Consider the following 57671-nt stretch of genomic DNA (forward strand, 5'->3'; position numbering starts at 1 on the left):
CGATGGTAGTGTGGGGTCTCCCCATGCGAGAGTAGGGAACTGCCAGGCTTTAAATTAGTTCCTTTTCCCTGACACGGAAAATAACAGGAACAAACTGACATCAGACGAATGCTGATGTGAGAGAAAGAATCGGTGGAGCGGTAGTTCAGTTGGTTAGAATACCTGCCTGTCACGCAGGGGGTCGCGGGTTCGAGCCCCGTCCGTTCCGCCACTTATTTATGTTATGCCTGCTTGAACGTGGGGATAATAGTAAGCGTTCTTTAGGGGCGTAGCTCAGTTGGTAGAGCACCGGTCTCCAAAACCGGGTGTCGCGAGTTCGAGTCTCTCCGCCCCTGCCATACAAATAGCCTTCCGCTTGCGGAGGGCTTTTTTGCGTTTTAGCGCAGAAAAAACTTAAAATTAAGACTTACCCTTCAGCGGTTTTCCAAAATACCTACCTAAATGTTCTAAGTTGTTGGGGCAATTTCATACTATCACCCCCCAACATTGACGCTCTACAATGCCAAAAATTACTTTGGCTGCTCTAGATGATAATTTATCAACGACTGCGTTAAATACTTAATCTCCTCTTTCCTATCACTGTTGTGGAGCCATACGGCGTAAATTGGCCGCGTTAGGGCTTCCTGAGAGCTATCAACTTGGAAGTGATTCGGATGCCAATGTGCTGGGAAAAATGCTCTTCCTCCTGCTTGGGTCATGACCTGTTCGGCAAGCGCGATTGAGCTGGTCGTTAACATTGGGGGATTATTGTTGCTAGTAAGCTGTTCATCAAAACGGGCAAAATCCGCCCCCCACTCTAAGCGAATATAGGGAAGGTCATCGGTTGCTCCTTCTCCTGCGGATGTAAGAAGTTGCAGTGTGAACTCGCCGACTTTTTCTGTTGATAGCTCCTCCATCTTTGGGATCTCTGTTGTTATCAGTAGGTCCAGATGGCGTTCATGCAGCTGTCTAACATGGGTATGCCTTTGCCCAATACGGGCTTCTAGCAAGAGTTCGGGTTTATGTTTATAGACACTTGATAGCCATGAAATAAGCAGCGATTCCCACATCATTGCTGGAGCGCCAATCGATAATTCTTTGTGCTGTCGGCTCTTAAGAACTTCTTTTTTAGCCAATAGCCAGGTTTCCATCAGCTTTTCTGCGTAGGGAACGAGTCGTTCTCCTGCCTCGGTTAACTGAATATTATTGCGGTGGCGAGTGAAAAGATCGGCACCAACTTGTGTTTCAAGCTGACGAATACGGAAGCTAACCGCTGATTGTGTTAGATAAAGCGTTTCAGCGGCTTTGCCAAAGTGTCTTGTTCGGCTCACTTCTAAGAAGGTTTTTAATAATTCGCTATCCACTGTGTCTCCAATAAAAATATTAATCATGATGATTTAAATGTTTTGTTTTACACGTTGTCAAGCCTAACTAATACTCCGCGCCATAAGTGGTACAGCAATAAGAAAATTTAGGAGTGTGTCAGATGGCGGAAAGCTTCAGCACCAATCATCGTTTTTTTGACAATAAACATTATCCTCGTGGTTTTTCACGTCACGGCGATTTCACAATTAAAGAAGCTCAGGTTCTTGAGCGTTTTGGTTATGCGTTTAACGAGCTCGATTTAGGGACTCGTGAGCCACAAACTGAAGAAGAACAACTCTTTGTTGCTGTATGCCGTGGCGAACGTCAGCCTGCGACAGAAGCAGAGAAGATTTGGTCGAAGTATATTGCACGCATTCGTCGTCCTAAGCGTTTCCACACCTTATCCGGCGGTAAACCGCAGATGGATACGGTGGAAGAATACACTGACAGTGATGACTAAAAAAACGGGGCCCTTGGCCCCGTTTTTTATTGCAGTGCCTGATGGAGATGTTGGATCAAACGATCCATTGAGCGGTAGCTGAGTGCCTCTGCAATGTGAATTCGGCTGATGTTGTCACTTTGTGCAAGATCGGCAATAGAACGAGCAACTTTTAGTATTCGATGCCAAGCTCTTACCGATAATCCCATCTTCTCTAGCGCTTGTTCCAGAAATGACGCATCTTCTTGAGATAGTGAGCATACCCTGTCCATCTCTTTGCCTGCCAAGTGTGCGTTGAGCTTTCCCGATCGTTGATACTGTTTTTCTCGTGCTAAACAGACTCTTTGGCGAATAACCTCGCTGCTTTCTCCAACGCGTTTTTGAATGCTAAGAACGCCTGCGGGTAACAGGGGCACCTCAATAGATAGGTCAAAACGATCTAAAAATGGGCCTGATAAGCGGGATAGATATTTGAGTATCTGCTGTGGTGGTGTACGAGCATGAATGCCTTTGTAATGTCCTGTCGGACTTGGATTCATAGCAGCAACTAATTGTACTCTTGCAGGGAAAGTGACTTTTGCCAGCGCCCTTGAAATGCATGCTTCGCCAGACTCAAGCGGTTCGCGCAGAGCATCCAACACTCGCCGTTCAAACTCGGGCAGTTCATCCAAAAATAATACCCCATTATGTGCGAGAGAAATCTCTCCCGGTCTTGGCAAAGATCCACCTCCAATGAGTGCTGCCATTGAAGCGCTGTGATGTGGGGTTCTAAATGGTCGCTGGTAGCAAGATTGCCCCGTGGTTGATTGATGTACCAAACTAGCGACCGCCGCACTCTCTAAAGCTTCTTCGGTGGTTAACGGTGGCAACATGCTATTGAGGCGGCTGGCTAACATCGTTTTACCTGTTCCGGGTGGCCCTAACAGCAGTAAGTTATGCCCGCCTGTGGCGGCGATTTCTAAAGCTCTTCGTGCCTGTTCTTGGCCAATAATATCCCGCATATCCTTTGTGTTGGGAGATAGGGGGGATCGCTGAGAGACCTTCGGTGGGAGAAGCGGTGATTCACCGCTGAGAAAATCACAAACCTGAAGAAGATGATTGGCAATGAGATGGGGCTGTTGTTCTCCAAGCAGGCCAAGCTCTTCCTCATTTTCCTCTGGCGCGATTAATTTGCGCTGATGATGCTGTGCGGCCATAGCTGCTGGTATAGCGCCCTGAATGCGCCGTAGTGCGCCTGAAAGGCCCAATTCACCGAGTAACTCTAATCCTTCCACCGAAGTCGCGCTAAGCTGCTCAGAAGCAATCAAAATGGCGATTGCGATGGGAAGATCGTAGCGACCGCCCTCTTTGGGAAGATCTGCGGGAGCCAAATTCACCGTGATACGTTTTGCAGGGAAAGTAAAACCGCAATTTATGATGGCACTTCTTACGCGATCTTTAGCCTCTTTCACTGTCGCCTCAGGCAAACCTACTAATGTAAAACCGGGGAGTCCGGTGCTGATGTGTGCTTCAACGCTCACGGCGGGTGCCTGCACGCCGATTGCTGCACGGGTATTAATCATCGCCACTGACATAGTTACCTCCATGTTGAAGAGCATCATGTGGCGAATAGCGAGTGGCGTCAGAACGAGATACTGGCTTTGTGTTATTGATTCCAGCATTTCAGTGTCTTGCATAATGCAGTCGACTTGAAACTGCGAGCTAGATTTAGTACTGGCAACAAAAATTAACATTTCACATACAATATTTAACAAAGATAGCATGCTAATTATTTTGGCCCTGTCGCCAAGAGGGTTATATTTAACATTAGTAATACAAAATGACATTCTGCATAACAAATAACAGGCTGTGCAGTCGTCACTAATAAAAATGCTAATAAAAACGCCTCATACTCTACGGTAGGGAATTCATTATGTTTGGTTGGTCAAGCCAGCAGCGTAACGTTGCTATTGCGAGCTTTCTTAGTTGGACGCTCGATGCTTTCGATTTTTTCATCCTCGTATTTTTACTCAGTGATATCGCCAAGGCGTTTAACGTTGGTATGGAAGAAGTCACGTTGGCGATCTTGCTAACGCTGGCCGTGCGTCCGATTGGCGCATTGCTATTTGGGCGAGCTGCCGAGAAGTATGGTCGTCGGCCAATCTTGATGGTCAATATTATCTTCTTTTCGATTTTCGAGTTGCTCTCCGCTGCAGCGCCATCTCTGACCATGTTCTTAGTGCTCAGAGTGCTGTATGGCGTGGCAATGGGAGGTATCTGGGGCGTTGCATCATCTTTAGCGATGGAAACCATTCCAGACCGCTCACGTGGATTAATGTCCGGGATATTTCAGGCAGGTTATCCCTTCGGCTATCTGTTAGCTGCGGTGGTGTACGGTTCATTATTTGAAATTGTCGGCTGGCGTGGCATGTTTGTGATTGGTGCTATTCCGATTATTTTATTGCCATTTATTTACTTTAAAGTACCCGAATCACCGGTTTGGCTGGCCGCTCGTGAGCGCAAAGAAAGCACAGCGCTTCTCCCCGTTTTGAAGAGCCACTGGAAGCTTTGTATTTACCTCGTTTTGTTGATGGCTGCGTTCAATTTCTTCAGCCACGGCACTCAAGATATGTATCCGGCATTTTTGAAAATTCAGCATGGTTTCGATCCCAAAACCGTCAGTATCATCGCTATTAGCTACAATATCGCATCAATTATCGGTGGTGTGTTCTTTGGCGTGCTGTCTGAAAAAATTGGCCGTAAAAAGGCGATTATTATCGCGGCGGCGCTGGCCTTACCTGTTATCCCTCTGTGGGCGTTTTCTGGGGGCTCGCTCATGTTAGGCATTGGCGCATTCTTAATGCAGTTCATGGTGCAAGGGGCTTGGGGCGTTATTCCTACTTACCTTAATGAGCTGGTTCCCGCTAATACGCGCGCGGTGTTACCGGGGTTTGTATATCAACTAGGTAACCTGATTGCTTCAGTAAACGCCACGCTTCAGGCGACGATTGCTGAAAGCCATGGGCAGAACTATGGTTTGGCGATGGCGATTATTGCGGGCAGTGTTGCAGTGGCAATCATTGTGCTGATTTCTTTTGGTCGAGATACTCAAGGCGCTTCTTTAGGGAGAAAAATTTCGACCGAAGAAACCACAATAAAATGATGTTAAATCATATCATTGGACGTGATTTGAGCCGTTTTTGTTTATTGGTTACGCAAAAAAATTATTGTCAGGCGGCAAAGAACTGTGATAACTCTTTAAGCATTAGCTCAGAAGGCAACAGAAAAAACTATTTATGAAAACTCTCGTTCAAGTACTCAGCCTCGTCGTGATTAGTGTGGTGGTGATTATTATCCCACCGTGCGGGGCAGCACTTGGACGAAGAAAGGCTTAAAAATCAGGCCTGAATCAAACGAGAACCCCCGCACCGAAAGGTCCGGGGGTTTTTTTTCGCAATGAAAAAGTGATAGGGAACAGCAAATGGCTAACAGAATAAAATCCTGTTGTCCCAGTAAAAGGGCGGGGAATTAATCTATGAATGGAGCACAGTGGGTAGTACAAGCGTTGCGTGCACAGGGTGTTGATAAAGTTTTCGGCTACCCAGGCGGCGCAATCATGCCGGTATACGATGCATTGTATGACGGTGGTGTGGAACACCTACTGTGCCGCCACGAGCAAGGCGCTGTGATCGCCGCTATTGGCTATGCCCGCGCCACGGGAAAACCAGGGGTGTGCATTGCAACTTCAGGCCCAGGCGCAACTAACTTGATTACGGGGTTAGCGGACGCCATGCTGGATTCTGTTCCCGTTGTCGCCATCACTGGGCAAGTCGGTTCTGCTCTGATTGGTACCGATGCTTTTCAAGAGATTGATGTTTTAGGGCTGTCATTGGCATGTACCAAGCACAGTTTCTTAGTTGAGTCGCTGGATGCTTTGCCCTGCATTATGGCTGAAGCTTTCGCCGTTGCTATGGGCGGGCGTCCAGGCCCTGTCTTAATCGATATCCCTAAAGATATTCAACTGGCCGAAGGTGAGCTGGCTGCGCATTTGTCTGCCGTCGCCGAAGTCATGCCTGCCTGTGAAACCGGCTTAATGCAGGCGCGTGAATTGTTAGCTCAGGCTAAAAAACCGATGTTGTATGCCGGCGGTGGCGTTGGGATGGCTCAGGCTGTTCCTGCATTGCGCGAATTCGTTAATGCAACCGGTATCCCTACGGTAGTGACGTTAAAGGGCTTGGGAGCGCCAGATGCTAATCATCCATGCTATTTAGGGATGTTAGGCATGCACGGCACCAAGGCTGCTAATTTGGCCGTGCAGCAATGTGATTTGCTGATTGCTGTGGGAGCGCGTTTTGACGATCGCGTTACCGGCAAGCTAAACGCTTTTGCTCCTCATGCCAAAGTTATTCATATGGATATCGACCCTGCCGAGATGAGTAAGCTGCGTCAGGCCCATGTTGAGCTGTGCGGTGATTTAAATATCATGCTGCCAGCGCTGAGCCAGCCGTTGAGCATCGGAGAATGGCAGTATGACGTTATAAGTCTGAAAGCCGAGCACCCGTGGCGTTACGATCACCCCGGTCAGGCTATTTATGCCCCGCTGTTCCTGAAACAGTTATCTGACCGTAAACCCGCCAGCGCGGTTGTAACTACCGACGTAGGCCAGCACCAAATGTGGACTGCACAGCATATGCAGTTTACTCGTCCAGAAAATTTCATCACCTCAAGCGGTTTAGGCACCATGGGATTTGGTGTCCCTGCGGCTGTCGGTGCGCAAATGGCGCGTCCAGACGATATGGTCATCTGTGTCTCAGGCGATGGCTCTTTCATGATGAACGTGCAGGAATTAGGCACCATCAAACGTAAAAAACTGCCGGTAAAAATAGTTCTGCTGGATAACCAGCGGTTAGGCATGGTGCGTCAGTGGCAGCAGCTGTTTTTTGACGGACGCTATAGCGAAACTAATTTATCCGATAACCCTGATTTCTTAATGCTGGCCAGCGCTTTTGGCATTGCAGGCCAGCGCATTACCCGTAAAGATCAAGTCGACGCCGCACTGGATGCGCTGTTAAACAGCGAAGGTCCGTACCTGCTCCATGTCTCCATCGACGAATTAGAGAATGTCTGGCCTTTAGTTCCGCCGGGCGCAGGCAATGAATCTATGATGGAGAAAATATCATGATGCAGTTAACATCCTTGCAACATCAATTGGCGATCCAGGCACGTTTCCGCCCAGAGGTTTTAGAGCGGGTACTCCGCGTTATCCGTCACCGTGGCTTCCAAGTTTGTGCTATGAATATGGCTCAGATGTTGGATTCAGACAGTGTGAACATTGAACTAACGGTGTCTAGCCAGCGTCCAATCAACCTGCTTTCGTCGCAGTTGAGTAAATTGATGGATGTTGCTTGCGTTGAAGTGCAGCCGCACGCGGCGCATCAGCAAGCGGCCGGTTAACGGCCTACGCTAGCTCTAGAAACGAATAATATTAATTAAATATCGCGCATCAGACGCAACAAGGAAAAAAGAATGACCACTAAGAAAGCGGATTACATTTGGTTCAATGGCGAGATGGTTCCATGGGCAGAAGCTAAAGTGCACGTTATGTCTCATGCGCTGCATTACGGTACTTCCGTATTTGAAGGCGTGCGCTGCTATGACACCAATAATGGCCCTGCTGTTTTCCGCCATCGCGAGCATATGCAGCGTCTGCGCGACTCCGCCAAAATTTACCGTATGCCTGTTTCCTACAGCGTCGATGAACTGATGGAAGCCTGCCGCGAAACCCTGCGTAAAAACAATCTGACCAGCGCGTATATTCGTCCATTGGTCTTTGTGGGTGATGTGGGTATGGGCGTTAACCCGCCGGAAGGTTACAACACTGATGTGATTATCGCTGCATTCCCATGGGGCGCCTATCTGGGTGCTGATGCGCTGGATCAGGGCATCGATGCACAGGTTTCTTCATGGAATCGCGCTGCGCCGAATACGATTCCAACGGCGGCAAAAGCCGGTGGTAACTATCTTTCTTCTCTGCTGGTGGGTTCTGAAGCTCGTCGTCATGGCTATCAAGAAGGTATTGCTCTGGATGTTCATGGCTATGTGTCTGAAGGTGCAGGTGAAAACTTATTTATGGTGAAAGACGGTGTGATTTTCACTCCGCCATTTACGTCGGCAGCACTGCCGGGCATTACGCGTGATGCGATTATCAAGCTGGCGAAAAACGCCGGTTTTGAAATTCGCGAGCAGGTGATGTCACGTGAATCACTGTATCTGGCAGACGAAGTCTTTATGTCTGGTACCGCCGCGGAAATTACGCCGGTACGTAGCGTTGACGGCATTCAGGTAGGTATTGGCCGCTGTGGCCCAATCACCAAACAGATTCAAGAAGCGTTCTTCGGCCTGTTCACTGGCAAAACTGAAGATCAGTGGGGCTGGTTGGATTTAGTTAACGCGAAGTAATTGAAGTGACAGACAGGGTATTAACAAAAATATAACCTCGAAATACGCCGAGTTGCCGCAATCAACACACATGCAGCTCGAAGTAGGACGAGGACAAGTCGGGCGGTTCGTTCCCGCCCGCATAAATAGATAAAAGCCTGAACACAGGCTCACGCTGGAGTGAATTAAGCATGCCAAAGTATCGTTCCGCAACAACCACACATGGCCGTAATATGGCGGGCGCTCGCGCATTATGGCGAGCAACAGGAATGACAGACGCGGATTTCGGTAAGCCGATTATTGCCGTGGTTAACTCGTTTACCCAGTTCGTGCCGGGCCATGTTCATCTGCGCGATCTGGGCAAACTGGTTGCAGAGCAGATCGAGGCTTCTGGCGGCGTAGCCAAAGAATTCAATACCATAGCGGTGGATGACGGTATTGCCATGGGGCACGGCGGGATGCTGTATTCCCTGCCTTCCCGTGAGCTCATTGCGGACTCCGTAGAATATATGGTTAATGCTCACTGTGCTGATGCCATGGTGTGTATTTCCAACTGCGACAAAATCACCCCAGGCATGTTAATGGCGTCTTTGCGCTTGAATATTCCGGTGATCTTTGTTTCTGGTGGCCCGATGGAAGCGGGTAAAACCAAATTATCCGACCAGATCATTAAACTGGATCTGGTGGATGCCATGATTCAGGGCGCAAACCCGAATGTGTCGGATGCAGACAGCGAGCAAATTGAGCGCTCTGCATGCCCAACCTGCGGCTCCTGCTCTGGGATGTTTACCGCGAACTCCATGAACTGTTTAACCGAAGCGCTGGGCCTATCTCAACCGGGCAATGGTTCTCTGCTGGCGACCCATGCAGACCGCAAAGATCTATTCCTGAATGCAGGCAAACGCATTGTGGACCTGACCAAGCGCTACTACGAGCAAGATGACGACCGCGTGCTGCCACGCAATATCGCTAACAAAGCGGCATTTGAGAATGCGATGACGTTAGACATTGCTATGGGCGGCTCTACCAATACCGTTCTGCACCTGTTGGCTTCGGCTCAGGAAGGTGAAGTTGATTTCACCATGACGGACATTGACCGCCTGTCGCGCAAAGTCCCTCATCTGTGCAAAGTGGCGCCAAGTACGCAGAAATACCATATGGAAGATGTGCATCGCGCGGGCGGCGTGATCGGTATTTTGGGTGAGTTGGATCGTGCGGGGCTGTTAAATCGCGAAGTGAACAACGTTCTGGGTATGACGCTGCCTGAAACACTGGCTGCTTATGACGTGATGGTCACAGAAGATGAAAGCGTCAAAAAGATGTATACCGCAGGCCCTGCGGGTGTCCGTACCACCAAAGCGTTCTCACAAGAATGCCGCTGGGATTCTCTGGATACTGACCGCCAAGAAGGCTGTATTCGAACCCGCGAATTTGCCTATAGCCAAGACGGTGGATTAGCCGTGTTGTATGGCAATATCGCGGAAAATGGCTGCATCGTGAAAACCGCCGGTGTGGAAAAAGAGAGCCTGATTTTCCGTGGTCCAGCGAAAGTATATGAAAGCCAAGATGCGGCGGTAGACGCTATTCTGGGCGGTAAAGTGGTGGCGGGTGACGTAGTGGTCATTCGCTACGAAGGCCCGAAAGGTGGCCCTGGGATGCAAGAAATGTTGTATCCAACCACCTATCTAAAATCGATGGGATTGGGTAAAAGCTGCGCCCTAATTACCGATGGGCGTTTCTCTGGAGGCACATCTGGTTTGTCGATCGGGCACGTTTCGCCGGAAGCGGCGAGCGGTGGCATCATCGCGTTGGTGCAAGACGGTGACATGATTGATATCAATATCCCACAGCGCGGCATTCAATTAGACGTTGCCGAAAGTGAACTGGCGAGTCGTCGTGAGCAAGAGCTGGCGCGTGGTGATGCCGCATGGACACCGAAAGCGCGTGAGCGTCAGGTATCCTTTGCGCTGCGAGCCTATGCGATGTTGGCGACCAGTGCTGACCGTGGCGCTGTGCGTGATAAATCTAAGTTGGGAGGCTAATTATGACTTCTCCGGCAAATATGCAAAAAGAAGTGCTTCCCAGCCAGCCCTGCGGGGCTGAATACCTACGCGCAGTACTTCGAGCGCCAGTCTACGAGGTCGCGCAGGTCACTCCGTTGCAGACCATGACGAAACTGTCTGAACGCGTCGGTAATACCATTTTAGTAAAACGCGAAGATCGCCAGCCCGTACATAGTTTCAAACTGCGCGGTGCTTACGCGATGATCGCAGGCCTTGATGAAGAGCAGAAATCTCACGGTGTCGTGACGGCATCAGCGGGAAATCATGCACAAGGTGTGGCGCTTTCTGCTTCACGCTTAGGCATCAAATCTACCATCGTTATGCCGGTTTCAACCGCTGACATTAAAGTGGACGCAGTACGAGGTTTTGGTGGTGAGGCCGTGCTGTACGGTGCGAACTTTGATGAAGCCAAAGCCTATGCCATTGAGTTAGCCAAAACCAGGAATCTTACTTTTGTTCCTCCGTTCGACCATCCTGCGGTTATCGCTGGTCAAGGCACTTTGGCCATGGAGTTATTGCAGCAAGATGCTCATTTAGATCGCGTATTTGTCCCCGTCGGCGGCGGTGGCTTAGCCGCTGGCGTGGCCGTGCTGATCAAGCAACTGATGCCACAGATCAAAGTGATCGGCGTTGAAGCGGAAGATTCTGCCTGTCTGCGTGCCGCACTGGATGCGGGTCATCCGGTGGATTTAGCTCGCGTTGGATTATTTGCCGAAGGCGTGGCGGTTAAGCGCATCGGCGATGAGACTTTCCGCCTGTGCCGTGAATATCTAGATGATGTGATCACCGTGGATAGTGATGCGATCTGCGCTGCGGTAAAAGATCTTTTCGAAGATGTGCGTGCGGTCGCAGAACCCTCAGGCGCTTTGGCGCTGGCAGGGCTGAAAAAGTATGTTCAACAGCATCAGATTCAGGGCGAACGCTTGGCCCATGTGCTGTCAGGGGCGAATCTTAATTTCCACGGTTTACGTTATGTCTCTGAGCGCTGTGAATTAGGTGAACAGCGGGAAGCGCTGTTGGCCGTTACCATTCCTGAGCAGCAGGGGAGTTTCCTCAAGTTTTGCCAGCTGTTAGGCGGGCGTGCGGTAACGGAGTTTAACTACCGCTACGCTGATGCGGATAATGCCTGCATTTTTGTTGGCGTACGCTTAACGCGCGGCTTGGTGGAGCGTCAGGAAATTTTGGCGCTGCTGCAAGACGGTGGGTATCAGGTTGTAGACCTTTCCGACGATGAAATGGCGAAGCTGCACGTGCGCTATATGGTCGGAGGCCGCCCGTCTAAGCCGCTGCAAGAGCGCCTTTATAGCTTTGAATTTCCTGAATCGCCGGGCGCATTGCTGAAGTTTTTAAGCACCTTGGGCACTCATTGGAATATTTCTCTTTTCCACTACCGTAGCCATGGTACGGATTTTGGCCGTGTTCTTGCTGCGTTTGAACGTGCAGATAGCGATCCAAATTTCGAATCGCGCCTGCATGAACTGGGCTATGAATGCCACGATGAAACCGATAATCCGGCATTTCGTTTCTTCTTAAAAGGCTAATTGGCGATTGCGTTCTGGTGGCTATAACAGCTGCCAGAACGCATGAATAAGCGGTTCCTCTAGGCGTTTTTTCTGTACGCAAACGCCGAGTTCAAAAGGTGCCACCATTGCCACATGATCAAGTTCGGTAATACGTGCGCGAATAGATTCTGGGCTGTTATCTAAAACTACGTCGGGTAACAGGGCGATACCACAGCCGAGAGCGACCATGGATACAATCGCTTCATGACCAGAAACGGTAGCGTAAATCTGCGGATTACTGATTTTTTGTCTACGAAACCAGAGGTCTATTCGCTGACGCGACGGACCATGTTCCGGCAGGATAAACGGAATTTGCGACCAATCCGGCTGCTCAACTAGCGCTAGCGTGCGGACATGACACGGAAGCGCTGGTGCAATCAAGCGCAGCGGTATTTCACCAATTTTGGTGAACTCAATGCTGGTGGGCAGCGTTTCTGGTCGACCAGCGATGCCGAGATCGGCTTCGTCTGACTGTATTTTACTGACGGCATCGGCGGCGTCGCCGGTTGTGAGTTTGATTTCAACCAGCGGATGCAACGCTCGGAAGCGATCGAGCACAGAAGGCAAATGGCTATAGGCAGCGGTTACCGAGCAGAACAGACGCAGTTCGCCGGTTAATGCAGGGCCCGTTTGACCGAGAGCGTTACGCAACTGCTGATATTGCAACAGCGTTTGCTGAGCAAAGATCTTGAGCTGTTCACCTGCGCTGGTGAGGCGTACATCGCGGTTATCGCGTAGAAAGAGCGGTTGCCCGAGTTCATCTTCCAGCCGTTGTATCTGGCGAGAAAGCGTTGAGGGGCTCACATGCACCGCCTGTGCGGTGCGGCCAAAATGGCGCGAGTCAGCCAGATGAAGAAATAATTTTAAGTCTCGAAGATCCATGGGTGATTTCCGCTCATTACGTTGCAAAAAATGCAATGACATCTTCGTAATATATCAATTTAAGCAATGCAAATCCTATCATATGATGGATTCATTCTCCTCGATGAGAACCTCCCCAATAGACAGGTGGGGAAGTAAAAAATAATGAACTTGCAGACGTCGCCTTTGAGCGAAAACACAACGTCAAACAACCAAACAATGGAGCAAACCATGGCTAATTATTTCAACACATTGAACCTGCGTCAGCAGCTGGCGCAACTGGGTAAGTGTCGCTTTATGGGACGCGAAGAATTTGCCGATGAAGCGGGATACCTGAAAGGTAAAAAAGTGGTGATCGTTGGCTGTGGTGCGCAGGGTTTGAACCAAGGTTTGAACATGCGTGACTCGGGTCTGGATGTGGCCTACGCATTGCGTGCTGAGGCGATTGCTGAGAAGCGCGCATCATGGCGTAAGGCAACTGAAAATGGCTTTAAAGTAGGCACCTACGAAGAGTTGATCCCACAGGCCGATCTGGTGGTTAACCTGACGCCAGACAAACAGCATTCTGCGGTAGTGAAAGCGGTTCAGCCGTTGATGAAAGACGGTGCGGCGTTGGGCTATTCGCATGGTTTCAACATTGTTGAAGTTGGCGAGCAAATTCGTAAGGACATCACCGTTGTGATGGTGGCACCGAAGTGTCCGGGAACTGAAGTACGTGAAGAATATAAGCGTGGCTTTGGTGTACCGACTCTGATTGCTGTTCACCCAGAAAACGATCCTAAAGGCGAAGGCATGGCGATTGCTAAAGCGTGGGCGGCGGCAACCGGCGGCCATCGTGCCGGTGTTCTGGAGTCCTCTTTCGTTGCAGAAGTAAAATCTGACCTGATGGGCGAGCAAACTATTCTGTGTGGCATGTTACAAGCGGGTTCATTGCTGTGCTTCGATAAGCTGGTGTCTGAGGGGACCGAGCCTGCTTATGCCGAGAAACTGGTTCAGTTCGGTTGGGAAACCATTACCGAAGCGCTGAAACAGGGCGGTATCACGCTGATGATGGATCGTTTATCCAACCCTGCGAAGCTGCGCGCATACGCACTGTCAGAGCAACTGAAAGAAATTATGGCTCCGCTGTTCCAAAAACATATGGATGACATCATTTCTGGCGCGTTCTCGGGTGGCATGATGGCTGACTGGGCTGAAGACGATATCAAACTGCTGACCTGGCGCGAAGAAACCGGCAAAACTGCGTTTGAAACTGCGCCGCAGTTTGAAGGCAAAATTGCCGAGCAGGATTACTTCGACCAAGGCGTTCTGATGATTGCGATGGTAAAAGCAGGCGTTGAGCTGGCTTTTGAAACCATGGTGGCTTCCGGCATCATTGAAGAGTCTGCTTATTACGAATCGCTGCACGAGCTGCCTCTGATCGCGAATACCATTGCGCGTAAACGTCTGTATGAAATGAACGTAGTTATCTCTGATACTGCGGAATACGGTAACTATCTGTTTGCTAACGCGGCAGTGCCTTTGCTGAAAGAGAAATTCATGGCTTCTCTGCAAACCGGCGACTTAGGCAAAGCAGCAGGCACAACAACGGCGGTGGATAATGCTCAACTGCGCGATGTGAACGAAGCGATTCGTAATCATCCAATTGAAGCCGTTGGTCATAAACTGCGTGGCTACATGAAAGATATGAAGCGCATTGCCGTTGCAGGTTAATTTCGCGATATAGCTAAAAAATAGCAAAAAAGGCGCCTAGGCGCCTTTTTTATTGCTTACAACTAAACTAGTTACGATAAAGCACTTTGATGATGTGGTAGCCAAACTGGGTATGCAGCGGGCCATAAGGCTCCAGCAGCGGGCAGGAGAACACCACTTTATCAAACGCAGGAACCATCTGACCCTGACGGAATTCACCCAAATGACCGCCTTTTTTGCCTGACGGGCAGATTGAATGCTTCTTGGCCAGCTTCTCGAAATCGCCGCCGTTTTTTAACTGCTCAAGAAGATCCAGAGCTTGTTTTTCTTCCTTTACAAGGATATGCAATGCTGCCGCGTTTTTAGCCATCGGGGATACTCCAGATGAAGGCATTAGAGAAATTTTCCCTAGTGTACTCAGCCTAGGGCTATTTCCGCAATGGCGCTCATTTCCAGCAGTGCTCCATAATGCAGCGCAGAACATGGCACGACGGTACGAGCAGGGCGGTGATCGCCTATCCACTGTGCATAAAGTCGATTAAATTCTGGCCACAATGCGACATCACTAAGATAGACCTGCACATTCACCAGATGTTGTTTATTAATTCCGATCGTCTCTAACAGGATGTCGATATTGCCAAAAACGACCTGTGCCTGTTCGGCTAATTCACCCTGCGGTCGTGGACTCGTGAGCGAGATGGGTAACTGCCCAGAGATATACAGGCTGTTACCTGAAATTATCGCGGGTGAATAATGTCCACCGGGTGTGGGTAACCGATCTGAATGGATGATTTTCATAGTATGTTTTTCCCGCGCTTAAGGAAGTCAGCATAGGACTCAGCATCCACGTTGCCTCCGCTGACGATAATCCCCACGCGTGCGCCGCGAATATCGATGGCACCACTCATTGCGGCGGCAGCGGCTAAACACCCTGTCGGCTCAACGACAATTTTCATTCTTTCCATAAAGAAACGCATTTGATCGCATAGCTGTTGATCGCTAACGGTAAGAATGTCTTCAACGAAATTACGAATGATCGGGAAGGTGAGCTCACCGACGCATTGGGTTTGTGCGCCATCAGCGATGGTATCGGGAACCGCAATACTTACGCGTTCCCCCGTACGCAGCGATTGCTGCACGTCATTGCCGGCTTCGGGTTCAACGCCAAATATGCGACAGTTTGGTGCCATGTGGTTCGCGGCGATTGCACATCCAGAAAGCAGCCCACCGCCGCCGGTACAGACGAACAAGAAATCGAGTTCGCCAACCTCTTCGAATAATTCTAGTGCGGAGGTGCCTTGGCCAGCAATAACGTGAGGGTGGTTGTAGGGAGGAATAATACTTAAACCACGCTTGGCTGCCAGATCGGCGGCGATCGCCTCACGATCTTCGGTTTGGCGATTGTAAATAATGACTTCGGCACCGTATCCGCGTGTGGCGGCGAGTTTAGCTGCGGGTGCATCGTGTGGCATCACGATAGTTACGGGAACGTTGAGCTCGCGAGCTGCTAACGCCATCGCCTGGGCATGGTTCCCTGAAGAGAATGCGACAACGCCGTTTTTCTTCTGCTCCGGCGTCAAATGGCTTATCGCGTTATAAGCGCCGCGAAATTTAAATGCGCCAATACGTTGATAGTTTTCACACTTGAAAAACAGGCTTGCGCCGGTTAAAGCGTTGGCTTGAGTAGAGGTCAGAACCGGCGTGCGGTGCGCAGCTGCTTTAATGATATTTGCAGCTTCACGCACATCATCTGCGCTGACTGCCATAGGTAACAGGGGCATGATTTTCTCCTCGGGGTGCAATTTGCTTTGTCATTTTGTATAATTTTATACGATCAGTAAAATAAAAAGGAAAGTGCTATATGAAAAATAATGAAGAGATCCCGATAGAAACCTTAAGCGAAAACCAGTTATTGCTGCGAGAAGGGGCCAAAATCGCTAAGGCATTAGGTGAAATGTTTGCCCCGACCTGCGAAGTCGTTTTGCACGATCTCTGTAACCCCCTACATTCCATTGTGGCGATAGAACAGCCCCTTTCTGGGCGCAAAATCGGCGATCCATCAACGGAAATGGGGCTGGCACGTATACGCGATCCGCAATATCCAGACGTGGTGCAAAACTACGGCAACCGATTCCCCGATGGTCGACCGGCAAAAAGTACGTCGATTGGTCTGCGTAACAGTCAGGGCGAATACGTGGCGGCGTTATGCCTGAATATGGATGTTTCTCTGCTTGATTCCGTTCAGCGTGTGTTGTCGCAATTGACGTCGGTAGACAGCGAACAGGCACCGACGCAGGAAAGTTTGCGCAGTAGTTTCGGCTCGAAAGACGTGAAGCGTGCCATCGAAGATTATGCGGCAGCGATGTCGAGTCAACCACGGGCGCTTTCAGCTTCGCAGCGTAAGGTATTGATTCGTCATCTGGCGACGTCTGGTCTTTTACAACTGCGAGGTGCCGCGAAAATCGTGGCCGATGAGTTGGGGATTTCTCGTGCTTCGGTGTATAACGCATTGAAGGTGGAACCTACGCGCGGAGTGTAATTTCGTCGCAGGGTTTCTGCTACAATTCGCCCTGTACTCGTTGTTATCTTGTCGCCATCATATTCAGGTTAAGTCATCCATGCGTTTAAATCCCGGTCAGCAGCAGGCTGTCGAATTTGTTACAGGTCCTTGTTTAGTTCTGGCTGGTGCCGGTTCGGGTAAGACCCGTGTTATTACCAACAAAATTGCGCATCTGATCCGAGAATGTGGCTATCAAGCACGCCATATCGCCGCCGTGACGTTTACCAATAAAGCCGCTCGCGAAATGAAAGAGCGTGTGGCGCAAACGCTCGGGCGTAAAGAAGCGCGCGGTCTGATGATTTCTACTTTCCATACATTGGGATTGGAGATTATCAAACGTGAATACAAAGCCTTGGGAATGAAAGCTAATTTCTCATTGTTCGACGATCAGGATCAGCTGGCTTTGCTGACGGATTTGACTGAACAATGGATCGAGAAAGATAAAGATCTGCTCAAGCAGCTGATTTCGACGATCTCAAATTGGAAAAACGATCTGATCGATCCCAAACAGGCCGCGGCTCATGCATTTTCTGAGCGCGATAAGCTGTTTGTGCACTGCTATCAGCTGTATGACGCGCAGCTAAAAGCCTGCAACGTGCTGGATTTTGATGACCTAATCCTGTTGCCAACGCTGCTGCTGCGCAGCAACGAAGAGGTGCGTGAACGCTGGCAGCAGCGCATTCGTTATCTGCTGGTGGATGAGTACCAAGATACCAATACCAGCCAGTATGAACTGGTTAAACTGCTGGTGGGAAATCGTGCGCGTTTTACCGTGGTGGGTGATGACGATCAGTCGATTTACTCGTGGCGCGGTGCTCGGCCGCAAAACTTGGTACTGCTTAAAGAAGATTTTCCGGCTTTGCAGGTGATAAAGCTGGAGCAGAACTATCGTTCATCTCAGCGTATCTTGAAGTCTGCCAATATTTTGATCGCCAATAACCCACATGTTTTTGAAAAGCGGCTTTTTTCTGAGCTAGGCTACGGTGAAGAGCTGAAAATTATTACGGCAAATAATGAAGATCACGAGGCTGAACGCGTGGTGGGTGAGCTAATCGCTCATCACTTTATTAATAAAACCTCCTACAGCGACTATGCGATTTTGTATCGCGGTAACCATCAGTCACGCGTGTTTGAAAAGATGCTGATGCAAAACCGTATTCCATATCGTATCTCTGGCGGCACGTCGTTCTTCTCGCGTCCAGAAATTAAAGATTTGCTGGCGTATCTCCGTGTATTGACCAATCCAGACGACGACAGCGCATTTTTGCGCATCGTGAATACCCCACGGCGTGAGATCGGCCCTGCAACGCTGCAAAAGCTCGGTGAATGGGCTAACCATCGTGGTATCAGTTTGTTCCGCGCCAGCTTTGATTTTGGTCTGAGCCAAACGCTGACTGGGCGCGGCTTAGAATCGCTACAGCGGTTTACCCACTGGATGCAGGAAATCTCCACACTGTCTGAACGTGAGCCGATCGCCGCGGTGCGCGATCTTATTCACGGCGTTGACTATGAAAGCTGGCTGTTTGAAACATCACCCAGCCCGAAAGCCGCTGAAATGCGGATGAAAAACGTCAATCAGCTGTTTAGCTGGATGACAGAAATGCTGGATGGCAGCGATATTGATGAGCCTATGACGCTGACTCAGGTCGTCACTCGTTTTACCCTGCGCGACATGATGGAGCGTGGTGAAAGCGAAGATGAGGCCGATCAGGTGCAGCTTATGACGCTGCATGCCTCTAAAGGGCTTGAGTTTCCATACGTTTATTTGGTGGGGATGGAAGAAGGATTATTGCCACACCAGAGCAGCATCGATGAGGACAATGTCGATGAAGAGCGCCGCTTAGCCTATGTGGGCATTACACGTGCGCAAAAAGAACTGGTGTTCACGCTGTGCCGCGAACGTCGCCAATATGGCGAATTAGTACGTCCAGAACCGAGCCGCTTCTTGCTTGAACTGCCGCAAGACGATCTGAATTGGGAAACCGAGCGCAAAGTGGTTAGCCCACAAGAAAGAATGCAAAAAGGACAGGCCAGCATAGCGAATATCCGGGCGATGATGGAGAAGGCGAAAGGCGGCGGCTAATCCTCTGTAACTAAATTCTGAAGCAAAAAAGGCGTCTATGTGACGCCTTTTCAATACCACTACGATTTGTCTTACTCAATCTCTTCCACGAGCAGAGTCCAATGCACATAGCTTTGCCACAGGCTTTCCTGATGCAGGTTTTCGGCTCTCAGAGGATGAGCATGTAGCCAACCCGCAGGGAGGACGAGGTGCAATGTATCGCCTTCGGCCTTGAGGTTCAAAAGTGGCATCGTATCGTCGCGGCGACGGCTGGCAAAAATGATTGCCAGACGCAGAATGCGACATAGCCGGTGAGCAATATCCTGTGGAACGGCATTTTGCTGGTTGAGTGCCTGCATATCTAGCGTGCCGGTTTGGTTTTGCAACAGGGCAGCCAAAAGTTTCTTTTGTGCAGGCGTGAAACCCGGTAAATCAAGATTACGGATCAGATAAGCGGCATGCTGCGTTGACTGTTTAAAATCAACGCTTAAGCCAACCTCATGCAACAGACATGCCCAGTGCAGTAATTCTGCGCTGCGGCTATCAATTGGCCAGGCTTTAGATAACTGTAAGACAAAATTTTCCGCTAACAGGCTAACGCGTTCTGCCTGTTCAATATCAAGCTGATATCGCCGTTGAATATTACGGATAGTACGAGCACGAATATCTTGTTCTACCGGCAGGTCCAGCATGCCATACACCAATCCCTCACGCAGCGCGCCGCCGGATAACGTCATACTTTCAATATCCAGCGTTTCAAAAATCGCGATCAGAATAGATAGCCCACTCGGGAAAACCAGCGCACGTTCTAGCGTAAGACCATCAATTTCTAGCTCTTCAAGCTTTCCACATTGGATAGCGCGTTGGCGCATTTGCAGCAGTTTTTTCAGGGTTATACGCTCATCCATTCCCTGAGCAACCATGATTTCTTGCAGCGCTTGAACGGTGCCCGACGCTCCCACACAAATTTGCCAGCCGTGCTGCTTTAGGCTATCGGCTATCGGTAAAATCATTTCACGTGCAGCAGATCCTGCACGATCAAAATTTTCCTGCGATAGATTACGATCGCTAAAATAGCGCTCAAGCCATGTCACACAGCCCATAGGTAAACTGTGAAGAACATCCGCCGTTGCGCCTTTGCCTGCGGCTAACTCGGTACTACCACCGCCGATATCGACAACTAAGCGTTGTGCAGAACCCCCGGTGGTATGCGCCACGCCTTGATAAATCAGGCGAGCTTCTTCTTCTCCGCTGATCACCTGTACTGGGCGACCAAGGATTTCTTCTGCTTGGGTGATGAACTGCTGCGCATTTTTTGCTATACGCAACGTCGCCGTGGCTACCACCCTGATTTGTTCACGCGGAATATCCTGCAAACGTTCAGAGAACAACCGTAGGCATTGCCAACCACGCTGCATCGCTTCGTCAGAGAGCATATTCTCGCTGTCTAAACCCGCAGCTAAACGTACTTTGCGCTTAATTCGGGCGAGTACCTGAATACTCCCCGCCACCTCACGCACAACCAGCATATGAAAGCTGTTAGAACCAAGATCAATAGCGGCATACAATGAGGCGGAGCTACGCATAAATAATTAACTCGTACGTTTACGGCTTTGACGCATCGAACCGTTGTTACGGCGCGGGCCTGAGCTACGGCGTTGGCCGTTGTTACTCCGAGGGCGAGTTAATCGCTTCGGCGCAGGTAAATCAGTTAGCAATGCATCGCTGTTGTACTTACTTACTGGAATTGAATGCTCAATATAAGTTTCAATTGCCGGTAAATTTAATACGTATTCTTCACACGCTAGCGTGATGGAATAACCGCTTTCGCCAGCACGGCCCGTACGACCAATGCGGTGAACGTAGTCTTCGCAGTCATCAGGTAAATCGTAGTTAAAGACGTGTGTAACCAGTGGAATATGTAACCCACGTGCCGCAACGTCGGTCGCAACCAGAATATCCAGATTGCCTTTGGTGAAATCATCAAGAATACGCAGGCGTTTTTTCTGCGCTACATCACCGGTCAGCAAACCAACGCGGTGTCCGTCTGCGGCTAAGTGGCCCCAGATGTCTTCACAGCGGTGTTTGGTATTAGCGAAAATAATGCAGCGATCTGGCCACTCTTCTTCTATTAGCGTTTGTAGCAAACGCATTTTTTCTTCATTAGAAGGATAGAACAGCTCTTCTTTAATACGGTGACCCGTTTTTTGTTCTGGCTCGACTTCAATATATTCGGCGTTGTTCATGTGCTCGAAAGCCAGCTCACGCACGCGGTATGACAGCGTGGCAGAGAACATCATATTGAGGCGCTGATTGGTCGCAGGCATGCGACGGAATAGCCAGCGTATATCTTTGATAAAGCCCAGATCGAACATGCGGTCAGCTTCATCAAGAACCACGACCTGAATACAGGCTAGGTCGATATGGCCTTGTTTCGCATAATCGATAAGACGACCGGTGGTGCCGATCAGGATATCAACGCCGCTTTCGAGCACTTTAAGCTGTTTGTCATAGCCGTCACCGCCGTAAGCTAAGCCTAATTTCAGGCCAGTTTCATGCGCTAAAGCTTCAGCATCGGAGTGGATCTGAACGGCTAACTCACGTGTCGGAGCCATAATCAGCGCTCTTGGCTGATTGGTTTTACGGTTCTCTGCGGCAGGGTGAGTAAGTAAATAATGGAAAGTTGACGCTAAAAAAGCCAGCGTCTTACCGGTGCCTGTTTGCGCCTGACCTGCAACATCACGCCCGTTCACTGTCAGGGGTAATGCGAGTGCCTGAATAGGCGTGCAGTTATGAAAGCCTTTAGATTCAAGGGCTTTGACCACCGTAGGGTGCAGGGCGAAGTCGGCGAACTTCTGTTCAGTTAAGTGTGTTTTGCTCATAGTGTCGTAGAATAACAGTTAACGCTATGTTCACGAAAGACGTTCACGAAAGTATTGCTTTACGAACGCGTATCCGTTGAAATAAAGTCAACCCTTTATTGGAAGATGATCGGTCTAGTAGGTTAAGATTATACCAATAAAGGCAGACTTAATCCTGTGGAGTAGAACATGAGCGATAAAATTGTTCACCTGAGTGACAATAGCTTTGATACCGATGTATTGAAAGCTGAAGGCCCGATTCTGGTTGATTTCTGGGCAGAATGGTGCGGTCCATGCAAGATGATTGCTCCGATTTTGGATGAAATCGCGACTGAATACGAAGGCAAGTTGACCATTGCTAAACTGAATATCGATGAAAACCCGGCTACGGCGCCGAAGTTTGGCATCCGCGGTATTCCAACCCTGTTACTGTTTAAAAACGGTGCAGTGGCTGCGACTAAGGTCGGCGCTTTGTCTAAGACTCAATTGAAAGAGTTCTTGGACGCGAATCTGTAATCATCATAATGCGTTCTTTATGATGTTGTTTAGCGGTTAGTCGTTTTCTTGCGACTGACCGCTAGACGTCCGCGAATAAGCGTGTTAAGTTTAATCGCACTGCAATACAGTACATACCTGTAGTTTGAATCATAAAGTTAGAATCTAAGTTTTATTCTGTTTTGAGACCTCTGTGTTTTAACCCCATAGTGCGGCCTTTTCAAAGTATTGCGGCCATCACCGCTGGGGAGCAGCAAGCTAAAACATAGGTTTTAAACCGTACGGCACCTTCATATCATCAATGAGTACACGCGAATTGGATCTGCAATCTTTTCTCATGTGTGCGATTTATCCGCGCTGTAATCCACATCGGGTGTTATGAAAGTCCACAAACAGGCATGGATGACCCCTGTCATACCATTCACAATACGTTCGAGATATACCCCGAGTTTAAAGAACCCACCATTATGAATCTTACCGAATTAAAGAACACGCCGGTTTCAGAGCTAATTACTCTTGGCGAAAACATGGGCCTAGAGAATCTGGCCCGTATGCGTAAACAGGACATCATTTTTGCAATCCTGAAACAACATGCAAAAAGCGGCGAAGACATCTTCGGTGACGGGGTGCTAGAAATATTGCAGGACGGATTTGGTTTCCTCCGCTCTGGTGATAGTTCCTACCTTGCTGGCCCTGATGATATCTACGTTTCTCCAAGTCAAATCCGTCGCTTCAACCTTCGCACTGGCGATACTATTTCTGGTAAAATCCGCCCACCGAAAGAAGGTGAACGCTATTTTGCCCTGTTGAAAGTTAACGAAGTTAACTACGACAAACCTGAAAATGCCCGCAGTAAAATCCTGTTCGAAAACCTTACACCTCTACATGCAAACTCTCGTCTTCGTATGGAACGCGGCAACGGTTCTACTGAAGATTTGACTGCACGCGTGTTGGATCTGGCATCGCCTATTGGGCGTGGTCAGCGCGGCCTTATCGTGGCTCCGCCGAAAGCGGGTAAAACCATGCTGCTGCAAAACATCGCACAAAGCATTGCCTACAACCATCCAGATTGTACGTTGATGGTTCTGCTGATTGATGAGCGTCCAGAAGAAGTAACCGAAATGCAGCGTTTGGTTAAAGGTGAAGTTATTGCTTCGACCTTTGATGAGCCCGCTTCCCGCCACGTTCAGGTTGCTGAAATGGTTATCGAGAAGGCGAAGCGTCTGGTTGAGCATAAGAAAGACGTTATCATCCTGCTTGACTCCATTACTCGTCTGGCTCGTGCTTATAACACCGTGGTTCCTGCGTCAGGTAAAGTACTGACCGGTGGTGTGGATGCGAATGCCTTGCACCGTCCAAAACGCTTCTTCGGTGCTGCGCGTAACGTGGAAGAGGGCGGTAGCCTGACCATTATCGCCACCGCGCTGGTAGATACCGGTTCTAAAATGGATGAAGTTATCTATGAAGAATTTAAAGGTACCGGCAACATGGAACTGCACCTTTCTCGCAAAATTGCAGAAAAACGTGTCTTCCCAGCGATCGACTACAACCGCTCTGGTACACGTAAAGAAGAGCTTCTGACTACATCAGAAGAGCTGCAGAAAATGTGGATCCTACGTAAGATTATCCACCCAATGGGCGAAATCGATGCGATGGAGTTCCTCATTAATAAACTTGCGATGACGAAAACGAACGACGATTTCTTCGATATGATGAAGCGTTCTTAATTTTCAGACAACTCGGGGAAACGCCATGTTAGAGATAACATGGCGTTTTTCTCATTTAGCGGATACGCTTGTTCACTAAAATAGGTGTTAGTACACTAAGCGCCGCGCCGCGATGATGGCGTCGATGGCGTCTGTTCTGCTTAATGCTTGATGCATCATGCCAACTTTGCAGTTCATGTGTTATCACATGGGAATTGTATGTGTGACGGTGTACTATCCATCGATACCAAATTTTATGGCATTGTTTAGCAAACTAATTCTTTTGTTAGCAATAAACACAGAGAGCAGTTAACCGTGAATTTACTCGATATGAGTATGAGCCTTTTCCTTATTTTCCTATTCTCATTTGCGTTCTTGTTTTTTGCTCGAAAAGTCGCAAAAAAAGTAGGATTAGTTGATAAGCCTAACTATCGCAAACGCCATCAGGGGTTAATTCCTTTGGTTGGTGGTATTTCCGTTTATGCGGGCATCTGTTTTACTTTCCTCTTTTTCCAGCCATATATACCCCACGCTAAGCTCTATCTCATTTGCGCGGGTATTTTGGTGTTTGTAGGTGCTTTGGATGACCGCTTCGATATTAGCGTGAAATTCCGAGCCACGGTTCAAGCGCTGATTGCTGTGGCGATGATGGTGTATGGCGGGTTGTATCTCATGACGCTTGGCCATGTGCTAGGGCCTTGGGAGTTAACTCTCGGTCCGTTTGGCTATGTCGTGACGCTGTTTGCTGTGTGGGCCGCAATCAACGCATTCAACATGGTTGATGGGATTGACGGTTTACTGGGGGGCTTATCCTGCGTGACCTTTGGCGCGATGGGGATTTTGCTTTTCCAAGATCATCAAGGCGATCTGGCTCTGTGGTGCTTTGCCATTATTGCGGCGATTTTACCTTATATCGTGTTAAACCTCGGTCTCTTAGGGCGTCGGTATAAAGTATTTATGGGTGATGCTGGTAGCACCTTGATTGGCTTTACAGTGATTTGGATCTTGCTGCAAAGTACACAAGGTAAATCTCATCCGATGAACCCAGTGACTGCTTTGTGGATGATTGCGATCCCACTGATGGATATGATTGCGATCATGTACCGCCGATTACGCAAAGGCATGAGCCCCTTCTCTCCAGACCGCCAGCATATTCATCATTTAATTATGCGTGCCGGTTTTACTTCTCGTCAGGCTTTTGCTCTGATTACCGTTGCCGCTGCACTTTTAGCAGGAATTGGTATTTTGGGAGAAAAGCTGCCGTTTATGCCTGAATGGGGAATGTTGGCATTATTCTTGCTTGCATTTTTCATGTACGGGTACTGTATTAAACGCGCGTGGCGTGTTGCTCGTTATATAAAGCGTATGAAGCGACGACTCCGTAACGCAGCACAGCGCAAAAAAGCTTAACCTGATGTAGTGATGGGTATTGAGACAATGTCGAATCAGAACGAAATGCTCGTTGAAAACGAGTTAGATATTCGCGGGTTATGCCGCACCCTTTGGCAGGGCAAAACGTGGATTATTGGTATGGCCGCGGCCTTTGCTATCGTAGCAATACTGGTTTCGTTCCTGATGAAGCAAGAGTGGAGCGCAACTGCGATTACCGATAGGCCAACGGTTAACATGCTGGGTGGCTATTACTCACAGCAGCAGTTTTTGCGTAACCTTGATCAGCGAAGTGGTGCTAACGCAACACAAGAGCCGACTATTGCAGATGAAGCCTATAATGAATTCATTATGCAACTTGCCGCATACGATACTCGCCGTGATTTCTGGCTACAGACCAAGTATTACCAAGAGCGTAAAGAGGGCGATGCCAAAGCTGATGCCGCGTTATTGGATGAGCTGGTCAATAATATCATTTTCCAGCCGCGTGATGATGCGAAGAAAACCAATGACAGCGTTAAGTTGATTGCTGAAACGGCGGCTGATGCTAATCAGTTACTGCGTCAATATGTGGCTTTTGCCAGCCAGCAAGCGGCGGGCCACTTGAATGGAGAGATTCAAGGCGCGTGGGCCGCTCGAACCATTTCGCTCAAAGCTCAGGTTAAACGTCAGGAAGAAGTGGCTTCCGCCATTTACCAGCGCGAAGTGAAAGGGCTTGAGCAAGGTTTGAAAATTGCCCAACAGCAAGGGATCAGCAGTTCACGCACTGATACTCCGGCTGAGCAGCTTCCTGCGGCCGACTTATTCATGCTAGGGCGCCCAATGTTGCAGGCTCGGTTAGAGGCATTGCAGGCCTCAGGGCCAAGCTACGATCTCGATTACGATCAAAATCGTGCCATGCTAAATACTCTGAATGTTGGGCCAACATTAGATGGCAAATTCCAAACCTATCGCTACCTACGTACTCCAGAAGAACCGGTTAAACGCGATAGTCCTCGCCGCGGATTTATGTTGGTGATGTGGGGAGCGATTGGCGCTTTAGTGGGTGCTGGTGTTGCCTTAGTAAGGCGAACCCGTCCGCAAGTTATCTGAATTCATCCTATTGGGCACCGAAAGGTGCCCAAACTACGGCTAATGGTCGTAATTTACTGATAAAAAGAGATCTACAGTGAAAGTATTGACTGTATTTGGAACCCGTCCTGAAGCCATTAAAATGGCACCGCTGGTTCACGCTTTGGCCAAGGATAGTGCCTTTGAAGCGAGAGTTTGCGTAACCGCTCAGCATCGCGAGATGTTAGATCAAGTATTGCATCTATTTAGTATCGTACCTGACTATGACCTTAATATTATGAAACCGGGTCAGGGGTTAAGCGAAATAACCTGTCGTATTCTTGAAGGTTTGAAGCCGGTATTAGAAGAGTTTAAACCTGACATCGTATTGGTTCACGGTGATACCACCACCACGATGGCCGCGAGCCTAGCCGCCTTTTACCAGCGAATTCCTGTTGGCCACGTTGAAGCTGGCCTGCGCACTGGCAATCTGTATTCGCCGTGGCCAGAAGAGGCGAATCGTACGTTGACAGGCCATATGGCCATGTTCCACTTTGCGCCAACGGAAACGTCTAAACAGAACCTGATTAGAGAAGCGATCTCCGATAAAAATATCTTCGTAACGGGTAATACCGTTATTGATGCATTGATTTGGGTGCGAGACCGTGTGTTTAGCGATAATGAACTGAGAGAAAGTCTCGACCAACGTTATCCATTCTTAGATAAAAACAAGAAGATGATTCTCGTTACCGGGCATCGTCGTGAAAGCTTTGGTGGGGGTTTTGAACGTATTTGCAGCGCTTTGGCTGAGATTGCTCGCACCCATCCTGAGGTGCAAGTCGTTTATCCTGTGCACTTAAATCCGAACGTGAGCGAGCCTGTTAATCGGATTCTACGTGGGATCGACAACGTGATTCTTATCGAGCCACAAGATTACCTGCCTTTCGTCTATCTCATGAATCATTCCTATATGATCCTGACAGACTCTGGTGGTATTCAGGAAGAGGCTCCATCGCTGGGTAAACCCGTGTTGGTGATGCGAGATACGACCGAACGCCCAGAAGCGGTGGATGCAGGTACGGTGCGCCTCGTAGGGACGGATACTCAGGATATATTAGAACAAGTCAGCCGGCTTCTCACGGATGAAGAGGAATATCATTCGATGAGCCGTGCACATAACCCGTATGGCGATGGACATGCCTGTCAGCGCATCCTTGAAGCCCTAAAAAATCATCAGGTGACGTTATGAGTTTTGAAACTATCTCTGTTATTGGCTTGGGATACATTGGTTTACCAACAGCCGCTGCATTTTCCTCACGCCAGAGGAAAGTGATTGGTGTAGATGTGAACCAGCACGCCGTTGATACCATTAATCGCGGCGCTATCCACATCGTGGAGCCAGATTTAGACAAAGTCGTTAAGCAGGCCGTTGAAGGTGGCTTCCTACGTGCTGTAACCAAACCTGAAGCGGCAGACGCTTTTTTGATCGCGGTTCCTACGCCATTTAAAGGCGATCATGAACCCGATATGGTTTTCGTTGAGTCTGCGGCCAAATCTATTGCGTCAGTGCTGAAAAAAGGCGACTTGGTTATTCTCGAGTCTACTTCACCTGTCGGTGCCACGGAGCAAATGGTTGCTTGGTTGGCTGAGTCTCGCCCTGATTTAACCTTCCCGCATCAAGTTGGGGAAGCGGCTGATGTGAATATTGCCTACTGCCCTGAGCGTGTATTGCCGGGTAAGGTGATGGTTGAGCTGATCCAGAATGACCGTGTTATTGGTGGAATGACGCCAAAATGTTCCGCACGAGCCAGCGAGCTTTATAAGATATTCCTCGAGGGTGAATGCGTAGTAACGAACTCGCGCACTGCTGAAATGTGCAAATTAACGGAAAACAGCTTCCGCGATGTAAATATTGCCTTCGCTAATGAGCTGTCGTTGATTTGTGATACTCAGGGTATCAACGTTTGGGATTTAATTGCCCTTGCCAACCGCCATCCACGCGTCAATATTTTGCAACCTGGCCCAGGCGTTGGCGGACACTGCATTGCGGTTGATCCTTGGTTCATCGTTTCTCAGAACCCTCAGCAGGCGCGCTTAATCCATACCGCACGTTTGGTGAACGACGGTAAACCGCTCTGGGTGGTTGACCGCGTTAAGGCCACCGTTGCTGATTGTTTAGCTCAATGTGGCAAACGCGCCGCTGAAGTTAAAATTGCCTGCTTTGGATTGGCCTTTAAGCCTGATATTGACGATTTACGCGAAAGCCCGGCGATGGAAATTGCCCATATGATTTCCGAGTGGCACGTGGGTAAAACGATGGTCGTCGAGCCAAATATTGAGCAGTTGCCGAAAAAACTGATTGGTCATGCCGAGCTGGCTACCATTGATGATGCGTTACGTGATGCGGATGTGATTGTAATGCTGGTCGATCATAAACAGTTTAAAGCAATTCCTGCTGAGCAAGTCGCTCAGACTTATATCATTGATACCAAAGGGGTATGGAAGTGAAACGCATTCTTGTAACCGGCGGCGCTGGATTCATTGGTTCGGCCGTTGTACGACATATCATTGCAGATACGAATAACAGCGTGGTTGTGGTTGATAAGCTGACCTATGCTGGCAATTTAGAATCCCTCACGCCTGTAGCCGATAACGAGCGCTATTCGTTTGAACAGGTTGATATTTGTAACCGCAATGAATTGGATCGCGTTTTTGCCCAGTATCAGCCTGATTATGTTATGCATCTGGCCGCTGAAAGCCACGTGGATCGTTCCATTGACGGCCCAGCTGATTTTATCGAAACCAACATTGTTGGCACTTATACGATGTTAGAAGCCGCTCGTCAGTACTGGAATGGGCTTGATGCATCGCGTAAAGATGCATTCCGTTTCCATCATATTTCGACTGACGAAGTTTATGGCGATCTGCATGGCACCGATGATTTCTTTACTGAAACTACGCCATATGCACCTAGCAGCCCATATTCGGCGTCGAAAGCCTCCAGCGATCACCTAGTCCGCGCTTGGTTACGGACCTATGGTTTCCCGACTATCGTGACTAACTGCTCGAACAACTATGGCCCGTATCATTTCCCTGAGAAGCTAATCCCGTTGATTATCCTCAACGCATTAGCTGGCAAGCCGCTGCCGGTTTATGGCAACGGAGCCCAGATCCGTGATTGGCTTTATGTTGAAGATCACGCGCGTGCGCTATATCTGGTGGTTACCGAAGGTGCGATTGGCGAAACTTATAACATCGGTGGTCACAACGAACGTAAAAATATCGACGTTGTGAAAACCGTTTGTGCCCTTTTGGAGGAGCTTGTTCCTAGCAAACCAGAAGGCGTTGAGCACTATGCTGATTTAATCACCTATGTGACCGATCGCCCAGGTCATGATATGCGTTATGCCATTGATGCCGCCAAAATTGAGCGTGAGCTCGGCTGGCGACCTCAGGAAACCTTTGAAAGCGGCATTCGCAAAACGGTTCAATGGTATCTGGCTAATGAGTCGTGGTGGAAGCGCGTGCAGGATGGCTCTTACGCCGGTGAGCGCTTGGGTCTGCAATAATTTTTTCTTAAAGAAAATTGGAAGGCAAAAACTTAATGGGTCGATTACATGTGCGTCCACGCCAGTATTGAACCCTTGGCGTGGGAGAGTGAATATTTTCATCTCCGCACCGCCAAGTTAGCTTTTTCAACGGCGGCACCAATATTAACAACGGCTGATTTTCAGCCGTTTGATATTGTGCAGGCCAAAATTCCCGCCGACCGAGTCACGCTGGCGGATGACTTAGCAAATCTAGGTTTTCGTCTGGTTGAAGGAGAAATTGATCTTTCTCTTTCTATAGAAAAAGCCCAACTTGGCATGGAACCTGCTAATTCACAGCCGATGGGCTCTTCTTGTCGCATTGCGTCAGCGGAGGATATTCCTTGGCTACGGACTCAGGCTGCTCAGGCTTTCGCGCTCAGTCGCTTTCGGGCGCCTTGGTATCAAGCAGACGATAGCGCACGTTTTTACGCCGAGTGGGTGGAAAAAGCCGTGCTGGGCACCTTTGACCATCAATGCCTGTTAGTTCTGAATGCACAGATGAAACCCGCAGGTTTTGTCACCCTGCGAGCTCTTGATAATGGCGAGGCCAGAATTGGTCTGTTGGCGGTTGCGCCAGAGTGTAGCGGTCTTGGCGTTGGCAGGCAGTTAATGCTATTGGCACAAAATTGGTGTCGGGATAAAAACCTGTCGCGTCTGCATGTTGCAACGCAAATTGGCAATATTCCGGCTTTACGGCTTTATATTCGCAGCGGTGCCGTGATTGAAAGCACGGCGTACTGGCTATACAGGTGAACACATGATTCCATTTAATGCTCCTCCAGTGGTAGGGACCGAACTTGAGTATATGCAGGCTGCGATGAGCAGCGGCAAGCTGTGCGGTGACGGTGGTTTTACCCGCCGCTGCCAGCAGTGGATGGAACAACGCTTTGGCAGCGCTAAAGTGTTGCTGACGCCTTCGTGCACCGCCTCTTTGGAAATGGCTGCGCTGCTGCTCGATATTCAGCCTGGCGACGAAGTCATCATGCCAAGTTTTACCTTTGTTTCCACGGCTAACGCGTTTGTGCTGCGTGGTGCGACGGTCGTATTTGTCGATCTGCGTCCAGATACGATGAATATCGATGAAACCAAAATAGAAGCCGCTATCACGGATAAAACTCGTGCGATTGTGCCGGTTCACTACGCAGGCGTGGCCTGTGAAATGGACACCATTATGGCGCTGGCGAAAAAATATAATCTGTTTGTGGTGGAAGATGCCGCCCAGGGTGTGATGTCGACTTATAAAGGCAAAGCGCTGGGCTCCATTGGTCATATTGGTTGCTTTAGTTTCCATGAGACCAAAAACTACACCGCCGGTGGTGAAGGCGGCGCGACGCTGATTAACGATCCTGCACTGATTGAGCGTGCTGAAATTATCCGCGAGAAAGGCACCAATCGTAGCCAGTTCTTCCGTGGCCTCGTCGATAAATATACCTGGCGTGATATTGGCTCTAGCTATTTGATGTCTGACCTTCAGGCCGCTTATTTATGGGCTCAGTTGGAAGCCGCTGAGAAGATCAATCAGCGCCGTTTGCAGCTTTGGCAGAATTATTATGATGCGTTTTTACCGTTAGCTAAAAAGGGCAAAGTTGAGCTCCCATCCGTACCTGATGATTGCCAGCAAAATGCGCACATGTTCTACCTTAAACTGAATGATATTGAGCAGCGCTCGGCGTTTATCAGCTATCTGAAAGAAGCAGAAATCATGTCGGTATTCCACTATATTCCGCTGCATGAATGCCCAGCCGGCGAGCGTTTTGGTCATTTTGCTGGTGAGAATAACTTCACTACCAAAGAGAGCGAGCGTTTAGCCCGTCTACCGCTGTTCTATAATATGTCTGACGTTAACCAACGTACGGTGATCAACACGATCCTGAGTTTCTTCGGCTGATGTCATTAGCAAAAGCATCTCTTTGGACGGCAGGCTCTACGCTGATAAAAATCGGGGTAGGGCTTTTGGTCGTAAAACTGCTGGCGGTCTCTTTTGGCCCTAGCGGTGTGGGTCAGGCGGGGAACTTCCGCCAGATGGTGACCGTTTTGGGCGTTCTGTCTGGTGCAGGTATTTTTAACGGTATCACCAAATACGTGGCGGAATACCATCAGCAGCCAGATCGTTTAAAAGCGGTCGTTGGCACCTCATCCAGCATGATTTTAGGGTTCTCGACCCTGCTGGCGGTGGTATTCCTGATAGCCGCTGAACCGATAAGCGTCGGTTTATTCGGGCACGCAGACTATCAACCAATAGTCCGCGCCGTGGCGTTTATCCAGATGGGGATTGCCTACGCCAACTTCTTCATGGCGGTGCTCAAAGGCTTCCGTGACGCGCGAGGCAACGCGCTATCGATTATCGGCGGTAGTTTGCTGGGTGTCGTGGCGTACTATCTCTGCTATGCGTTTGGTGGTTATCCTGGCGCATTGGCTGGGCTGGCGCTGGTTCCGGCCATCGTGGTGATCCCTGCGGCGTTCATGCTATTTAAACGCCAACATATACCGCTAAATTATTTTCGTCTCGGCTGGGATAAAGCCATTGCGAGTCATTTGGGCAAATTCACCATCATGGCGCTTATCACCTCGGTGACGCTGCCGGTGGCCTATGTGATGATGCGAAATCTGCTTGCTCAGTACTATAGCTGGGATGAAGTGGGGATTTGGCAAGGCGTTAGCAGTATTTCAGATGCCTACCTGCAATTTATTACGGCTTCCTTTAGCGTTTATCTGTTGCCGACGCTGTCGCGCTTGGTGAGCAAACATGAGATCAGCCGTGAAATTATGCGCTCGCTCATGTTTGTATTACCGGCGGTGGCCGTAGCGAGTTTTACCGTATGGTTGCTGCGCGATTTTGCTATTTGGTTGCTTTTCTCCAATAAATTTACGGCGATGCGCGATCTCTTTGCTTGGCAATTAGTTGGCGATGTATTGAAAGTCGGTTCCTATGTTTTTGGCTATCTGGTGATTGCCAAAGCATCGCTGCGTTTTTATGTCATGACCGAAGTTAGCCAGTTCATCTTGCTAACCGGGTTCTCTCATTGGCTGATCCCGCAGCATGGCGCTCTTGGGGCAGCTCAGGCATATATGGCGACTTACATCGTCTATTTCCTGCTCTGCACATCTGTATTCTTGATTTATCGTAGACGGGCATGACGACACTGATTCACGTTCTGGGATCGGATATCCCACACCATAACCTTACCGTGCTGCGCTTCTTTAATGATGTGCTGAGTGAACGCGTATCTGAAGGGCAGGCTCGGCACTTTATGGTTGCCGCACGCGACGCATCGGCTTTTAGTGCGTTTGATAAACTTGATGTTGCCGTTTGGCCCGATAAAAAAAGCTTAGCTGAAGCGGTCATCAAGCGAGCTCAAGCCGATCGTTCGGTACGTTTCTTCATGCATGGGCAATTTAATCCCACGCTGTGGATTGCGATACTGATGGGTAAAATCAAATCCTCACAGGTGGCTTGGCATGTTTGGGGCGCAGACCTGTATGAGGATGCAACCAGCTGGAAATTCCGCCTTTTCTATTTGCTACGCCGAGTGGCCCAAGGGCGAGTTGGACACGTATTTGCTACGCGTGGTGATTTAATTCATTACCAGCAGCGCCATCCTCGCGTACCAGCTTCTCTGCTCTATTTCCCTACGCGCATGGATCCGGCGCTGACGCTTGAAAATCCACAAAAAGCACCGGATGGCCCGCTGACGATTTTAGTTGGGAATTCGGGCGATCGAACGAATCGTCATATTGAAGCGTTGGAATCCATCAAAGAGCAGTTCGGTAGCCATAATCACATTATTATCCCGCTGGGCTATCCGGCGAATAATGATGCTTATATTGCCCAAGTGAGAGATGCGGCTGAGCGTTTATTCCCTGCGGAGAATGTACAGCTCCTAACTGAGCAGGTGGCGTTTGATGATTATCTCGATATTTTGCGCCGCTGTGATTTGGGCTATTTCATTTTCAATCGCCAGCAGGGGATTGGGACTTTGTGCCTGTTGATTCAGTTTGGGGTGCCGTTTGTTTTGAGTCGTCAGAATCCATTCTGGCAGGATCTGGCCGAGCAGCATTTACCCGTTTTGTTTTACGGTGATTCGCTAGACCCAAGCGTGGTACGTGAAGCGCAGCGACAGATGAGCGGGGTCGATAAGGGCCAAATTGCGTTCTTTAATCCAAACTATATTGATGGCTGGCAGCAAGCATTAGCCATTGCTGCAGGAGAGCAGGTATGACTCTAGCGCAATTAGGCGGGCTTTCGCTGGTCTACTTTTTCTCGGTCGTTTTCGTTCTATTTTTGACCTACAAAGAGTTTCGCCGCGTACGTTTTAACTTCAATGTTTTCTTCTCATTGCTGTTTTTGCTGACGTTTTACTTTGGGTTCCCACTAACCTGCATGCTGGTATTCCGGTTTGATGTGACGATTGTTCCCGTTGAATATCTGCTTTATGCCCAGCTTTCAGCAACGGCATTTTATGCCATCTATTATGTTACCTATAAAACCCGCCTAAGGCCGGTACAGAAGGTTAACGTTGAACGCTCGATGTTCAGTGTTAACCGTGTCGAAGCGCATTTGACATGGATTCTGCTGGCATTGATTGCGATTGGCACCGTTGGCGTGTTCTTTATGAACAACGGCTTCTTGCTGTTCAAGCTGCATTCATACAGCCAGATTTTCTCCAGCGATGTATCGGGCGTGGCGCTTAAACGCTTCTTCTACTTCTTCATTCCCGCCATGCTGGTGGTTTACTTTCTCAAGAAGGATCAGCATGCGTGGCTGTTCTTTTTAGTGAGCACGGTAGCATTTGGTGTTTTGACCTACGTGATTGTGGGGGGAACCCGCGCCAATATTATTATCGCCTTTGCGCTGTTCTTGTTTATCGGCATTGTTCGCGGCTGGATCACTCTGTGGATGCTAGTGGCTGCGGGGGTTTTAGGCATCGTTGGTATGTTCTGGCTTGCGCTTAAACGCTATGGGATGAACGTTAGCGGCGATGAGGCGTTTTATACGTTCTTATACCTCACACGAGATACATTCTCACCGTGGGAAAACTTAGGCTTACTGCTGCAGAATTACGACAAGATTGAATTCCAAGGGTTGGCTCCGATCATCCGTGACTTCTATGTTTTCATCCCAAGTTGGATGTGGCCGGGACGTCCCGATCAGGTATTCAATACAGCCAACTACTTTACGTGGGAAGTGTTGAACAATCATTCCGGGCTGGCTATCTCGCCAACGCTGATTGGTTCTTTGGTCGTGATGGGCGGTGTTGCGTTTATTCCGTTGGGTGCCGTTGCAGTGGGCATGATTATTAAGTGGTTTGATTGGCTCTATGAAAAGGGCAAGCGCGAGCCGAATCGCTACAAAGCCGCAGTGATGCAGGCATTTTGTTTTGGCGCGGTATTTAACATTATCGTGCTGGCGCGTGAGGGTGTGGACTCTTTTGTTTCGCGAGTGGTGTTCTTCTGCCTGATCTTTGGGCTGTGCCTACTGCTGGCAAAACTAATTTATTGGTTGTTTGATAGTGCTGGGTTGATTCGACAGCACGTACGCCGGAATCGTACACCACGGGCTACGGCTCCGGTTGAAAAGGTATTACAAGGACAATGAACATGCAGACGACAAACCCCATTCCTAAATATGACATCAGGGGTATTGAGCTTTGGGGCTTCCGTGATATGCCGCACTTTCTTGAGCACCTATTTGATGACGGTGAACTGAAGACTGGTACTTTGGTTGCCATCAATGCTGAAAAGGTCATGACCGCTGAAGTGGATAAGCCTTTGCGCGAGCTGATTGGTGCGGCGGAGTATAAGTATTGCGATGGCATCAGCATGGTTCGTGCGATACGCCGCAAATATCCAAACGCGAATTTAAGTCGTGTAGCGGGTGCTGACTTGTGGGAAGCCATGATGCAGCGTGCCGGTGAGCGCGGAACACCGGTATTCTTGATTGGTGGCAAACCAGAGGTTCTGGCTGAAACAGAAGCTAAGCTACGTCAGCAATGGAACGTGAATATCGTGGGTAGCCAAGATGGCTACTTTAAACCAGAAGACCGTGCGGCGTTGTTTGAGCGCATCCGGTTGAGTGGCGCAAAAATTGTGACCGTCGCGATGGGCTCGCCTAAGCAGGAAATTCTGATGCGCGACTGCCGTAACGTTTATCCCGATGCACTTTATATGGGAGTCGGTGGAACCTACGACGTATTTACTGGGCACGTTAAACGAGCGCCTAAAGTCTGGCGAGAGCTTGGCTTGGAGTGGCTTTACCGCCTGCTGTCGCAGCCTACACGTTGGCGTCGTCAGCTGAAGCTGCTTAAATTTTTAGGGTATTACTACGGCGGTCGTCTATAGCCAGTAAACCAAAGGGGCTTTTAGCCCCTTATTGTTGCCACTTTTCTCTGTCATCGGTATGTTCATTCGTCAGGGGCTTGGTGGATGAAAATCCATCGATAGCGGATAAACACTGATGATTTGATAGAAGTCGTAGGGTAAAGCGTCGACTTTTGCGTCAGAATGCGCAAAGTCTAATCAAACGCAATATTTATGACAAAAAGCACTAGACAGCATGGCACCAAGTCCGTAATATCCGTTCCCGCAACGGCGCTAAGCGCCCGTAGCTCAGCTGGATAGAGCGCTGCCCTCCGGAGGCAGAGGTCTCAGGTTCGAATCCTGTCGGGCGCACCATTTAGTGAGGTGCCGGAGCTGCGGTGGTTTTAATACCGCGTAAAAGATTTGCAGTGGTGGCTATAGCTCAGTTGGTAGAGCCCTGGATTGTGATTCCAGTTGTCGTGGGTTCGAGTCCCATTAGCCACCCCAGATTTAAGTGGCATTGCGAAGGTGGCGGAATTGGTAGACGCGCTAGCTTCAGGTGTTAGTGTTCTTACGGACGTGAGGGTTCAAGTCCCTCTCTTCGCACCACAACCAATCTAGAATTGGTAAATCTGTGAGTAGTAAAATGACTGAGGTCATTTAGCAGTACGAACTCTTGGTAGTCTAAAGAGTTATCGGCGAGTAGCGCAGCTTGGTAGCGCAACTGGTTTGGGACCAGTGGGTCGGAGGTTCGAATCCTCTCTCGCCGACCAATTTATGAAAATGATTTTCTATAAAAAAATCTTTTTCAGACAGCTAGAAAACCATAATGTGAAGTTGACGTTATCGGTGAAAAGAATTGTATCGGCGAGTAGCGCAGCTTGGTAGCGCAACTGGTTTGGGACCAGTGGGTCGGAGGTTCGAATCCTCTCTCGCCGACCACTCTTGAGAAAGACCCCGCAATGCGGGGTTTTTTTTCGTCTAAAATATCTCCTTCTCTTGCGCCATTTCCTATCAACCACTCAGTGATAACTCTATCGTTTTATTTCTATTTATCCTGTTGATTTTAAAAGACTATTTTTAACTTGTTGGCTATTCACGACAAAGGCCATATGTGATGTCTCTGAATTGAGACTTATAACTCATTAATTTAATTGAATAAAAAATAATGAAGGTAACGGTGTCGTTTTTAGACGACAGTTTATAGACTGAATATGAGTTCTACTATTTAGAACCACCTTCTGAGCGCTCAATTCGCTGAAATCCTAACTCGCTATAAAAATGTAGCCACGCCTAAAGCCTTAGGCTTATCGAATCATGGAAAAATACGGTTTAAATTCCGTATAGAAAAAACTTGGCACGCCATGTGCATTAATTATCACGTAGATGCTCATTCACCTCCTTATGTTTGCGAAAGCTTCATAAACCTCCGAATGATGCAGAGCCAATTTACGGTGTCTATTGTCCGATTCTGATGATAGTGGTCTTGACCCTTCATCAAGCTACGGGCGTAACGTTGAGTGAGACACCAATCAGTTGTCCTAAGATCTGATTGTCCTTTTAAGCACTTGCCTTTTGGCAGGTGTTTTTTTTGTCTCAAAATGGCAATAAAAAAAGCCCGCTATGCGGGCTTTTAAGAAGTGAAGCAATTGTTAGGATGGATTCGCAGGCTGCTCTTGTTTGAGCGTCAATAGCAATCCGTCACGTCGCATCTGCGCCGCTTCTTCTGGGCGGTGCAGTTTATCAAGTACGTCAGCCAGCCACGCGTAGTCGTAGGCGTCAGGACGCTGCTTCAGCGCAGCACGAAACGCATCGCTTGCCTGCTGCCATTCACCATGACGCATCAAGAGCTGACCCAAGGTGCTGTTAAGCAGCGCGCTTGCGCCATGCTGTTTAATTTGCTGATTCAACAGTTTTTCCAACTGCTCAGGATTACCTGATTTCAGCTTTGGCATCAACAACACTAAACGTTCATCAAACTTACGCTTCAAACCATCAACCAGAATTTGCTGAGCCGTATCGTGATCGTTGCATTCAATAAGATGCTCAATCATGGCTACCTGCAGCGCTGTTTCATGACGAGTTTTGCGACTCTGGTCATTCCACCAACTCTTCAGCTCGAGGCTACCGCCGTTGGCCATACGTTCGTTCATTAGGCCAATGTATGCTTGAAGTTGCAGCTTTTGGATCTCTTCATCGTTGTACACGTTGGCTTTTGCCAAGCTGGGCAGGATCTCAAGCAATGACTGATATGCCTGGGTTTTAACATATGCCTGTTCGGCTAAACGAAGAACCTCGGGGTGACGCGGAGCTACGTTGAGCAGTGCATCAACACCGTGGCGGGCAGCATGATTTTCACCACGCGCCAATTGAATACGTACTCGGGTGATATCAACAGGCAGCTGGTTGCTATCAGCAACTTCTGACGCGCGTTCCAAATACTGGTTTACGCGTAGCTCATCACCGCGCTGCTGAGCGGCTTCTGCGGCCAATAAATAGTTAACGACAGGTTGTTCTGCGTGATCCGCATTGCGTGAAAGCAGTTTTTCAACCTGAGTGTAATCACCCTCGGCTAACTTCATTAAGCCTTCACGTGTTTGTTTGCGAGCGCGAGTACGCTTGCGGCCAACAAACCAACCACGAGTGCGGGCACCGGTGCGGAACACGCGGCGCAGTACCCATTCAATCGCGAAGAGAACCACGATCAATAGGATCAACATGATCACCAGCGATGTGACGCTGGTTTCAATGTTGTAGGTATCCGTTTGGATAAGAACATAGCCTTGATGACCAGCAAACATCGGCCCCAGAACGATCCCTGCGATCAGGATAATAAACAGCAATAAAACTTTAAGCATGTCTATTCCCCCTGCGTTGCGGGTGCTGCGGCTGGCACAGAAGGTGTTGCCATCAAATTACGCACGCGGGTTTGCATCAGCTTTTCCAACAACGGCTGGCTTTTCAGCTCCGCAGGAACATCCATATTGATGGACTGCTGGCTGAGTTCATCCAACTGGCTTAGGAACGCTTTGGTTGTTGGATCGTTCATGTCGAAGTAAGCACGTACCCACGTTGAGACAGTTTCAAGCGACTGTTGATAAACCTCGTTTTGATGGCGAGGAACAGCCTGCGCGGCAACCAGAAGGCGAGAACGAATATTTTCGCGTAGATAGACGTCTTGATTTGGGGCTAGCAAAGGTTCGGCACTGCTGTCACGACGGCGCACGGTAATAAATTCCGACATAAAGTTATGCCAGCTTTTCACCAGATTCTGTCGCCATTCGGTCAGTGAACTCGATACTTCACCATTGTCTTCATCCATCGGCGCTTCGTCGGTGTTATTATCTGCTAAACGCAGATCGTCAACTTGGTTAGAGAGCTGATTCAGCTTGAGAATAATGCCGTCGAAGTCAATTTGGCTAACGCTGGCCAGCGAGGCAATGTCTTCGGTAATGGCGCGACGAACGTCAATCAGGCTTGGGTCATTCATTTCAGCCAAGCTTTCATCTGCGCTTTTCAATAGTGCGCCCGCGGTCGTCACATCCTGATCGCTCCACAGCTTGCGGCCCGCAAGCTTGACGAGGAAGTCAGCCTGAGCCAGCAGCCAGTTTTTCGCATCACTACCGGAAATCGCGGCCACCTTCGCCTCAAGCTCTTTTAGCTGCTGCGACTGTGAGGTTTGCAGTTGATCGGTCACGCTAAGCGCTTTGTTTTGCTGATTGATCAACGCATTAATGCGCAGCTTTTCCTGTGCCTGTTCAGTATGCAATGCGTTCAGCTGGTCGCTGAGTTCATTGTTTTCAGCTTGTTGAGCCAGAGCCTGCTGATGGCCGTGATAATACAAACCTGCGCCGAGAGCGATTGCTATAACGATAGCGATAGCACCGAGCACCGGCCCTTTTGCGGATTCTTTTTTCACAGTTTTAGCGACCTGCTCACCAGAAGTATTGTTATTGAGATTAGATGCTGGCTGGATCTCGTGTTCAGTCGCGGTGTTCGTTTCCTCAACCTTTTCAGGCGGGGTTGTCGGTTCCGTCATCTTGGCACTTCCCATAGTCAGTTATTGTAGCGCGCGGATCAGCGCGTCATTATCAGCACTTTCAGCTACCTGAATGTCTTTCCAGCCCAATTCCTGGGCGAGGGTAGCCAACCGTTCGCTAACCACAATCAAGCGGCAATGTAGTAACCACATTTGCCGATCGTAATCAGGAACTAAATCATACAGTTGTTGCAGCATTTCGCCACTTGTCACGACCAGTGTTGAAATGCCCTGTCGTCGCCAATGTGCGCTTTGCTCTGCACCATTATAGTGGATCGCACAACGTTGGTAGCATTCTGACAGTGTTACGCTCACGCCGCGTTGGGTCAATGTTTCTGCCAACAGCTCTCGTCCACCGTTGCCGCGCAGAATTAATGCCTGCTTGCCCGCGATATTTCTCAGTTCTGGGAGCAATAGCAAAGATTCAGACGTTTCGGGAGGTTGGGGGTAAGCAACCGGTAAACCTGTCGCCGTATGTAAACGCAGCGCGGTTGGGCGGCCAATGGCAAAATAGTTGAGTTCGCGTGGCCATGCTATCGCGGATCGTTGTAGATACGAATGCGCATAGCGTACTGCGTGCTTCGATAGAACAAAAACTAAATCGCCTTGCCGGAGCTGCGCCAAAAGATCTGGTAGCGCAGCGAGGCCAGTTCCCGGAGTAAAATCGATTAATGGAGCATGATAGGCCGCTCGCCCTAGGGTTCGTAGTCTACTGACTAATTCCTCACCCGCAGGTGATGGGCGAGTTACCAAGATGCTCATCGTGGCGTTTGTCCTTGATACACGTCGTCTAAAATTTCACGCGCGCCGCGCTCTAGCAGTTCTTCTGCTAGCGAAACACCTAATTCAGCCGCTTGAGCGCGTGGCCCACGGCGTTCGCCTCGAATAATCAAAGTGCCGTCAGGCTTGCCCACCAAAGCTCGTAGCCATATTTCGTCGCCATTAAGCTCTGAATAGCTGCCGATAGGAACCTGACAGCCACCCTCTAAACGCGTGTTCATGGCGCGCTCAGCGATAACTCGAGTTGCGGTATCGCTATCGTTTAACGGTGCGAGCAAGGCTTGGGTTTTTGCATCGTCCAATCGACATTCGATGCCGACGGCGCCTTGGCCTACGGCCGGTAAGGATTGTTCTGGTGGTAATGCATAGCGGATACGCTCTTCAAGCTCTAAGCGTTTTAAACCGGCAGCGGCCAGAATAATGGCATCGTAGTCGCCGTTATCCAGCTTGGCTAAGCGAGTCCCTACGTTACCGCGAAGATCGCGAACGATAAGGTCTGGGCGAATCTCTCTAAGCTGGCACTGGCGGCGCAGGCTTGATGTGCCCACGACGCTGCCTTCAGGAAGGTCTTCAAGTCGAGCGTACTTCGGCGAAACAAAAGCATCGCGTGGATCTTCGCGTTCGCAGATAGTCACAAGCCCTAAACCTTCAGGAAAAGCGACCGGTACATCTTTCATCGAGTGAACGGCGATATCGGCGCGCCCGTCCAGTAAAGCAAGCTCTAGTTCCTTGACGAACAAGCCTTTACCGCCAACTTTTGCCAGCGGTGTATCTAATAAAACATCACCACGCGTCACCATAGGCACCAGTTCCACGGTCAAATCTGGCCAATGGGCCTGTAGATGATCGCGCACATAATAGGCTTGCCATAACGCCAACGGGCTTTGTCGGGTGGCGATACGGAGGATCTGATGTGGCTGAGGGGTTATTTCTAGCATGTGAATATCCATTTTTATCCTATGCTTCATCCTATCATTTTGTTCGCAAACGTGCAGCGCTGGAACCTAATGGCTGTTTGGCGGGAAAATAATCAGGAAGGAGAATGGATGAAATAGTCGGTAAGATCAAAGACAAGAAAGGCGCAACAATAAGTGTGTGGCTTTACATACTTTACGGTCAACCAGCAAGGTGTTAGATTGATCACGTTTCCAGCAATTTCTTATTAAAACATTTCTTACTAAAAAACGGTGAGATACGGAAACAGGGTTCTCTCAGACACTGGAATAATCAGGCGAAACGTCTTGTACCTCTACATCGAGACACTGAAACAGAGACTGGATGCGATAAATCAACTTCGAGTTGATCGCGCTTTAGCGGCCATGGGGCCGGCCTTTCAACAGGTTTACAGTCTGCTGCCAACCCTATTGCATTACCACCACCCGCTGATGCCGGGTTACCTTGATGGTAACGTTCCCCACGGCATTTGTTTCTACACGCCTGATGAAAATCAGCAAACCTACTTACATGAAATTGATCTTCGTTCTCCGGGTTCCATCGCGGCAGATCACCCAGGCCAATTGCCGATCACTGGCGTTTACTCAATGGGAAGCACCTCTTCTATTGGGCAAAGTTGTAGTTCAGATCTGGATATTTGGGTTTGCCACCAATCTTGGTTAGATGGCGAAGAGCGCAATCGGTTACAGCAAAAATGTACACAGCTGGAGAAATGGGCTGCATCGCTGGGCGTTGAAGTCAGCTTCTTCCTTATCGATGAAAACCGTTTTCGTCATAACGAAAGCGGCAGTCTGGGTGGGGAAGACTGTGGGTCTACCCAACATATCCTATTGCTTGATGAGTTCTACCGCACCGCAGTACGCCTAGCGGGCAAACGTATTCTGTGGAATATGGTGCCAAGCGAAGAGGAAGCGCATTACGACGAATATGTCATGTCGCTGTACTCGCAGGGCGCGCTTACGCCAAACGAATGGCTCGATCTTGGCGGTCTAAGCTCGCTGTCTGCCGAAGAATACTTTGGCGCTAGCCTATGGCAACTCTATAAAAGCATCGATTCGCCGTACAAAGCCGTCTTGAAAACGTTGTTGCTGGAAGCTTACTCATGGGAATATCCCAACGCTGAGCTGCTAGCTATCACCATCAAACAACGTTTACATAAAGGTGAAATTGTCTCGTTCGGGCTCGATCCTTACTGCATGATGCTGGAACGTGTGACGCACTATCTTGAGCAAATCAATGATACTGCGCGTCTCGATCTGGCTCGCCGTTGCTTCTATCTCAAAGTGTGTGAAAAATTATCGCGCAGCCGCGCCTGCGTTGGCTGGCGGCGTGAAATTTTAAGCCAACTGGTTGAGTCTTGGGGCTGGAGTCAAGAGCGTATCGAAGTGCTTGATGACCGCGCCAACTGGAAAATTGAACGCGTGCGTGAAGCGCATAATGAGCTGTTAGATGCGATGATGCAGAGCTATCGCAACCTCATTCGCTTCGCACGCCGTAATAACCTAAGCGTGAGCGCTAGCCCGCAGGATATCGGGGTATTGACCCGTAAACTTTATGCTGCGTTTGAAGCGTTGCCGGGTAAAGTGACGCTGGTAAACCCGCAAATTTCGCCGGATTTGTCAGAAAAAAACTTAACGTTTATTCATGTGCCGATTGGCCGTGCTAACCGCACCGGCTGGTACTTGTATAACCAAGCGCCGACTATCGATACCATCATTAGCCATCAGCCGTTGGAATATAACCGCTACTTGAACAAATTAGTGGCGTGGGCCTATTTCAACGGATTGCTAACGGCGGAGACTAAGCTACACATCAAGAGCAACAACAACCTGTGCGATATCAATAAGCTTCAGAGTCTGGTGCATGATGTGTCGCAGCATTTCCCGATTCGCTTGCCTGCGCCATCGCCGAAGGCGTTATACAGCCCGTGTGAGATCCGCCATTTGGCGATTATCGTCAACTTGGAAAATGATCCAACGGCCGCTTTCCGCAATCAGGTGGTGCATTTTGATTTCCGTAAACTGGATGTCTTTAGTTTTGGTCAGCAGCAGCAATGCTTAGTTGGCAGTATCGACCTGCTGTATCGCAACTCGTGGAATGAAGTGCGTACCCTGCATTTCAGCGGTGAACAGGCGGTATTAGAAGCGCTGAAAACAATCTTAGGCAAAATGCATCAGGATGCCGCACCGCCGGAATCCGTTGAAGTCTTGTGCTACAGCCAGCATTTGCGTGGGCTAATCCGCACGCGTTTACAGCAGTTGGTTTCTGAATGTATTGACCTGCGCTTATCTAGCACACGTTTAGAGCCGGGGCGCTTTAAAGCTGTACGCGTCGCGGGGCAAACGTGGGGACTGTTCTTTGAACGTCTGAGCGTATCGGTGCAGAAATTGGAAAATGCGGTTGAGTTTTATGGCGCCATTTCTAATAACAAGCTGCATGGGCTTTCTATTCAGGTGGAAACCGAGCAGGTACATTTGCCCGCAGTGGTTGATGGTTATGCCAGCGAAGGGATAATCCAATTCTTCTTTGAAGATGGGGATAACGACGGGTTTAACATCTATATTCTGGATGAAACCAACCGTGTGGAAGTTTATCACCACTGTGAAGGCAGCAAAGAGGAGCTAGTGCGCGACGTTAGCCGTTTCTATTCGTCATCGCATGACCGCTTTACCTACGGTTCAAGCTTTATCAACTTTAACCTGCCGCAGTTCTATCAGATCGTAAACGCCGATGGACGTTCTCAGGTGATGCCGTTCCGTACCAACGTGTTGCCACAGTGCAACGTCAATGACGACAACGACGGTACGCCGCTTAAACAGCAATTCCAGCTGCATTAATCTTAAGTACAGCACCACTCCAATTTTTCCCTCTTCCGTGGAGGGTTGGAGTGGCGCTGATGCTATTCGCGAATACGTTTCGGCTTATGCCGAAATTACCACATCGTCTTCGCCAGACTGCGCTCTGCATGCGGTTGACAGCAAAGCATAAAACTCCTCTCCGCTGCGATCGCAAATCCAGCTATCATCACGCAGACTGAAGTGGTAACCGCCAGCTTTCGTGGCGAGCCATACCTGATGCAAGGGCTCCTGACGGTTGATCACGATTTTGCTGCCATTTTCGAAGGTCAGCGTCATCACTCCGCCATTGGTTTCATAGTCGATGTCGGCATCACCTTCATAAGCGTCAATGGCCTCTTCGATGTTTAACATCAGCTTATCTGCTAACTGGTGAAACTCGGTATCGTTCATAATCATTTCCTATTGCTTTTCAGGGTCCAACTGCGATTATAGAGAGCTTATAGGTAGGATTCACACGCATTAATACAATAAATGGTAATGACCATGAAAAAACAATTTCGTTGGGCCTTGGTGGCTGTTTCCCTATTCGGCCTTGCTGGTTGCGGTTTGAAAGGGCCTTTATACTTTCCTCCGGCTGATGCTCCTGCGGCGTCGAAGAGCCAGCCAGATACACAAACTAACGCGCCTGCTGCAAATCAGGGCGCGAATACACCGTCTAATGTTGCCGGTGTAGAACAAGGCCAATAATCCACGATAGCGAGAACTGTCAGGATGTTAGTTCGGTGACCACGGAAGTTAAGGCGTAGGGTGAGAGGTAGTTATGCAGTTCTCTAAAATGCACGGTTTAGGCAACGATTTCATGGTCGTTGATGCTGTTACACAAAACGTATACTTCTCGCCGGAGCTTATCCGCCGTCTATCCGATCGACATAACGGCGTAGGTTTTGATCAGATGCTGATCGTTGAACCGCCCTACGATCCTGATTTAGATTTCCATTATCGTATTTTCAACGCCGATGGGAGCGAAGTTGCGCAGTGTGGTAACGGCGCGCGCTGTTTTGCTCGTTTCGTGCGTTTGAAAGGGTTAACCAACAAACGTGAAATTCGCGTAAGCACGCAGAATGGCCGGATGGTGCTCAAGGTCAGCGATGACGAGCTGGTTACGGTGAATATGGGCGAGCCGATTTTCGAGCCGTCCAAGATCCCGTTCAAAGCCGTGAAAGCGGAAAAGACCTATATCATGCGTGCGTCTGAACATACTATCCTGTGTGGCGCAGTATCGATGGGGAATCCCCACTGTGTGCTTCAGGTTGATGATGTTGAAACGGCGCTGGTGGAAACCATCGGCCCAGTACTTGAAAGCCATGAACGCTTCCCTGAACGCGTTAACGTGGGATTCATGCAGGTCATTAACCGTAATCAGATCAAACTACGGGTGTATGAACGCGGCGCGGGTGAAACTCAGGCCTGCGGCAGCGGAGCCTGTGCGGCGGTTGCCGTGGGGATCCAGCAAGGTTTGCTGGATGAAAACGTTCAGGTTGATCTTCCCGGCGGGCGTTTGCACATTCGCTGGAAAGGGCCTGATAACCCCTTGTTCATGACGGGCCCTGCGACCCACGTTTATGATGGATTTATACATCTGTAATTCATACGTTTATGAGTGAGCGATAGACAACTATGAGCGACATCGAAGATCGGGTATTGGATAATCTGGCGCTAAGTGACGTGCAGGTGATGGAGTATCTGCAACAGAATCCTGACTTCTTCATTCGTAATGCACGCAATGTTGAGCAGATGCAGATCCCTCATCCGGTGCGTGGTGCCGTTTCATTAGTTGAATGGCAACTGAACCGACAACGTCAGCACATCTTCAATTTAGAAGAAGAGATCACGTTGCTGATGGAACAGGCCAGCGCCAATGAAGTTCTGTTTAATCGTCTGCTAGAGCTCCAAGGGCATCTTGCGGGCGCAGAAAGCCTTGCTGATTTTCTCCAACGATTTAACCGCTGGGCACGCTCTCTCGGGCTAGCCGGTGCTAATATTCGTTTGTTTAGCGACAAATGGTATCTGAATGCGCCTTCTGACTTTGCGCATTTGGCTTTGTCGCGCAATGAATTCGAGATGATGCGAATTCAACGATTGGGGAACCAAAACCACTATCTCGGTACTCTGAATGGCCCTGAGCTATTGTTGGTTTTGCCTCAGGCGAAAATGGTTGGCTCGGTCGCTCTTTCTTTGATGGGTGAGTTTGGCGACTTAGGTCTGATTATCTTCAGCAGTCGCGATAGCCATCATTACCAGCAAGGTCAAGGCACCGTGTTGCTTGATCAACTGGCATTACTGATGCCGGGGCTAATCAGCCGTTGGATTGAACGCCAATGAGCAGTGATATTCGGGCGCTGGAACTGCCGGTTGAGGCATTCCTGCGTTTTTTGCGCGTTGAGCGTCAGCTCAGCCCGCACACCATCGAAAGCTATCATCATCAACTGACAGCCATTATTGAGATTGTCGCCCCCGCAGGCTTGCGCGATTGGCGGCAACTCGATGCAACTCAAGTGCGTATGATTACCGCGCGTAGCAAGCGAAAAGGCCTTGAGGCTGCAAGTCTTGCCCTGCGTTTGTCGGCGTTACGTAGCTTTATCGATTGGCAGGTGAGCCAAGGTGTGATGTCGGTTAATCCGGCAAAAGGCATTAGTGCGCCTAAGCAGGCTCGCCACTTACCCAAAAATCTCGACGTTGATGATGTAAACCGTCTGCTCGATATTGATGCGAGCGATCCCCTTGCCGTTCGCGATCGCACCATGTTGGAAGTGATGTATGGCGCGGGTCTGCGTCTTTCCGAACTGGTGGGTTTAGACTGTCGCCATATGAATATGGCTTCAGGCGAAGTGTGGGTGATGGGGAAGGGGAGCAAAGAGCGAAAGCTGCCGATTGGTCGTACTGCCATTCATTGGCTGGAACAGTGGCTGCCACTGCGCGAGATTTACGATCCGGTGGATGACGCCGTTTTTGTGTCTAAGCTGGGTAAGCGTATTTCTGTGCGAAGCGTGCAAAAGCGCTTTGCTGAATGGGGCGTTAAACAAGGCGTCACCAGCCATATTAACCCGCATAAGCTCCGTCATTCTTTTGCGACGCATATGCTTGAATCCAGTGGCGATCTGCGCGCAGTGCAAGAACTGCTGGGTCATGCGAATCTGACCACCACCCAAATCTATACCCACCTCGATTTCCAACATTTGGCGAAGGTGTATGATGCAGCGCATCCACGCGCGAAACGAGGAAAATCCTGATGTGCTCGACGCTTCATTTCTATCGCCCGCTCAACGCGATCGGGGCTTTTACCTTCGATCTGGACGATACGCTTTATGATAATCACCCCGTGATTATGCGTACCGAGCGGGAGTCTCTGGCGTTTTTACAGCAAAACTTTGAACCACTCCGAGATTGGCAAAGCATTGACTGGCAACGCCTGCGCGCTGAATTGCGGGCTGAAAATCCTGAAATTTATCACGACGTCACCGCTTGGCGCTGGCAGGCTGTGCATCTGGCGCTAACGCGAAACGGTTTTAACCACGCCCAAGCCAGCGCTGGCGCAGATTCTGCGATGGAAAACTTTGCCTACTGGCGTAGCCAAATCACCGTGCCGGAATCAACGCATACGACGCTGCAAGCGTTAGCGGAAAAAGCGCCGTTGGCGGCAATTACCAACGGTAATGCGGATCCGAACCTGTTTGGTTTAGCAGACTATTTTGCGTTTATATTGCGCTCAGGCCCTGATGGACGCGCTAAGCCTTACAACGACATGTATCGTGCTGCTCAGCAGCGTTTAAACGTTCCCATGGGAAACATTCTGCATGTGGGCGATGACCTCACCACAGATGTGGCTGGAGCCGTGCGCTGCGGCATGCAAGCCTGCTGGATCAACGACCGTGAGCGCAGCCTAACAACCGCTTCAGATAGCCGTTTGTTACCTCACGTTGAGATTTCACGGTTGGATTCGCTCACCGCGCTGATATAATCTCCAATAATCTGTATAAATTCCCAGTGAAAAAGACGTATTGCGTTTAGCGACTCGTCTGTTTCCCCATTTTAAAACGGTGCCTATGGACGTTTCCGATCTGCTCAACAGCCTTAACGATAAACAACGCGAAGCCGTTGCTGCGCCACGCAGTAATCTTCTGGTGCTGGCTGGAGCCGGAAGCGGCAAGACGCGCGTATTGGTGCATCGCATCGCGTGGCTGCTGTCGGTAGAAAACTGTTCGCCGTTTTCTATTATGGCCGTCACCTTTACCAACAAAGCCGCGGCGGAAATGCGCCACCGTATCGAACATTTGATTGGCACCAGCCAAGGCGGCATGTGGATCGGTACTTTCCACGGTTTAGCGCACCGTCTGCTGCGCGCCCATCATCTAGATGCTAATCTGCCGCAGGATTTCCAAATCCTTGATAGCGATGACCAGCTACGTTTGCTTAAACGTATCGTTAAGGCCTTGAATCTGGATGAGAAGCAGTGGCCGCCGCGTCAAGGCATGTGGTACATCAACAACAAAAAAGATGATGGTCTGCGCCCTCAGCACATTGAAAGCTACGGAAATCCGGTAGAACAGACATGGCTGCGCGTCTATCAGGCCTATCAAGAAGCCTGTGATCGTGCGGGGCTGGTGGATTTCGCGGAGCTGCTATTACGCGCTCACGAGCTTTGGCTCAATAAACCTCAAATCCTCAATCACTATCGCGAACGTTTCACCAATATTCTGGTGGACGAATTCCAAGATACCAACCGGATTCAGTACGCATGGATCCAGATGTTGGCGGGCAATAGCGGTAAAGTGATGATTGTTGGCGATGACGATCAGTCGATCTATGGCTGGCGTGGCGCTCAGGTTGAGAATATCCAACGTTTTCTGGATGATTTCCCTGGTGCTGAGACTATCCGCTTAGAACAAAACTACCGCTCAACCAGCAATATACTGAAAGCCGCGAATGCCTTAATTGAAAACAACGATGGGCGCTTGGGTAAAAAACTGTGGACCGAAGATGGTGACGGCGAAAAAATTTCGCTCTACTGCGCATTTAATGAATTGGATGAATCACGCTTTGTGGTGAATCGTATTAAAGCGTGGCAGGACAACGGCGGTTCTCTTAACGACTGCGCCATTCTTTATCGTAGCAACGCCCAATCGCGTGTATTGGAAGAGGCGCTGTTACAGGTAGCGATGCCGTACCGTATTTACGGTGGGCAACGCTTCTTCGAACGTCAGGAAATCAAAGATGCGTTGGCGTATTTACGCCTGATTTCCAACCGTAATGACGATGCGGCGTATGAGCGTGTGGTTAACACGCCAACGCGCGGCATTGGCGATCGTACGCTGGACGTTATCCGCCAAGCTGCCCGCGATCGTCAGCTGACGTTATGGCAGGCCACACACGAGCTGATCCAAGAAAAAGTGTTTGCTGGGCGAGCCTCAGGCGCACTACAGCGCTTTATCGAACTGATTGATGCCTTAGCTAGTGATACGGCTGATATGCCGCTGCATGTACAGACAGACCGCGTAGTGCGTGATTCTGGCTTGCGTCAGATGTATGAGCAAGAAAAGGGTGAAAAAGGCCAAACGCGTATTGAGAACTTAGAGGAACTGGTGACCGCTACGCGTCAGTACAGCTATGAGGATGAAGACGAAGACTTGCTGCCGTTGCAGGCATTCCTGTCACATGCGGCGCTTGAAGCCGGTGAAGGGCAAGCAGACGCTTATCAAGACGCGGTTCAGCTCATGACGCTGCACTCGGCGAAAGGGCTGGAATTCCCACAGGTGTTTATCGTGGGGATGGAAGAGGGGATGTTCCCAAGCCAAATGTCGCTGGATGAAGGCGGCCGTTTGGAAGAAGAACGCCGCTTGGCCTACGTTGGGGTGACGCGAGCGATGCGAAAACTGACGATCACCTATGCGGAGACTCGCCGCCTGTATGGCAAAGAGGTTTATCACCGCCCATCTCGCTTTATTGGTGAATTGCCAGAAGAGTGCGTAGAAGAGGTGCGCCTGCGGGCAAGCGTTACCCGCCCCGTTAAACACGCCAGCATGGGAACCCCAATCAGCGCCAATGACAGCGGTTTTAAACTCGGTCAGCGGGTTAAACATGCTACGTTTGGTGAAGGTACGGTGATTAATCTGGAAGGCAGCGGTGAGCATAGCCGCTTACAGATTGCGTTTCAGGGCGAAGGGATCAAGTGGCTGGTTGCGGCTTATGCCAAGTTAGAGGCGATGTAATTCCGGTTTAGTATCCCTGTCCAATCTCCCCCTTTTCAGGGGGAGAGTTTAGGGCTTATTCGGCAAACGAATATTTATCCCCAACCTGCGCCTGCGAATACCACGTCATCAGTTCCTGAGTGCCAGCCTCGCCCTCTGCGGGGGCCCAAGGCGCGGAATCCTGCTCGGTTACGGGCTGATAGCCACCGTGTTTAACTTCAAAAATCACACCGCCGTGATCCAGTGACAACACCGAATGCCAGGTTCCGGCATCCATCTCCAAAGCCACGCACTCTTCGCCCAACACCACGCGACGAGTTACCACGCCCTGTTCGTCAAAATTCAGTATCACAAAACGGCCGCTCAGCGGTAGCAAAAGCTCGAAAGTATGCGGATGGCGATGCGGACGGATGTAGGTTCCGGGCTCCATCGCGATGGCAAGACGCTGCACCGGATCGCTCAATTCTGGGTGAAAATTGCGGTGAGCGCGTAAACGAGGTGCGCTGGCCGCAGCGGAGCTCTGTTGTTTCAGATCATCAAACGTGATTTGTTTCATAGGGGGTGCCTGATTTTAGGAATAGTGGAGTCTAATCGGTGAATGCATTGCTATAAGGTAATAGATGAGCCAATCTAGCGATATGATTTTTACCTTACATTTCCGATTACAGCATGGTGGTGGATGCAAAACTCATAAATGTTTTGGTATAAAACATTCTGAGTGAATAATGTTCTGGAATTAGTCACAACGCCAGTTGACAGGCTTTTTCGTATCGGCGTAACATGCGCGCACTATTATCTGTGAGGACATACGCCTTGGACACACCCAGTAGATACTGGCTCAATGAACCCGTTAGCGGGTACAACTTCTAAGGCTATCCACTTATGCTGATAGCCTTCGTGGTTGTCAGCGACCTCTATACGTCGCTATGAGTCAGATCTGATATGGTCTGAAACAGCTAGGTGACGCTACCCCTCGTTTGTTTCCTGTGCTCCATGCGTGATCCTTAATGTCACCGCAACGGAGTTTAAAAGCATGCTAAGTGCATTTAGATTAGACAACAGCCGCTTATCCCGTCTGGAGCTGGATGACACGGAAGATCTGACTTCATCTTTGTGGGTCGATTTAGTCGAACCTGAAGAAGATGAACGTCAACGAGTTCAAGATGAGCTAGGTCAAAGTCTGGCAACTCGCCCAGAACTGGACGATATCGAAGCATCAGCACGTTTCTTCGAAGATGAAGACGGCCTGCATATTCACTCCTTCTTCTATTATGAAGATGCGGAAGATCATGCTGGCAACTCCACCGTGGCATTTACCATCCGCGATGGTCGCCTGTATACGCTGCGCGAGCGCGAACTCCCTGCGTTTCGGCTGTATCGTATGCGTGCCCGCAACCAGATGCTGGCCGATGGAAATGCCTATGAGCTGTTACTCGATTTGTTCGAAACCAAAATCGAACAGTTGGCAGATGAAATCGAAAACATCTACAGCGATTTGGAAAAGCTCAGCCGCGTAATTATGGAAGGTCATCAGGGCGACGAATATGATGAAGCCCTTTCGACGCTGGCCGAACTGGAAGATATCGGTTGGAAGGTTCGCCTGTGTTTGATGGATACCCAGCGAGCGCTGAATTTCTTGGTGCGTAAGGCGCGTTTACCGGCCAGCCAGTTGGAGCAGGCGCGTGAAGTTCTGCGAGATATCGAATCCCTGCTGCCGCACAACGAATCGCTGTTCCAGAAAGTAAACTTCCTGATGCAGGCGGCAATGGGCTTTATCAACATTGAACAGAACCGCATCATCAAGATCTTCTCGGTGGTATCGGTGGTGTTCCTGCCGCCAACGCTGGTGGCATCAAGCTACGGGATGAACTTTGAGTTCATGCCTGAGCTGAAATGGTCGTTCGGTTATCCGGGGGCGATTGGTTTGATGATTCTGGCGGGGCTTGCGCCGTATTTATACTTCAAGCGCAAAAACTGGCTTTAATCTGTCTCTTCTTTTCCTCCCCATCGCTGGGGAGGAAAGTCTGCTTTAGCTGCGCAATTTTCTCTGCGTATACAGCGCATCCATAATAAACAACAGCAATGCCGCCCAAATAAAACCGAACGCCATCAGTTTGTCCTGCGTCATTTGCTCGTTGTAGAACGTAATCGCCAGAATAAACATCAACGTTGGGCCAAGATATTGGAAGAATCCCAGCGTAGAAAGGCGTAGGCGCGTTGCAGCGGCTGTAAAGAACAGCAACGGAATAGTGGTTACAATCCCAGCGGCTACTAACAGCAGGTTGAGCGACATTGGATTCGCACTCAAATGGCTGGTTGCGCTGTCGGCAACGCCAAACAGGTAAATAGCCGCAATCGGTAGCAGCCAAAGAGTTTCAATCAGCATGCCGGTTTGAGCATCAACCGCGATTTTCTTACGAATCAGCCCGTAAAATGCAAAACTAAAGGCGAGCCCAAGCGAGATCACGGGCACCGAACCAAACTTCCATAGCTGAATCAGTACTCCGCAGACCGCCAGCGCCAGCGCAATCCACTGCATCCGTCGGAAGCGTTCACCGAGGAAAACCACGCCGAGCAACACGTTAACTAAGGGGTTGATGAAGTATCCGAGGCTGGCTTCCAGCATATGGTGATTATTCACCGCCCAGATAAACAGCAGCCAGTTTCCGCCAATCAAACAAGCGCTTAGCGCGAGAAGACCAATCTTGCCGGGGGTTTTGCCCAACGCTCGTACTTTGGACCAATTTTTAGTCAGCGAAAGCAAAACCAGCATGAAGAAGAATGACCAGATCACGCGGTGGGTCAGGATCTCGGTGGGCGGAACCTGCTGGATCAGCTTAAAGTAGGCAGGGGCGATTCCCCAGATAAAATAGGCGGCCAGAGCAAATAAGATGCCTTGGCGAGTTTGTTGCGAATCCATGAAACACTTCCGAAAAAATGAATAGGCGCTGAGTCTACTGTATTTTTCTGGAATGTTTCATAGTAGTAACAGAGATGATTCAATTAAGCCTAACTTATCCCAAGATTTCACAGAAATCTGGTAAAAAATGCTACCTAGCCGACCATATACGTGGCGGTGGCTGAAGCAATATGTAGGTTTGATTCATTATGAAGTTCAACGCGCGCAACCGCGACTTTATTACCCGCTCTTAGCAGGCTACCACTGGCCACAAAGCGTTCACCACGCCCAGGGCGTAGATAGTCCACTCGCATATCGATTGTGCCCATTTTAGACAGTCGTGCCAGCAACTCTTCCTGCGTAATCTCGTCATGGCGCAAGAGGGCTGAACCCACACACACCAAGCCCGCGCAAACATCCAGTACCGATGCGATAACGCCGCCGTGCAGGATTTTCTGATGGGCGTTGCCGACCAGCATCTCTTTGGAATCAAAAACTAGTTCGGCATAGTCAGCTTCAAAACGCTGAAGTTCTAGCCCTAAAGCCCGATTGAATGGCATGTGGTAAACAAAGATTTCGCTAATGAGCGCGCTAGCAGATTCGCGCGTGAGGAGCGTGGCTGACATGGTTCTGTCCTTCTTCTTGCAGGTGGATAATTAATATTATTGTTAATTTTATGTTGATATTATGCTTAATTATTGTTTGCTTCCAGCACCAATAAGAATGATGAACGTTCCTGCAGTGCCCCTAACGTGTAGAATGTCGCCTTTGAATCATTGATGGCGTAACTATTAGGGGTAATAACGATGCGTAAGGGATGGATGATGTTAGCGGGACTGCTGGCGGTTCCTGCTGCGGTTCAGGCTGAAGAGGCAACGATAAAGCAGGTTCATGATAAGCCGCAGGTAAAAGGCAGCATCATCGCGAACATGTTGGTTGAACACGATAACCCATTTACGCTCTATCCTTACGATACGAATTACCTGCTGTACACTGAAACCAGCGATGTAAACAAAGAAGCCATCCAGTCTTATTCTTGGGCTGACGACGCACGCAAAGATGAAGTTAAATTCCAGCTCAGCCTAGCGTTCCCCATCATCCGTGGAATTGCTGGTGATAACTCGGTGCTGGGGATGTCTTATACGCAGCGCGCGTGGTGGCAGGCTTTCAACCGTAGCGCATCTTCTCCGTTCCGTGAAACCAACTATGAGCCACAGCTTTTTGTTGGTTGGGCAACGGATTATCAGTGGGGCGATTGGACACTTCGCGACATAGAAACCGGCTTTAATCATCAGTCTAACGGACGTTCTGATCCAACGTCGCGCAGTTGGAACCGCGTTTATGCGCGTTTGATGGCGCAAAACGGCAACTTCCAAGCGCAGATTAAACCGTGGTATCGCATTCCTGAAAGCAGCAGCAAAGATGACAACCCTGACATCACCAAATACATGGGTTACTACGAAGCGCAAGTAGGCTATGAGTGGGGAGAAAGCGTCTTTACGGCCAAAGGGCACTATAACTGGAACACCGGTTACGGCGGTGGTGAGCTGGGATGGAGCTATCCGATGACGAAAACGTTGCGCTTCTACACTCAGTTGTATAGTGGCTACGGTGAATCAATGATTGATTACAACTTCAATCAAACCCGTTTTGGCGTGGGTATCATGCTCAACGATTTCATGTAATTTGCGCGCAACGCATATCCGCTAACGACAAAACCGGTGCATACGCCTAAAATAGCGCCGGTCTTAATTTATCACCCCTTTGGTTGAGGAGCAGCGTGGCAACGGCAGCCGTAATCAATGCAGAAATGCTGGCAGAACAGGTTTTGCGCGATACTTTTGGGTATCAGCAGTTCCGTCCTGGACAGCAAACTATCATCAATGCTGCGATCGCGGGACGGGATTGTCTGGTTGTGATGCCAACCGGAGGCGGCAAGTCTCTGTGTTATCAAATCCCTGCGTTGGTGATGGATGGCTTAACGCTGGTGGTTTCTCCGTTGATTTCCCTGATGAAAGATCAGGTCGATCAGCTACAGGCGAACGGCGTTAGCGCGGCCTGTCTGAACTCCACGCAGAACCGTGAGCAGCAGCAAGAGGTATACGCTGGTTGTCGCAGTGGGGCGATAAAACTTCTTTATATCGCGCCAGAACGACTGATGATGGATAACTTCCTCGATCAGCTTCCGCATTGGCGGCCTGCATTATTGGCGGTAGATGAAGCTCACTGTATTTCACAGTGGGGCCATGATTTCCGCCCTGAATACAGTGCGTTAGGTCTGATTAAGCAGCGTTTCCCTGAGATTCCGGTTATTGCGCTCACGGCAACCGCCGATGATGCCACGCGTAATGACATTGAGCGTTTGCTGTCGTTAAACGATCCGTTGGTTCAGGTTAGCAGTTTTGACCGCCCAAATATTCGCTACACGCTTATCGAAAAATTCAAACCGCTGGATCAACTTATCCGTTTCGTACAGGAACAGCGCGGCAAATCGGGCATTATTTACTGTAACAGTCGAGCCAAAGTCGAAGACACCACGGCGCGTTTGCAAAGCCGAGGCTTCAGCGTCGGGGCTTATCACGCAGGGCTCGATCACGAACATCGTTCTTCGGTGCAGGAGGCATTTCAACGCGACGATCTACAGATTGTGGTGGCAACGGTTGCGTTCGGCATGGGCATTAACAAGCCCAACGTGCGTTTTGTGGTGCACTTTGATATTCCACGTAATATCGAAGCTTACTATCAGGAAACCGGTCGCGCTGGGCGCGATGGTTTACCCGCTGAAGCCGTTCTGCTCTATGACCCTGCTGATATGGCTTGGCTGCGCCGTTGTTTAGAAGAAAAACCTGAAGGGCAGCAGAAAGAGATTGAACGCCATAAGCTAAACGCTATGAACGCTTTTGCTGAGGCGCAAACCTGCCGTCGTTTAGTGCTGCTGAATTATTTTGGCGAAGGACGGCAAGAATCCTGCGGCAACTGCGATATTTGTCTCGATCCGCCAAAACGCTACGATGGGCTAGAGGACGCGCAAAAGGCGCTGTCAGCGATTGCTCGCGTGGGTCAGCGATTTGGTATTGGCTATGTTGTTGAGATCCTGCGCGGGGCGAATAACACTCGTATTCGCGAGTTTGGCCACGACAAGCTCAAAGTCTATGGGCTGGGACGTGACCATACGACCGAACACTGGGTCAGCGTATTGCGTCAGCTTATTCATTTGGGCTTAGTGACGCAAAATATTGCGATGCATTCAGCGCTGCAACTGACTGAATCGGCCCGTCCGGTTTTACGCGGCGAAGTTCCACTTCAGTTGGCCGTTCCACGCGTCATCAATCTCAAATCACGCAGCAGTAGTAGCCATGCCAGCAAAAACTACGGTGGAAACTATGACCGCAAGCTGTTTGCCAAGCTGCGTAAGTTACGCAAAGCGATTGCTGACGAAGAGAATATCCCGCCATACGTGGTATTCAACGATGCTACGTTGCTAGAAATGTCAGAGCAGATGCCGATTCGCGCCAGCGAATTGCTGAGCATTAACGGTGTGGGGCAGCGTAAACTGGATCGCTTTGGT

At 49.6% G+C, this 57671-nt stretch carries 50 protein-coding genes and 7 tRNA genes (1 of these 57 running past the window's edge); 41 read left to right on the forward strand and 16 right to left on the reverse strand.

The features are described 5' to 3' along the window. The first annotated feature begins 134 nt into the window (after nt 1-134). Nucleotides 135-211, forward strand: a tRNA-Asp gene (locus tag RSC70_RS15675). A gap of 51 nt (nt 212-262) precedes the next feature. Beyond that, nucleotides 263-338 (forward strand) — tRNA-Trp (locus tag RSC70_RS15680). Nucleotides 339-509: 171 nt separating this feature from the next. Here RSC70_RS15680 and hdfR read toward each other — a convergent pair. After that, nucleotides 510-1343, reverse strand: coding sequence for an HTH-type transcriptional regulator HdfR (gene hdfR / locus RSC70_RS15685; RefSeq protein WP_282815159.1), 834 nt, complete (start codon nt 1341-1343; stop codon nt 510-512). A 122-nt stretch (nt 1344-1465) separates the two neighbouring features. On the opposite strand from hdfR, the gene RSC70_RS15690 reads away from it, so the two are divergent. Continuing rightward, nucleotides 1466-1804, forward strand: a complete 339-nt coding sequence (locus tag RSC70_RS15690) for a DUF413 domain-containing protein (protein WP_025802063.1) — start codon at nt 1466-1468, stop codon at nt 1802-1804. A gap of 26 nt (nt 1805-1830) precedes the next feature. On the opposite strand, the gene RSC70_RS15695 is transcribed toward RSC70_RS15690, so the two are convergent. After that, the gene (locus RSC70_RS15695) at nt 1831-3357 is read right to left on the reverse strand and encodes a YifB family Mg chelatase-like AAA ATPase (RefSeq protein ID WP_332542982.1); all 1527 of its coding nucleotides are present in this window, start codon (nt 3355-3357) and stop codon (nt 1831-1833) included. Nucleotides 3358-3695: 338 nt separating this feature from the next. Here RSC70_RS15695 and RSC70_RS15700 point away from each other — a divergent pair, with 338 nt between their 5' ends. From RSC70_RS15700 to ilvA, 7 genes are all read left to right on the forward strand, one after another. Continuing rightward, the gene (locus RSC70_RS15700; RefSeq protein WP_332542966.1) at nt 3696-4925 is read left to right on the forward strand and encodes an MFS transporter; all 1230 of its coding nucleotides are present in this window, start codon (nt 3696-3698) and stop codon (nt 4923-4925) included. Nucleotides 4926-5058: 133 nt separating this feature from the next. Continuing rightward, nucleotides 5059-5157, forward strand: a complete 99-nt coding sequence (gene ilvL, locus RSC70_RS15705; RefSeq protein WP_071778685.1) for an ilv operon leader peptide — start codon at nt 5059-5061, stop codon at nt 5155-5157. Between the two features lie 140 nt (nt 5158-5297). Further along, nucleotides 5298-6944, forward strand: coding sequence for an acetolactate synthase 2 catalytic subunit (gene ilvG / locus RSC70_RS15710; RefSeq protein ID WP_332542967.1), 1647 nt, complete (start codon nt 5298-5300; stop codon nt 6942-6944). Further along, nucleotides 6941-7216 carry an acetolactate synthase 2 small subunit gene (ilvM, locus tag RSC70_RS15715; RefSeq protein ID WP_080723891.1) on the forward strand — a complete coding sequence of 92 codons (276 nt, stop codon included), beginning with the start codon at nt 6941-6943 and terminating at the stop codon, nt 7214-7216. Before ilvG ends, ilvM begins: the two co-directional genes overlap by 4 nt. A 72-nt stretch (nt 7217-7288) precedes the next feature. Continuing rightward, nucleotides 7289-8221, forward strand: a complete 933-nt coding sequence (locus tag RSC70_RS15720) for a branched-chain amino acid transaminase (RefSeq protein WP_025802071.1) — start codon at nt 7289-7291, stop codon at nt 8219-8221. Between the two features lie 170 nt (nt 8222-8391). Further along, nucleotides 8392-10242 (forward strand): dihydroxy-acid dehydratase, encoded by a 1851-nt coding sequence (ilvD, locus tag RSC70_RS15725; protein ID WP_103008813.1) that lies wholly within the window; start codon nt 8392-8394, stop codon nt 10240-10242. Between the two features lie 20 nt (nt 10243-10262). After that, nucleotides 10263-11804 (forward strand): threonine ammonia-lyase, biosynthetic, encoded by a 1542-nt coding sequence (gene ilvA / locus RSC70_RS15730; RefSeq protein WP_234619716.1) that lies wholly within the window; start codon nt 10263-10265, stop codon nt 11802-11804. A gap of 21 nt (nt 11805-11825) precedes the next feature. Here ilvA and ilvY read toward each other — a convergent pair whose 3' ends face one another. Next, entirely contained in the window at nt 11826-12707 is an 882-nt protein-coding gene (gene ilvY, locus RSC70_RS15735) for an HTH-type transcriptional activator IlvY (RefSeq protein ID WP_025802077.1), read from the reverse strand. A 210-nt stretch (nt 12708-12917) separates the two neighbouring features. On the opposite strand from ilvY, the gene ilvC reads away from it, so the two are divergent. Next, nucleotides 12918-14399 carry a ketol-acid reductoisomerase gene (gene ilvC, locus RSC70_RS15740; RefSeq protein ID WP_025802079.1) on the forward strand — a complete coding sequence of 494 codons (1482 nt, stop codon included), beginning with the start codon at nt 12918-12920 and terminating at the stop codon, nt 14397-14399. 67 nt (nt 14400-14466) lie between these two features. Here ilvC and ppiC read toward each other — a convergent pair whose 3' ends face one another. The 3 genes from ppiC to RSC70_RS15755 are packed head-to-tail and all read right to left on the reverse strand — an operon-like array spanning nt 14467 to nt 16159. Further along, nucleotides 14467-14748 (reverse strand): peptidylprolyl isomerase PpiC, encoded by a 282-nt coding sequence (gene ppiC, locus RSC70_RS15745; RefSeq protein WP_025802081.1) that lies wholly within the window; start codon nt 14746-14748, stop codon nt 14467-14469. Nucleotides 14749-14795: 47 nt separating this feature from the next. Further along, on the reverse strand, nt 14796-15176 hold the full coding sequence (locus RSC70_RS15750; RefSeq protein WP_282808129.1) for a RidA family protein: 381 nt from the start codon (nt 15174-15176) through the stop codon (nt 14796-14798). Then, nucleotides 15173-16159, reverse strand: coding sequence for a threo-3-hydroxy-L-aspartate ammonia-lyase (locus RSC70_RS15755; RefSeq protein WP_040046705.1), 987 nt, complete (start codon nt 16157-16159; stop codon nt 15173-15175). Before RSC70_RS15755 ends, RSC70_RS15750 begins: the two co-directional genes overlap by 4 nt. A gap of 80 nt (nt 16160-16239) precedes the next feature. Between RSC70_RS15755 and RSC70_RS15760 the strand changes: the two genes are divergently transcribed. Both RSC70_RS15760 and rep read left to right on the forward strand, forming a co-directional pair. Beyond that, a complete protein-coding gene (locus tag RSC70_RS15760; RefSeq protein WP_052439960.1) occupies nt 16240-16917 on the forward strand; it encodes a helix-turn-helix transcriptional regulator in 678 nt (225 codons plus the stop codon). A 79-nt stretch (nt 16918-16996) separates the two neighbouring features. Next, on the forward strand, nt 16997-19021 hold the full coding sequence (gene rep, locus RSC70_RS15765) for a DNA helicase Rep (RefSeq protein ID WP_040046704.1): 2025 nt from the start codon (nt 16997-16999) through the stop codon (nt 19019-19021). 71 nt (nt 19022-19092) lie between these two features. On the opposite strand, the gene ppx is transcribed toward rep, so the two are convergent. Continuing rightward, the gene (gene ppx / locus RSC70_RS15770; protein WP_063586055.1) at nt 19093-20586 is read right to left on the reverse strand and encodes an exopolyphosphatase; all 1494 of its coding nucleotides are present in this window, start codon (nt 20584-20586) and stop codon (nt 19093-19095) included. A 6-nt stretch (nt 20587-20592) separates the two neighbouring features. Then, a complete protein-coding gene (rhlB, locus tag RSC70_RS15775; protein ID WP_025802099.1) occupies nt 20593-21882 on the reverse strand; it encodes an ATP-dependent RNA helicase RhlB in 1290 nt (429 codons plus the stop codon). A 168-nt stretch (nt 21883-22050) separates the two neighbouring features. On the opposite strand from rhlB, the gene trxA reads away from it, so the two are divergent. From trxA to RSC70_RS15865, 18 genes are all read left to right on the forward strand, one after another. Next, on the forward strand, nt 22051-22377 hold the full coding sequence (trxA, locus tag RSC70_RS15780; protein WP_004089255.1) for a thioredoxin TrxA: 327 nt from the start codon (nt 22051-22053) through the stop codon (nt 22375-22377). 446 nt (nt 22378-22823) lie between these two features. Continuing rightward, nucleotides 22824-24083 carry a transcription termination factor Rho gene (gene rho / locus RSC70_RS15785; RefSeq protein ID WP_008815829.1) on the forward strand — a complete coding sequence of 420 codons (1260 nt, stop codon included), beginning with the start codon at nt 22824-22826 and terminating at the stop codon, nt 24081-24083. Between the two features lie 294 nt (nt 24084-24377). Further along, nucleotides 24378-25472 (forward strand): UDP-N-acetylglucosamine--undecaprenyl-phosphate N-acetylglucosaminephosphotransferase, encoded by a 1095-nt coding sequence (gene wecA, locus RSC70_RS15790; RefSeq protein ID WP_304187067.1) that lies wholly within the window; start codon nt 24378-24380, stop codon nt 25470-25472. Nucleotides 25473-25484: 12 nt separating this feature from the next. Next, nucleotides 25485-26543, forward strand: coding sequence for an ECA polysaccharide chain length modulation protein (gene wzzE / locus RSC70_RS15795; RefSeq protein ID WP_332542968.1), 1059 nt, complete (start codon nt 25485-25487; stop codon nt 26541-26543). Nucleotides 26544-26619: 76 nt separating this feature from the next. Beyond that, nucleotides 26620-27750: a non-hydrolyzing UDP-N-acetylglucosamine 2-epimerase gene (wecB, locus tag RSC70_RS15800; RefSeq protein WP_282808133.1), complete on the forward strand. Its 1131-nt coding sequence runs from the start codon at nt 26620-26622 to the stop codon at nt 27748-27750. After that, nucleotides 27747-29009: a UDP-N-acetyl-D-mannosamine dehydrogenase gene (wecC, locus tag RSC70_RS15805; RefSeq protein ID WP_332542969.1), complete on the forward strand. Its 1263-nt coding sequence runs from the start codon at nt 27747-27749 to the stop codon at nt 29007-29009. The genes wecB and wecC overlap by 4 nt, the downstream gene beginning before the upstream one ends. Continuing rightward, nucleotides 29000-30070 (forward strand): dTDP-glucose 4,6-dehydratase, encoded by a 1071-nt coding sequence (rffG, locus tag RSC70_RS15810; protein ID WP_172863829.1) that lies wholly within the window; start codon nt 29000-29002, stop codon nt 30068-30070. Before wecC ends, rffG begins: the two co-directional genes overlap by 10 nt. 48 nt (nt 30071-30118) lie before the next feature. Next, a complete protein-coding gene (gene rffC / locus RSC70_RS15815; RefSeq protein WP_282808135.1) occupies nt 30119-30844 on the forward strand; it encodes a dTDP-4-amino-4,6-dideoxy-D-galactose acyltransferase in 726 nt (241 codons plus the stop codon). Nucleotides 30845-30848: 4 nt separating this feature from the next. Then, nucleotides 30849-31979, forward strand: coding sequence for a dTDP-4-amino-4,6-dideoxygalactose transaminase (gene rffA, locus RSC70_RS15820; protein ID WP_043490209.1), 1131 nt, complete (start codon nt 30849-30851; stop codon nt 31977-31979). After that, nucleotides 31979-33229 carry a lipid III flippase WzxE gene (gene wzxE / locus RSC70_RS15825; RefSeq protein ID WP_332542970.1) on the forward strand — a complete coding sequence of 417 codons (1251 nt, stop codon included), beginning with the start codon at nt 31979-31981 and terminating at the stop codon, nt 33227-33229. The genes rffA and wzxE overlap by 1 nt, the downstream gene beginning before the upstream one ends. Next, nucleotides 33226-34311, forward strand: coding sequence for a TDP-N-acetylfucosamine:lipid II N-acetylfucosaminyltransferase (locus RSC70_RS15830; protein ID WP_063586048.1), 1086 nt, complete (start codon nt 33226-33228; stop codon nt 34309-34311). The genes wzxE and RSC70_RS15830 overlap by 4 nt, the downstream gene beginning before the upstream one ends. Continuing rightward, a complete protein-coding gene (wzyE, locus tag RSC70_RS15835) occupies nt 34308-35687 on the forward strand; it encodes an ECA oligosaccharide polymerase (RefSeq protein WP_332542971.1) in 1380 nt (459 codons plus the stop codon). Before RSC70_RS15830 ends, wzyE begins: the two co-directional genes overlap by 4 nt. A 2-nt stretch (nt 35688-35689) precedes the next feature. Then, complete coding sequence (gene wecG / locus RSC70_RS15840) at nt 35690-36430, forward strand: lipopolysaccharide N-acetylmannosaminouronosyltransferase (RefSeq protein WP_442904313.1); 741 nt, start codon at nt 35690-35692, stop codon at nt 36428-36430. Between the two features lie 256 nt (nt 36431-36686). Then, a tRNA-Arg gene (locus tag RSC70_RS15845) sits at nt 36687-36763 on the forward strand. Nucleotides 36764-36819: 56 nt separating this feature from the next. Beyond that, a tRNA-His gene (locus RSC70_RS15850) sits at nt 36820-36895 on the forward strand. 15 nt (nt 36896-36910) lie between these two features. Continuing rightward, nucleotides 36911-36997: transfer RNA gene (locus tag RSC70_RS15855), tRNA-Leu, on the forward strand. Between the two features lie 87 nt (nt 36998-37084). After that, nucleotides 37085-37161: transfer RNA gene (locus RSC70_RS15860), tRNA-Pro, on the forward strand. A gap of 92 nt (nt 37162-37253) precedes the next feature. Beyond that, nucleotides 37254-37330: transfer RNA gene (locus RSC70_RS15865), tRNA-Pro, on the forward strand. Between the two features lie 710 nt (nt 37331-38040). On the opposite strand, the gene hemY is transcribed toward RSC70_RS15865, so the two are convergent. The 4 genes from hemY to hemC are packed head-to-tail and all read right to left on the reverse strand — an operon-like array spanning nt 38041 to nt 42145. After that, complete coding sequence (gene hemY / locus RSC70_RS15870) at nt 38041-39246, reverse strand: protoheme IX biogenesis protein HemY (RefSeq protein ID WP_040046690.1); 1206 nt, start codon at nt 39244-39246, stop codon at nt 38041-38043. 2 nt (nt 39247-39248) lie between these two features. Then, complete coding sequence (gene hemX, locus RSC70_RS15875; protein WP_332542973.1) at nt 39249-40427, reverse strand: uroporphyrinogen-III C-methyltransferase; 1179 nt, start codon at nt 40425-40427, stop codon at nt 39249-39251. 21 nt (nt 40428-40448) lie between these two features. After that, a complete protein-coding gene (gene hemD, locus RSC70_RS15880; RefSeq protein WP_046458547.1) occupies nt 40449-41189 on the reverse strand; it encodes a uroporphyrinogen-III synthase in 741 nt (246 codons plus the stop codon). Beyond that, nucleotides 41186-42145: a hydroxymethylbilane synthase gene (gene hemC / locus RSC70_RS15885; protein WP_115349370.1), complete on the reverse strand. Its 960-nt coding sequence runs from the start codon at nt 42143-42145 to the stop codon at nt 41186-41188. Before hemC ends, hemD begins: the two co-directional genes overlap by 4 nt. A 303-nt stretch (nt 42146-42448) precedes the next feature. On the opposite strand from hemC, the gene RSC70_RS15890 reads away from it, so the two are divergent. Continuing rightward, on the forward strand, nt 42449-44998 hold the full coding sequence (locus RSC70_RS15890) for a class I adenylate cyclase (protein ID WP_040046687.1): 2550 nt from the start codon (nt 42449-42451) through the stop codon (nt 44996-44998). A gap of 84 nt (nt 44999-45082) precedes the next feature. Here RSC70_RS15890 and cyaY read toward each other — a convergent pair whose 3' ends face one another. Then, nucleotides 45083-45409, reverse strand: a complete 327-nt coding sequence (cyaY, locus tag RSC70_RS15895) for an iron donor protein CyaY (RefSeq protein ID WP_025802134.1) — start codon at nt 45407-45409, stop codon at nt 45083-45085. Between the two features lie 93 nt (nt 45410-45502). Between cyaY and lptM the strand changes: the two genes are divergently transcribed. The 6 genes from lptM to uvrD all read left to right on the forward strand — a co-directional run bounded on the left by lptM (nt 45503) and on the right by uvrD (nt 51225). Next, entirely contained in the window at nt 45503-45706 is a 204-nt protein-coding gene (gene lptM / locus RSC70_RS15900) for an LPS translocon maturation chaperone LptM (RefSeq protein WP_063587548.1), read from the forward strand. A gap of 73 nt (nt 45707-45779) precedes the next feature. After that, nucleotides 45780-46604 (forward strand): diaminopimelate epimerase, encoded by an 825-nt coding sequence (gene dapF / locus RSC70_RS15905; protein WP_025802138.1) that lies wholly within the window; start codon nt 45780-45782, stop codon nt 46602-46604. A 32-nt stretch (nt 46605-46636) separates the two neighbouring features. Then, nucleotides 46637-47341 (forward strand): DUF484 domain-containing protein, encoded by a 705-nt coding sequence (locus RSC70_RS15910; protein ID WP_234619701.1) that lies wholly within the window; start codon nt 46637-46639, stop codon nt 47339-47341. Next, the gene (gene xerC, locus RSC70_RS15915) at nt 47338-48249 is read left to right on the forward strand and encodes a tyrosine recombinase XerC (RefSeq protein WP_130998745.1); all 912 of its coding nucleotides are present in this window, start codon (nt 47338-47340) and stop codon (nt 48247-48249) included. The genes RSC70_RS15910 and xerC overlap by 4 nt, the downstream gene beginning before the upstream one ends. Continuing rightward, nucleotides 48249-48977, forward strand: a complete 729-nt coding sequence (yigB, locus tag RSC70_RS15920) for a 5-amino-6-(5-phospho-D-ribitylamino)uracil phosphatase YigB (RefSeq protein WP_040046684.1) — start codon at nt 48249-48251, stop codon at nt 48975-48977. The genes xerC and yigB overlap by 1 nt, the downstream gene beginning before the upstream one ends. An 85-nt stretch (nt 48978-49062) precedes the next feature. Next, nucleotides 49063-51225 (forward strand): DNA helicase II, encoded by a 2163-nt coding sequence (gene uvrD, locus RSC70_RS15925; RefSeq protein ID WP_025802146.1) that lies wholly within the window; start codon nt 49063-49065, stop codon nt 51223-51225. A gap of 55 nt (nt 51226-51280) precedes the next feature. Here uvrD and RSC70_RS15930 read toward each other — a convergent pair whose 3' ends face one another. Further along, on the reverse strand, nt 51281-51760 hold the full coding sequence (locus RSC70_RS15930; protein WP_332542974.1) for a WbuC family cupin fold metalloprotein: 480 nt from the start codon (nt 51758-51760) through the stop codon (nt 51281-51283). A gap of 477 nt (nt 51761-52237) precedes the next feature. On the opposite strand from RSC70_RS15930, the gene corA reads away from it, so the two are divergent. Then, a complete protein-coding gene (gene corA, locus RSC70_RS15935) occupies nt 52238-53188 on the forward strand; it encodes a magnesium/cobalt transporter CorA (protein ID WP_025802150.1) in 951 nt (316 codons plus the stop codon). A gap of 45 nt (nt 53189-53233) precedes the next feature. Here corA and rarD read toward each other — a convergent pair whose 3' ends face one another. Then, complete coding sequence (gene rarD, locus RSC70_RS15940) at nt 53234-54124, reverse strand: EamA family transporter RarD (RefSeq protein WP_332542975.1); 891 nt, start codon at nt 54122-54124, stop codon at nt 53234-53236. A gap of 134 nt (nt 54125-54258) precedes the next feature. Continuing rightward, nucleotides 54259-54729: a thioesterase family protein gene (locus RSC70_RS15945; RefSeq protein ID WP_025802154.1), complete on the reverse strand. Its 471-nt coding sequence runs from the start codon at nt 54727-54729 to the stop codon at nt 54259-54261. Between the two features lie 180 nt (nt 54730-54909). Here RSC70_RS15945 and pldA point away from each other — a divergent pair, with 180 nt between their 5' ends. Together pldA and recQ are read left to right on the forward strand one after the other, a co-directional pair. Continuing rightward, entirely contained in the window at nt 54910-55788 is an 879-nt protein-coding gene (pldA, locus tag RSC70_RS15950) for a phospholipase A (RefSeq protein WP_130998746.1), read from the forward strand. Nucleotides 55789-55883: 95 nt separating this feature from the next. Continuing rightward, nucleotides 55884-57671, forward strand: the 5' portion of a protein-coding gene (gene recQ, locus RSC70_RS15955; protein WP_025802157.1) for an ATP-dependent DNA helicase RecQ. Its footprint extends 51 nt past the window's final position; the window shows 1788 of its 1839 coding nt (coding positions 1-1788); it begins with the start codon at nt 55884-55886; its stop codon lies off the right edge, out of view.

It is taken from the genome of Hafnia sp., from assembly GCF_036648275.1.
Lineage (GTDB): Bacteria > Pseudomonadota > Gammaproteobacteria > Enterobacterales > Enterobacteriaceae > Hafnia > Hafnia alvei.

Coding starts and splice junctions, on each gene's coding strand:
- RSC70_RS15690 (WP_025802063.1), top strand. CDS start 1,466: ATGGCGGAAAGCTTCAGCACCAATCATCGTTTTTTTGACAATAAACAT.
- RSC70_RS15695 (WP_332542982.1), bottom strand. CDS start 3,357: ATGTCAGTGGCGATGATTAATACCCGTGCAGCAATCGGCGTGCAGGCA.
- RSC70_RS15700 (WP_332542966.1), top strand. CDS start 3,696: ATGTTTGGTTGGTCAAGCCAGCAGCGTAACGTTGCTATTGCGAGCTTT.
- ilvL (WP_071778685.1), top strand. CDS start 5,059: ATGAAAACTCTCGTTCAAGTACTCAGCCTCGTCGTGATTAGTGTGGTG.
- ilvG (WP_332542967.1), top strand. CDS start 5,298: ATGAATGGAGCACAGTGGGTAGTACAAGCGTTGCGTGCACAGGGTGTT.
- ilvM (WP_080723891.1), top strand. CDS start 6,941: ATGATGCAGTTAACATCCTTGCAACATCAATTGGCGATCCAGGCACGT.
- RSC70_RS15720 (WP_025802071.1), top strand. CDS start 7,289: ATGACCACTAAGAAAGCGGATTACATTTGGTTCAATGGCGAGATGGTT.
- ilvD (WP_103008813.1), top strand. CDS start 8,392: ATGCCAAAGTATCGTTCCGCAACAACCACACATGGCCGTAATATGGCG.
- ilvA (WP_234619716.1), top strand. CDS start 10,263: ATGCAAAAAGAAGTGCTTCCCAGCCAGCCCTGCGGGGCTGAATACCTA.
- ilvY (WP_025802077.1), bottom strand. CDS start 12,707: ATGGATCTTCGAGACTTAAAATTATTTCTTCATCTGGCTGACTCGCGC.
- ilvC (WP_025802079.1), top strand. CDS start 12,918: ATGGCTAATTATTTCAACACATTGAACCTGCGTCAGCAGCTGGCGCAA.
- ppiC (WP_025802081.1), bottom strand. CDS start 14,748: ATGGCTAAAAACGCGGCAGCATTGCATATCCTTGTAAAGGAAGAAAAA.
- RSC70_RS15750 (WP_282808129.1), bottom strand. CDS start 15,176: ATGAAAATCATCCATTCAGATCGGTTACCCACACCCGGTGGACATTAT.
- RSC70_RS15755 (WP_040046705.1), bottom strand. CDS start 16,159: ATGCCCCTGTTACCTATGGCAGTCAGCGCAGATGATGTGCGTGAAGCT.
- RSC70_RS15760 (WP_052439960.1), top strand. CDS start 16,240: ATGAAAAATAATGAAGAGATCCCGATAGAAACCTTAAGCGAAAACCAG.
- rep (WP_040046704.1), top strand. CDS start 16,997: ATGCGTTTAAATCCCGGTCAGCAGCAGGCTGTCGAATTTGTTACAGGT.
- ppx (WP_063586055.1), bottom strand. CDS start 20,586: ATGCGTAGCTCCGCCTCATTGTATGCCGCTATTGATCTTGGTTCTAAC.
- rhlB (WP_025802099.1), bottom strand. CDS start 21,882: ATGAGCAAAACACACTTAACTGAACAGAAGTTCGCCGACTTCGCCCTG.
- trxA (WP_004089255.1), top strand. CDS start 22,051: ATGAGCGATAAAATTGTTCACCTGAGTGACAATAGCTTTGATACCGAT.
- rho (WP_008815829.1), top strand. CDS start 22,824: ATGAATCTTACCGAATTAAAGAACACGCCGGTTTCAGAGCTAATTACT.
- wzzE (WP_332542968.1), top strand. CDS start 25,485: ATGGGTATTGAGACAATGTCGAATCAGAACGAAATGCTCGTTGAAAAC.
- wecC (WP_332542969.1), top strand. CDS start 27,747: ATGAGTTTTGAAACTATCTCTGTTATTGGCTTGGGATACATTGGTTTA.
- rffG (WP_172863829.1), top strand. CDS start 29,000: ATGGAAGTGAAACGCATTCTTGTAACCGGCGGCGCTGGATTCATTGGT.
- rffC (WP_282808135.1), top strand. CDS start 30,119: ATGTGCGTCCACGCCAGTATTGAACCCTTGGCGTGGGAGAGTGAATAT.
- rffA (WP_043490209.1), top strand. CDS start 30,849: ATGATTCCATTTAATGCTCCTCCAGTGGTAGGGACCGAACTTGAGTAT.
- wzxE (WP_332542970.1), top strand. CDS start 31,979: ATGTCATTAGCAAAAGCATCTCTTTGGACGGCAGGCTCTACGCTGATA.
- RSC70_RS15830 (WP_063586048.1), top strand. CDS start 33,226: ATGACGACACTGATTCACGTTCTGGGATCGGATATCCCACACCATAAC.
- wzyE (WP_332542971.1), top strand. CDS start 34,308: ATGACTCTAGCGCAATTAGGCGGGCTTTCGCTGGTCTACTTTTTCTCG.
- wecG (WP_442904313.1), top strand. CDS start 35,690: ATGCAGACGACAAACCCCATTCCTAAATATGACATCAGGGGTATTGAG.
- hemY (WP_040046690.1), bottom strand. CDS start 39,246: ATGCTTAAAGTTTTATTGCTGTTTATTATCCTGATCGCAGGGATCGTT.
- hemX (WP_332542973.1), bottom strand. CDS start 40,427: ATGACGGAACCGACAACCCCGCCTGAAAAGGTTGAGGAAACGAACACC.
- hemD (WP_046458547.1), bottom strand. CDS start 41,189: ATGAGCATCTTGGTAACTCGCCCATCACCTGCGGGTGAGGAATTAGTC.
- hemC (WP_115349370.1), bottom strand. CDS start 42,145: ATGCTAGAAATAACCCCTCAGCCACATCAGATCCTCCGTATCGCCACC.
- cyaY (WP_025802134.1), bottom strand. CDS start 45,409: ATGAACGATACCGAGTTTCACCAGTTAGCAGATAAGCTGATGTTAAAC.
- lptM (WP_063587548.1), top strand. CDS start 45,503: ATGAAAAAACAATTTCGTTGGGCCTTGGTGGCTGTTTCCCTATTCGGC.
- dapF (WP_025802138.1), top strand. CDS start 45,780: ATGCAGTTCTCTAAAATGCACGGTTTAGGCAACGATTTCATGGTCGTT.
- RSC70_RS15910 (WP_234619701.1), top strand. CDS start 46,637: ATGAGCGACATCGAAGATCGGGTATTGGATAATCTGGCGCTAAGTGAC.
- xerC (WP_130998745.1), top strand. CDS start 47,338: ATGAGCAGTGATATTCGGGCGCTGGAACTGCCGGTTGAGGCATTCCTG.
- yigB (WP_040046684.1), top strand. CDS start 48,249: ATGTGCTCGACGCTTCATTTCTATCGCCCGCTCAACGCGATCGGGGCT.
- uvrD (WP_025802146.1), top strand. CDS start 49,063: ATGGACGTTTCCGATCTGCTCAACAGCCTTAACGATAAACAACGCGAA.
- RSC70_RS15930 (WP_332542974.1), bottom strand. CDS start 51,760: ATGAAACAAATCACGTTTGATGATCTGAAACAACAGAGCTCCGCTGCG.
- corA (WP_025802150.1), top strand. CDS start 52,238: ATGCTAAGTGCATTTAGATTAGACAACAGCCGCTTATCCCGTCTGGAG.
- rarD (WP_332542975.1), bottom strand. CDS start 54,124: ATGGATTCGCAACAAACTCGCCAAGGCATCTTATTTGCTCTGGCCGCC.
- RSC70_RS15945 (WP_025802154.1), bottom strand. CDS start 54,729: ATGTCAGCCACGCTCCTCACGCGCGAATCTGCTAGCGCGCTCATTAGC.
- pldA (WP_130998746.1), top strand. CDS start 54,910: ATGCGTAAGGGATGGATGATGTTAGCGGGACTGCTGGCGGTTCCTGCT.